The sequence below is a fragment of the Allobosea sp. LC85 genome, from assembly GCF_000735605.1.
In the GTDB taxonomy this organism is placed as follows: Bacteria; Pseudomonadota; Alphaproteobacteria; order Rhizobiales; family Beijerinckiaceae; genus Allobosea.
Genome location: NZ_JPKG01000024.1, coordinates 57,672 through 115,342, shown reverse-complemented (window position 1 = coordinate 115,342; position 57,671 = coordinate 57,672). Strand labels below are relative to the sequence as shown.

General features: G+C 64.7%; 48 protein-coding genes and 1 pseudogene (1 of these 49 only partly in view). 30 read left to right on the top strand and 19 right to left on the bottom strand.

The features are described 5' to 3' along the window. The 4 genes in view from FG93_RS12010 to FG93_RS11995 are tightly spaced (at most 3 nt apart) and all read right to left on the bottom strand, a layout consistent with a single transcriptional unit that may run on beyond the window. A protein-coding gene (locus tag FG93_RS12010) for an aldehyde dehydrogenase family protein (RefSeq protein WP_081881486.1) crosses the window boundary here: on the bottom strand, positions 1-1,193 show its 5' portion. The gene continues 214 nt to the left of window position 1, outside the view; 1,193 of the gene's 1,407 nt are visible here — the first part of the coding sequence; its start codon is at positions 1,191-1,193; its stop codon lies off the left edge, out of view. 3 nt (positions 1,194-1,196) lie between these two features. Continuing rightward, positions 1,197-2,483, bottom strand: a complete 1,287-nt coding sequence (locus FG93_RS12005) for an FAD-dependent oxidoreductase (protein ID WP_043234684.1) — start codon at positions 2,481-2,483, stop codon at positions 1,197-1,199. Then, the gene (locus FG93_RS12000; protein WP_043234781.1) at positions 2,476-2,736 is read right to left on the bottom strand and encodes a 2Fe-2S iron-sulfur cluster-binding protein; all 261 of its coding nucleotides are present in this window, start codon (positions 2,734-2,736) and stop codon (positions 2,476-2,478) included. The genes FG93_RS12005 and FG93_RS12000 overlap by 8 nt, the downstream gene beginning before the upstream one ends. Continuing rightward, positions 2,736-3,893: an FAD-binding oxidoreductase gene (locus tag FG93_RS11995; RefSeq protein ID WP_043234683.1), complete on the bottom strand. Its 1,158-nt coding sequence runs from the start codon at positions 3,891-3,893 to the stop codon at positions 2,736-2,738. Before FG93_RS11995 ends, FG93_RS12000 begins: the two co-directional genes overlap by 1 nt. Positions 3,894-3,961: 68 nt before the next feature. Here FG93_RS11995 and FG93_RS11990 point away from each other — a divergent pair, with 68 nt between their 5' ends. Continuing rightward, positions 3,962-4,936, top strand: coding sequence for a LysR family transcriptional regulator (locus tag FG93_RS11990; RefSeq protein WP_244448585.1), 975 nt, complete (start codon positions 3,962-3,964; stop codon positions 4,934-4,936). Between the two features lie 183 nt (positions 4,937-5,119). Here the strand turns inward: FG93_RS11990 and FG93_RS11985 are convergent, their stop codons facing one another. Both FG93_RS11985 and FG93_RS11980 read right to left on the bottom strand, forming a co-directional pair. Continuing rightward, the gene (locus tag FG93_RS11985; RefSeq protein ID WP_043234682.1) at positions 5,120-5,314 is read right to left on the bottom strand and encodes a DUF6494 family protein; all 195 of its coding nucleotides are present in this window, start codon (positions 5,312-5,314) and stop codon (positions 5,120-5,122) included. A gap of 117 nt (positions 5,315-5,431) precedes the next feature. Continuing rightward, positions 5,432-6,946: a M81 family metallopeptidase gene (locus FG93_RS11980; RefSeq protein ID WP_043234681.1), complete on the bottom strand. Its 1,515-nt coding sequence runs from the start codon at positions 6,944-6,946 to the stop codon at positions 5,432-5,434. A gap of 190 nt (positions 6,947-7,136) precedes the next feature. On the opposite strand from FG93_RS11980, the gene FG93_RS11975 reads away from it, so the two are divergent. The 11 genes from FG93_RS11975 (at position 7,137) to FG93_RS11925 (ending at position 20,590) form a co-directional block, all read left to right on the top strand. Then, positions 7,137-8,600, top strand: coding sequence for a M81 family metallopeptidase (locus FG93_RS11975; protein ID WP_043234680.1), 1,464 nt, complete (start codon positions 7,137-7,139; stop codon positions 8,598-8,600). Beyond that, positions 8,591-9,901: an alanine racemase gene (locus FG93_RS11970; RefSeq protein ID WP_052513666.1), complete on the top strand. Its 1,311-nt coding sequence runs from the start codon at positions 8,591-8,593 to the stop codon at positions 9,899-9,901. Before FG93_RS11975 ends, FG93_RS11970 begins: the two co-directional genes overlap by 10 nt. Before the next feature lie 222 nt (positions 9,902-10,123). Next, on the top strand, positions 10,124-11,722 hold the full coding sequence (locus FG93_RS11965; protein WP_244448584.1) for an ABC transporter substrate-binding protein: 1,599 nt from the start codon (positions 10,124-10,126) through the stop codon (positions 11,720-11,722). A gap of 37 nt (positions 11,723-11,759) precedes the next feature. Beyond that, on the top strand, positions 11,760-12,701 hold the full coding sequence (locus tag FG93_RS11960; RefSeq protein WP_043234678.1) for an ABC transporter permease: 942 nt from the start codon (positions 11,760-11,762) through the stop codon (positions 12,699-12,701). Positions 12,702-12,706: 5 nt separating this feature from the next. Further along, positions 12,707-13,576, top strand: coding sequence for an ABC transporter permease (locus tag FG93_RS11955; protein WP_052513665.1), 870 nt, complete (start codon positions 12,707-12,709; stop codon positions 13,574-13,576). After that, on the top strand, positions 13,573-14,391 hold the full coding sequence (locus tag FG93_RS11950; RefSeq protein WP_052513664.1) for an ABC transporter ATP-binding protein: 819 nt from the start codon (positions 13,573-13,575) through the stop codon (positions 14,389-14,391). The genes FG93_RS11955 and FG93_RS11950 overlap by 4 nt, the downstream gene beginning before the upstream one ends. Beyond that, positions 14,388-15,422: an ABC transporter ATP-binding protein gene (locus FG93_RS11945; protein ID WP_161783813.1), complete on the top strand. Its 1,035-nt coding sequence runs from the start codon at positions 14,388-14,390 to the stop codon at positions 15,420-15,422. Before FG93_RS11950 ends, FG93_RS11945 begins: the two co-directional genes overlap by 4 nt. Positions 15,423-15,612: 190 nt before the next feature. Beyond that, a complete protein-coding gene (locus FG93_RS11940) occupies positions 15,613-17,121 on the top strand; it encodes a M81 family metallopeptidase (protein ID WP_043234676.1) in 1,509 nt (502 codons plus the stop codon). A 34-nt stretch (positions 17,122-17,155) separates the two neighbouring features. Then, positions 17,156-18,697, top strand: coding sequence for an ABC transporter substrate-binding protein (locus tag FG93_RS11935; protein ID WP_052513663.1), 1,542 nt, complete (start codon positions 17,156-17,158; stop codon positions 18,695-18,697). A gap of 79 nt (positions 18,698-18,776) precedes the next feature. Further along, entirely contained in the window at positions 18,777-19,646 is an 870-nt protein-coding gene (locus FG93_RS11930) for an ABC transporter permease (protein WP_043234673.1), read from the top strand. After that, complete coding sequence (locus tag FG93_RS11925) at positions 19,643-20,590, top strand: ABC transporter permease (protein ID WP_043234672.1); 948 nt, start codon at positions 19,643-19,645, stop codon at positions 20,588-20,590. Before FG93_RS11930 ends, FG93_RS11925 begins: the two co-directional genes overlap by 4 nt. A 65-nt stretch (positions 20,591-20,655) precedes the next feature. Here FG93_RS11925 and FG93_RS11920 read toward each other — a convergent pair whose 3' ends face one another. Beyond that, complete coding sequence (locus FG93_RS11920) at positions 20,656-21,447, bottom strand: IclR family transcriptional regulator (RefSeq protein ID WP_043234670.1); 792 nt, start codon at positions 21,445-21,447, stop codon at positions 20,656-20,658. Between the two features lie 135 nt (positions 21,448-21,582). Here FG93_RS11920 and FG93_RS11915 point away from each other — a divergent pair, with 135 nt between their 5' ends. Further along, the gene (locus tag FG93_RS11915) at positions 21,583-22,896 is read left to right on the top strand and encodes an aspartate aminotransferase family protein (RefSeq protein ID WP_244448583.1); all 1,314 of its coding nucleotides are present in this window, start codon (positions 21,583-21,585) and stop codon (positions 22,894-22,896) included. A 215-nt stretch (positions 22,897-23,111) separates the two neighbouring features. On the opposite strand, the gene FG93_RS11910 is transcribed toward FG93_RS11915, so the two are convergent. The 7 genes from FG93_RS11910 to FG93_RS11880 all read right to left on the bottom strand — a co-directional run bounded on the left by FG93_RS11910 (position 23,112) and on the right by FG93_RS11880 (position 29,431). Further along, complete coding sequence (locus FG93_RS11910) at positions 23,112-24,851, bottom strand: ABC transporter substrate-binding protein (protein ID WP_043234771.1); 1,740 nt, start codon at positions 24,849-24,851, stop codon at positions 23,112-23,114. A 91-nt stretch (positions 24,852-24,942) separates the two neighbouring features. Continuing rightward, positions 24,943-25,239 carry a DUF2160 domain-containing protein gene (locus FG93_RS11905; protein WP_043234669.1) on the bottom strand — a complete coding sequence of 99 codons (297 nt, stop codon included), beginning with the start codon at positions 25,237-25,239 and terminating at the stop codon, positions 24,943-24,945. Further along, positions 25,239-26,063, bottom strand: coding sequence for a carbohydrate ABC transporter permease (locus FG93_RS11900; protein ID WP_052513675.1), 825 nt, complete (start codon positions 26,061-26,063; stop codon positions 25,239-25,241). Before FG93_RS11900 ends, FG93_RS11905 begins: the two co-directional genes overlap by 1 nt. Positions 26,064-26,124: 61 nt before the next feature. Beyond that, positions 26,125-27,027, bottom strand: a complete 903-nt coding sequence (locus tag FG93_RS11895) for a carbohydrate ABC transporter permease (RefSeq protein ID WP_043234668.1) — start codon at positions 27,025-27,027, stop codon at positions 26,125-26,127. After that, the gene (locus tag FG93_RS11890) at positions 27,027-28,106 is read right to left on the bottom strand and encodes an ABC transporter ATP-binding protein (RefSeq protein ID WP_043234666.1); all 1,080 of its coding nucleotides are present in this window, start codon (positions 28,104-28,106) and stop codon (positions 27,027-27,029) included. Before FG93_RS11890 ends, FG93_RS11895 begins: the two co-directional genes overlap by 1 nt. A gap of 10 nt (positions 28,107-28,116) precedes the next feature. Continuing rightward, positions 28,117-29,217: an ABC transporter ATP-binding protein gene (locus FG93_RS11885; protein WP_043234664.1), complete on the bottom strand. Its 1,101-nt coding sequence runs from the start codon at positions 29,215-29,217 to the stop codon at positions 28,117-28,119. Between the two features lie 25 nt (positions 29,218-29,242). After that, a complete protein-coding gene (locus tag FG93_RS11880; RefSeq protein ID WP_043234662.1) occupies positions 29,243-29,431 on the bottom strand; it encodes a hypothetical protein in 189 nt (62 codons plus the stop codon). 417 nt (positions 29,432-29,848) lie between these two features. Here FG93_RS11880 and FG93_RS34020 point away from each other — a divergent pair. From FG93_RS34020 to FG93_RS11850, 5 genes and pseudogenes are all read left to right on the top strand, one after another. Further along, positions 29,849-32,650, top strand: a pseudogene (locus FG93_RS34020) (calcium-binding protein); the annotation flags it as partial. 21 nt (positions 32,651-32,671) lie between these two features. Continuing rightward, complete coding sequence (locus FG93_RS33570; protein ID WP_244448589.1) at positions 32,672-34,270, top strand: calcium-binding protein; 1,599 nt, start codon at positions 32,672-32,674, stop codon at positions 34,268-34,270. A 253-nt stretch (positions 34,271-34,523) separates the two neighbouring features. After that, positions 34,524-36,266, top strand: a complete 1,743-nt coding sequence (locus FG93_RS11860) for a type I secretion system permease/ATPase (RefSeq protein ID WP_052513674.1) — start codon at positions 34,524-34,526, stop codon at positions 36,264-36,266. Then, on the top strand, positions 36,266-37,669 hold the full coding sequence (locus FG93_RS11855; protein ID WP_081881484.1) for an HlyD family type I secretion periplasmic adaptor subunit: 1,404 nt from the start codon (positions 36,266-36,268) through the stop codon (positions 37,667-37,669). Before FG93_RS11860 ends, FG93_RS11855 begins: the two co-directional genes overlap by 1 nt. Positions 37,670-37,797: 128 nt before the next feature. Then, positions 37,798-38,874 carry a helix-turn-helix transcriptional regulator gene (locus tag FG93_RS11850; RefSeq protein WP_161783812.1) on the top strand — a complete coding sequence of 359 codons (1,077 nt, stop codon included), beginning with the start codon at positions 37,798-37,800 and terminating at the stop codon, positions 38,872-38,874. A gap of 173 nt (positions 38,875-39,047) precedes the next feature. Here the strand turns inward: FG93_RS11850 and FG93_RS11845 are convergent, their stop codons facing one another. Beyond that, the gene (locus FG93_RS11845) at positions 39,048-40,211 is read right to left on the bottom strand and encodes an MFS transporter (RefSeq protein ID WP_244448588.1); all 1,164 of its coding nucleotides are present in this window, start codon (positions 40,209-40,211) and stop codon (positions 39,048-39,050) included. A gap of 503 nt (positions 40,212-40,714) precedes the next feature. Here FG93_RS11845 and FG93_RS11840 point away from each other — a divergent pair. The 12 genes from FG93_RS11840 (at position 40,715) to FG93_RS11785 (ending at position 51,991) form a co-directional block, all read left to right on the top strand. Further along, positions 40,715-41,626, top strand: coding sequence for a LysR family transcriptional regulator (locus FG93_RS11840; protein ID WP_052513662.1), 912 nt, complete (start codon positions 40,715-40,717; stop codon positions 41,624-41,626). A 184-nt stretch (positions 41,627-41,810) separates the two neighbouring features. Then, entirely contained in the window at positions 41,811-42,797 is a 987-nt protein-coding gene (locus tag FG93_RS11835; RefSeq protein WP_152579407.1) for a tripartite tricarboxylate transporter substrate binding protein, read from the top strand. A 3-nt stretch (positions 42,798-42,800) separates the two neighbouring features. Further along, a complete protein-coding gene (locus FG93_RS11830; RefSeq protein WP_081881481.1) occupies positions 42,801-43,943 on the top strand; it encodes a 4-oxalomesaconate tautomerase in 1,143 nt (380 codons plus the stop codon). After that, positions 43,943-44,668 (top strand): PIG-L deacetylase family protein, encoded by a 726-nt coding sequence (locus FG93_RS11825; protein WP_043234656.1) that lies wholly within the window; start codon positions 43,943-43,945, stop codon positions 44,666-44,668. The genes FG93_RS11830 and FG93_RS11825 overlap by 1 nt, the downstream gene beginning before the upstream one ends. Beyond that, positions 44,665-45,348, top strand: a complete 684-nt coding sequence (locus tag FG93_RS11820; protein ID WP_043234655.1) for a 4-carboxy-4-hydroxy-2-oxoadipate aldolase/oxaloacetate decarboxylase — start codon at positions 44,665-44,667, stop codon at positions 45,346-45,348. The genes FG93_RS11825 and FG93_RS11820 overlap by 4 nt, the downstream gene beginning before the upstream one ends. 45 nt (positions 45,349-45,393) lie before the next feature. Next, complete coding sequence (locus FG93_RS11815; RefSeq protein ID WP_043234654.1) at positions 45,394-46,569, top strand: ABC transporter substrate-binding protein; 1,176 nt, start codon at positions 45,394-45,396, stop codon at positions 46,567-46,569. 27 nt (positions 46,570-46,596) lie between these two features. Beyond that, the gene (locus tag FG93_RS11810) at positions 46,597-47,454 is read left to right on the top strand and encodes a branched-chain amino acid ABC transporter permease (protein ID WP_043234653.1); all 858 of its coding nucleotides are present in this window, start codon (positions 46,597-46,599) and stop codon (positions 47,452-47,454) included. Beyond that, positions 47,451-48,452 carry a branched-chain amino acid ABC transporter permease gene (locus FG93_RS11805; RefSeq protein WP_052513661.1) on the top strand — a complete coding sequence of 334 codons (1,002 nt, stop codon included), beginning with the start codon at positions 47,451-47,453 and terminating at the stop codon, positions 48,450-48,452. The genes FG93_RS11810 and FG93_RS11805 overlap by 4 nt, the downstream gene beginning before the upstream one ends. After that, positions 48,449-49,201 (top strand): ABC transporter ATP-binding protein, encoded by a 753-nt coding sequence (locus tag FG93_RS11800; RefSeq protein WP_043234651.1) that lies wholly within the window; start codon positions 48,449-48,451, stop codon positions 49,199-49,201. Before FG93_RS11805 ends, FG93_RS11800 begins: the two co-directional genes overlap by 4 nt. Then, entirely contained in the window at positions 49,194-49,904 is a 711-nt protein-coding gene (locus FG93_RS11795; protein ID WP_043234650.1) for an ABC transporter ATP-binding protein, read from the top strand. Before FG93_RS11800 ends, FG93_RS11795 begins: the two co-directional genes overlap by 8 nt. A gap of 27 nt (positions 49,905-49,931) precedes the next feature. After that, positions 49,932-51,038, top strand: coding sequence for a 5-methyltetrahydropteroyltriglutamate--homocysteine S-methyltransferase (locus tag FG93_RS11790; protein ID WP_043234649.1), 1,107 nt, complete (start codon positions 49,932-49,934; stop codon positions 51,036-51,038). Then, the gene (locus FG93_RS11785; protein WP_043234647.1) at positions 51,035-51,991 is read left to right on the top strand and encodes a VOC family protein; all 957 of its coding nucleotides are present in this window, start codon (positions 51,035-51,037) and stop codon (positions 51,989-51,991) included. Before FG93_RS11790 ends, FG93_RS11785 begins: the two co-directional genes overlap by 4 nt. Before the next feature lie 123 nt (positions 51,992-52,114). Here the strand turns inward: FG93_RS11785 and FG93_RS11780 are convergent, their stop codons facing one another. The 4 genes from FG93_RS11780 to FG93_RS11765 all read right to left on the bottom strand — a co-directional run bounded on the left by FG93_RS11780 (position 52,115) and on the right by FG93_RS11765 (position 57,501). Then, on the bottom strand, positions 52,115-53,203 hold the full coding sequence (locus FG93_RS11780; RefSeq protein ID WP_043234646.1) for a siderophore-interacting protein: 1,089 nt from the start codon (positions 53,201-53,203) through the stop codon (positions 52,115-52,117). Positions 53,204-53,300: 97 nt separating this feature from the next. Then, positions 53,301-54,482, bottom strand: coding sequence for an ABC transporter substrate-binding protein (locus FG93_RS11775; RefSeq protein ID WP_244448581.1), 1,182 nt, complete (start codon positions 54,480-54,482; stop codon positions 53,301-53,303). After that, a complete protein-coding gene (locus FG93_RS11770) occupies positions 54,479-55,255 on the bottom strand; it encodes an alpha/beta hydrolase (RefSeq protein WP_052513659.1) in 777 nt (258 codons plus the stop codon). The genes FG93_RS11775 and FG93_RS11770 overlap by 4 nt, the downstream gene beginning before the upstream one ends. A gap of 92 nt (positions 55,256-55,347) precedes the next feature. Continuing rightward, positions 55,348-57,501: a TonB-dependent siderophore receptor gene (locus FG93_RS11765; RefSeq protein ID WP_052513658.1), complete on the bottom strand. Its 2,154-nt coding sequence runs from the start codon at positions 57,499-57,501 to the stop codon at positions 55,348-55,350. Positions 57,502-57,671 lie beyond the last annotated feature (170 nt).

The following is a 57,671-nucleotide window of genomic DNA, read 5'->3' as shown; positions in this document are numbered from 1 at the left end:
ATGCCGTCGCTGACCTCGGCGATGACGCTGCCGACGTCGCTGAAGCGGCGCACTGCCAGAACCGGGCCGAAGGTTTCGGAGCGCACGAGGTCGGTGTCTTCGGAGACGGCGTCGAGGAGCGTCGGAGCAAAGAGCGTCCCCTTTCGGAGACCGCCCGCCAGCAGCTTTGCGCCATCGCTGATGGCCAGCCTGACGCGCCGCTCCACCTCAATGGCGGCCTGCTCGTCGATGACGGTTCCCATGACCGTGTCGGCATCGGCAGGATCGCCGGTACGGACGGCCTCGATCCTCTCGAGGATGCGCTCCAACATGGTTTCGCGAATGGAGTCGTGAAGGAAGAGACGCTTTACCGCAGCGCAGCTTTGCCCTGCGATTTCAAAGCGATGGCCAATGGCGACCTCGGCCGCACGGTCAAGATCAGCATCGGGCATGACGATCAGCGGATCGTTGCCGCCGAGTTCCATCAAGCATCGAACCAGGCCAGAGGCGTTCTTCAGCGCCAGCCCGGCTGCGGGGCCACCTGTGAAGCTCAGAATGTCGATATCGCCGCCGGCAATGGTCGCGGCCACCTCGGCCCCCCCATGCACGACGGTGAACAGGCCTGCGGGAAAGCCGGCCATGGCAGCGAGTTCGGCCAGGCGCGCCGCCGCCAATGGCGCCTTCGGCGACGGCTTGGCGACGACCGCGTTACCGGCTGCGATCGCGGGGCCGAGCTTGTGGCAGAGCAGGTTGAGCGGATAATTGAAGGGCGTGATCGCCCCGACCACGCCGGCGGCTTCATAGGTGATCGACGCGAGCTTGCTGGGCGCGCCGGGCACGATCGCCGTCGGCAGCACCTCGCCATGCAGCACGGTCACCGCGTCGCCGGACAGGCGCAGCGTGTTCTGGGCGCGACGGACCTCATTGCGAGCCTCGGTGATCGTCTTGCCGACCTCGGCGCAGATGATTCTGGCCATATCATCGGCTTCGTCCGCGAGAAGCTCCGAAAGGCGGTAGAGCAATGCCTTGCGCTCTGCCGGCGTGCTGAAGCGGAACTCGCGCCACGCCCGGCGCGCGCCGTGCAGAGCCTTTGCGACCGCAACCTCGTCGGCAACTGCGACCTGGCCAATTCTGGCGCCCGAGTAGGGATTGAACACCGCAATCGTCGGCGAAGCGGACGTGACGGTGGTGGGTTTCACAAGGGTGATGGTCACGGTCTAGGACTCCAGCTCATCTGTCTTCAGGTCGGCAAGTGCTGCCAAGGACACCGGCCGGAGGGGCCAGCGTGGTGGGATGACCGAAGGCACGGCCTCGCCGCGCAGGGCAGCGATCGTCGAGCCGCAGAAACGCCCCTGGCAGACTCCCATCCCAAACCGGCCCATGAGACGTATCTCCCGTGCCGAGGCATCGTCCGGGAGCGATCTGAAGTCGGAGAGGCGGCGCGCCTCGCAGCGGCAGATCAGCGTCTCGGGAGTGGGCTCCGGCAAGGCGGAGCGGAACATGTTGGAGATGGCGGCCTGGACATTCCGCGCCGCCTTCAGCCTGGCCTCGACTTGCGCGTCGGGAAGCCGCAGCCCCAGGCGCGCCAGGATCATGCAGGCCGCGCGGCGGCCATCCAGGATGGCCGCGTCCGCGCCGAGGATCTCGCGGCCGTCGCCGGCAAGAACAACGGGAACGGCTGCTTCGGGATCCGGAATGGGTATGCCGACCCGGTTAGGCTCGATGCCGTCATGCACCAGCAAATGCCGGGCGCGGAGACTGTGAACCGAGCCACTGCGCCTGACCCGAACCTCCAGGCCCGCAGCATCCTCGCGAACCGAGAGGATGTCGGTTCCTGTCCGGTAGGGCACCCAGTGCGACAGGAGCGTGGCGGCGTAGGAGGCCGCCTCGGCGAGTTGCTGTCCTGCCCCGACCATTTGCAGCAGGGCGTTGACGCGAAGCCATGGACGCCCCCGCTCCAGCACTGCGACCGGTGGGTTGCCCGCCTTGGCAAGCTGTGCGGACACGGCAAGAAGAAGGGGTCCCGTCCCTGCGACCAGGGTCGGCCCAGTCGGCGGAACACCGGTTTCCTTGAGCAGGACCTGAGCTCCGCCCGCCGTCATGACGCCCGGCAGGTCCCAGCCTTCGAACGGATGGATCTTCTCGACCGCTCCGACAGCGATGACTGCCGCACGGATCGTGCGGGCAACGACCCTGCCGGTCGCCCGATCGTCGAAGAGATGGCGGCCATCTCCGTCGACGCCGAGGAACACGGTGCCAGTGTGCAACTCGATGCGGCTGCCGGCGGCATCGATACGCCGTGCGAGCTCGGCCCAGTTGCGTCGGTGCCGGGCGGGCGCGTGCACGGTGTGGGCCGCGCCGAGGGCCGGCTGGCGATGGATCGCGCCGCCAAGTTGATCGCGCTGCTCGACCAGAAGCACACGCAATCCAGCCTCAGCGAGAGTAGCCGCAGCGCTCGCCCCGGCCGGTCCGCCGCCGACGACGAGGATCGGAGCGTCAGTCATTGCGCCCTCCGACCGCAGGCATGGACCCGATTCTCAATCCGCCCGTGGCTAGCGTCAGGCACGCCTCGACCGGTGCACCACCCTCGACCGAGACGACGCAAGCCTGGCACGCGCCGATGCCGCAGAAGACACGCCCGCGCACCGGCCCGCCTTCCGGACCCAGGCTGAGGATGCCGGCCCGGCCCAACGCAGCTGCAATCGTCTCGCCGGGTCGGAAGGGCACGACACGATCGTTCCAGAATATCCGCGACATCATTGGCAGGCCTCGGCCCTGGCAAAACGACTGGGCGTCAGCATCGAAAGATCGGCGGCGAGCGGCCGGTCCAGGATCATTCGCGCCGCGGATTCGCCCATGAAGGGACCGAGACAGATGCCGTCGCCCTCGAAGCCGGTCGCGACGACGAGCCCGTCGACATGCGGATGCCTGCCGATGATCGGCAACCCATCCCGGGAGGCTGTGCGCACGCCCGCGAATGTTCTCACCACACGCCGCGCTCCGAGCGGTGGATAGAGCTCGAGCGCTGCCCGCAAGATGGCTGACACGGTCACCGCGTCTGTCCGATGATCGCTGCGATTGTCCTCGCGACTTCCGCCCAGAAGGAACTGGCCGGTCACCAGCGGATCGATGACGAGGCCGATATGCGATCTGTCCAGAACGATGCCGCGCTTGGCTGCGAGATAGGAAGCGCCCATGAGGTGTCCGTCGATGGCGGGGCGCCCGGTACTTGCCCGATCGGTGACGATCATCTGTCCCTTGCGGGGGATAAGGATGTCGCCGAGGTTCAGGAGATGGGCCGATCCGATGCCGGCCGCGACGAGGACAGCATCCGCCGACAGGATTTCGCCCGCGAGCGCGACACCGACGGCATGGCCATCCCGCACCACGATCTCTGAGACCGACGCCCGGCGCCGCACGACGATGCCGCTCCGCTGCAGCAGGCGCGAGGTGATCTGGTATCCAAGCGCGTGGCCGTCATCGGGAATCTCGAGGGCGGCCGTGACGCCTTCACCAAGACCGGGGATGCGGTTCATCAGCTCGGCTCGCGCGACCGCGATGACGCGTTCGCCGGCTTGGGCGAGGTCGGCCCCGTGCTGCGACACGAGTTCCGCTTCAAGCGCGTTCTGCGCAATCAGGAAGGTGGAGCGGCGATGGAACAGCCCGTGGAATACGCCCTCGGCTTCCAGCTGGCCGTAGAAGGCCCTGGCGTGGCGGGCCAGCTCCATCATGGGCCCCGGGCGCTTGCTGGCCACGGAGACCGCGCCGTCGGATGCGCCGGTCGCACCGGCTGCCGGGCCCGACGCATCCAGCACCGTGACCCTTGTGCCAGCGGCTGCGAGAAAATGGGCGGCGGCAGCGCCGACAATTCCAGCGCCAACCACGGCGACATGCATTGAGGAAGGGCGGGCCATGACGGCGATCTTGTTTCCCAGAAGAGGTGCGCCGAACCTCTTCCGCTTCGCCCAGCCGGTCGATCCAAATGATCGGCGCCGACTTGCCTCATTGTTTGAAAGTGGCGGAGATCCTTTGGCTGTGGGACATGCGGGTCGCTTTCCTGGAAAGGGCTACCATGCGTGACGCCAACCTGACGCTCATCCAAACGTTTTTCATCGTTGCGCGCGACGGCTCCTATTCTGCGGCCGCGCGCAAGCTCGGCATGAGCTATCAGTCCGCCGCCAATCATGTCCGAAGGCTGGAGCAGGTCCTGGGAGAGCGCCTGGTGGTCTCGGAGCAAGGCGCGAAGACGGTCATTCTGACGCCGCGCGGACGCAGCCTCTACAAGCTGCTGCTGCCTGAACTGGACACGATGCTGGCCCGGCTCGATCGTACCCTGGACAAGGAGCGTCCGGTCCTGCGCATCGGGCTTCCGCAAGCCATCTTCTACTATCTCCTGCCGCCGGTCCTGGCTCGCTTCCGTGAGCGTTACCCCCAGGTGGAGATCGTGGCCTATGAGCGCGACACGTCGCTCTCGGAACTGATCAAGGACGGCAGCCTGGATGTCTGCATCACCGAACGGTATTTCGGGGACCCGAACGTTCCGCAGCACCTCGTCTGCACCTATCGACCGGCGCTCATCTTCCCGACGACCTGGGGGGATCCTCCTTCGCCGAGCAGTATCAAGGACTGGGCGGCGGGCCGGCCGTTCGTGACCTATGAGCCAGGCCAGCTCCTTCGCAATCTCGCGGTCGATTTTCTCAGGCCGCAAGACTCCGAAATGGAGATCGCGATCTCGACGTCGGGCAGCTCAAGCGTCAAGAGATGTGTCGAGGCCGGCCTCGGCTTTGCGATCATTCCAGAATGGTGCCTGGGGGAGCAGGAGCCGAATGTAACAAAAGTCAATATAGATGGGTTTCCGGAGATTCCGATTTATTTTGGAGAGGCCACTTTTCTGTTCAATAATACCTATGTCAAATCGTTGCGGCAATTATGTGCAGATCTGATCAAATTCTATTAGAATCCGTAGTTTACTCAATTCTTGCAGATTCGATACACAGCGGGAGACTTCGCGATCGCCGGGTAATGCCCTGCTACAGGTGGATGCCGCGAGGACGAGCGCCGCGACCCCGGCATCCAGGTGAAGCGACGGATTGCCGATGCTCCCGTGCGGGGGGCTTCTGGACCACTCCGCCAGAATCCCTCAGCGGAGGTCGATGGTCGTTTCGACAACATGCTGAAGCGAGGGCGCGTCGTCTGACGTGAGAGACATGCGCAGGCGCACGACGCGTCCCTGCAGGTCTCCCTCGCGCACGATGCGCTCGATCTCCCGTTGAGAGGTTACCCCTACCTCCTTCAGGAATTTCCGGATGGCCATGTTGAAACGGTCCTCATCCATGATCGTTCTCCAAAGTCGCTGCCAAGGGCCGGGTGCATCGGTGATACACCCAGATAAGCTCAGCGGCAGCACCCGCGCATTTGAGCGCGTACCGCTCTCTGGCATCGGGGGCCCCGATCAGCGATCGTCCAGCGCGTCATCCGCATGGATCGGAAAGACGGGCTGGCGGAGCTGCGTGTAGGGCAGCGACGCGATCTTGCTGGTGCAGGGGCCGGCCGTTGCGACCGTGTAACTGCCCTTGGCGATCTTGTCGTAGGCGCGTCGATGCGCGACGGCCGCCTTGACGCCGATCGCCTTCAGCGTCTCGGGATGGATGCCCTGCGAGCGGAACTGTCCAAGGTCGAAGGGCGGTGTCTTGCGGCTGGTCAGCAGCACGCTGATGCCGCGTCCGGTGGTCACCACCGCGCAGGGCCCCATGCTGAAATGGGCGCCCTGGGAGGCCGCAAGGTGGCTGTTCAGGTCCTCCAGCGCAAAGTCGCCGTCGCTGGAACTGACGAACCGGGCCTCGATCTCGACCGGGCCTTCGGCGATGGCGCTACCCTTGCCGCCGACCGAGATCCTGCGCACATCGCCCGGCCTGGCGCCGGCGAGCACAGCAACCGCCGCCGCGTCGGCGATGGCGACGGCGCAGTTCCCAACCCCATGGCGCAGGAACGCCCGCAGCACGGATGTGCCGTCGCCCGGGGCGCCGCCGCCGATATTGTCGGCCGGCTCGACGACAATATAAGGGCCGCCCGGCAAACGCAGGATCTCCGCGACGGCGCCGTCGAGATCCCACTCGCTCGGCAAGCCGAAGGCGCGCAAGGTCACGGCCGTTTCAGTGAGCCGCGCCAGGGCTTCGCGCGCCTTAGCTTCGGCTCCGGTGGTGACCACGCAGAATGCGACGCCGGCCTCCGGCACATCGGAGAATGAATAGCCGCCGACGACATTGACGGCCCAGATTGCGGGATCTTCGGTTTCGACCGCGCGAGCCATGGCTTCGAGCTCGCGCATCGGCCGGTCGGCCGTTCCGGTCCCTGTCGGCGGCCACATGACAGGGGCGTTGCACGAAAACATGCGCGGAAGGCTGTTCTCGTTCAGGGCCCGTGCGAGCAGCTGCGCCGCGCGCTTGGCTGAATCCCGCGCATCGGTGTGCGGGTTCTCGCGATAGGCGACGAGGCCATTGGCGTGCGCAGCCATGGCCGCGGTGAAATTCGCGTGAAGGTCGAAGACACCGAAGACCGGCAGGCTCTCGCAGCCGGGCACCGCACGGATATGGGCGAGCAAGGCGCCCTCCGGATCGAGACAGGCCGACGTCACCATGGCACCGTGCAGAGCGAGCCAGATGCCGTCGAGGCCGCCATTTGCGAGCGCTGCCCTGAGCCCTGCGTCGAACTCATCTTGGAAGCGGTCGAAGACAGCCTGTTCGACGGTGCCCGAGGGCAGGGCCGTGTAGTCGATCGTCGGCACGACCTCCCAGCCCTCGGCTTCAGCCACCTCCAGGAAACCATCAAGGGTGGAACCGTCCCCGCGTCGCTGCAACACCTCTCCGCCGCGCCGGATCGTAAAGTCGGCGAGGGTCGTGATCTCGTCGACGAAGCTATGCGTCTCGTGGAACAGCGCGGCGAGCAGGATGCGGCGGGGGCGTGACATGCTGGGGACCCAATCTCGACAGGTGGCGGCGTGGCGCCATTTCGGACGCCGGATCGTTTCGGATCAAGGCGCCATTATTCCGTCTGGAGAAACGACTTTGCTTTGACAGGTGGAAGCGACCTCCCGTTAGATCCTGCTGGGAGAGCGGGACGATGCGGTTGCTTCGTGTCGCCGAGCGGGGGCTATCTGCATGCGCGTCTTCGTTGCATCGCTGGCGACTGAAACCAACACCTTCGCGCCGCTCTTCGTCGATCGCAGCGCTTTCGAAGCGGCCTTCTACTGTCCGCCTGGTACGCACCCGGAAACGCCGACGCTGTGCTCGGCGCCGATCGTCGCCGCCCGCCGCCGGGCCGCCAGCGAGGGGTACACCCTGATCGAGGGCACCGCGACATGGGCGGAGCCTGCAGGGCTCGTTTCGCGCGACGGCTATGAAAGCCTGCGTGATGAAATTCTTAGCCAGCTTCATGCCGCGCTTCCCGTCGATGTCGTGCTGCTGGGCCTGCATGGCGCAATGGTCGCGCGCGGCTACGACGATTGCGAGGGCGATCTGATGGCGCGCGCCCGCGCGCTCGCCGGCCCCGGTTGCATCATCGGGGCAGAGCTCGACATGCATTGCCATCTTACCAAGGAGATGGTCGATGCCGCCGACGTCATCGTTGCCTTCAAGGAGTTTCCGCATACGGACTTCCTCGATCGGGCCGAGGACCTGCTCGAGCTCTGCCTGCGGGCAGCGCGCGCGCAGGTGAAACCTGTCAGCGCTGTCTTCGACTGCCGCGGAATTGCAAGCTTCATGACAAGCCGCGAACCTGGCCGCAGTTTCGTCGACCGTATCAAGGCGATGGAAGGTCGGGACGGTATCCTGAGCATTTCGGTCGCTCACGGCTTCCAGGCGGCCGATGTGGCGGATGTCGGCACGAAAGTGCTCGTCATTGCCGATGGCGACGCGGACAAGGCGGCGGCGCTCGCCAAGACACTGGGGCTGGAAATCCTGCGCTGGGGCCCCAGCGGCGCGATGCCGAAGCATTACAAGCCTGATGAGGGTATCGAGGCGGCGCTGGCACTGGCGCAGGATGGCCGTCCGGTCATCCTCGCCGATCGCTGGGACAATCCCGGCGGCGGCGTCGCTGGCGATTCCTCGGTGATGGTCGAGGCGCTGCTCAGGCGGCCGGAGGTGCCGGCCGCGATCGGAGCTCTCTGGGACCCCGTCGCCGTGAGCCTGTGCCGAGCCGCCGGGGTCGGAGCCGAAATTTCGCTGCGCTTCGCGGGGAAGGCGGCGCCGTCGTCGGGCCGGCCGATCGATGCGACAGTGCTGGTCACGGGCACGACGCCCGACCTTGTGGTGCCCTTCGCACAAAGCTGGGTTTCGCTCGGTGCGGCTGCTGCGATCCGTATCGGCAACCTCGATATCGTTCTCGCATCGACCCGCGCCCAGACCTTCAGTCCGCCGGTGTTCACCAATCTCGGGATTGATCTGGCTGCAAAGCGCGTCGTGGTCGTCAAATCCTCGAACCACTTCCATGCGGCCTTTGCGCCGATCGCAGCCAGCGTTCTCTATCTCGACAGCGGCGGCCCATACCCACCGGAGGCCAGCAAGATTCCCTACACCAAGATCCGCCGCCCATTCTCGCCGCTGGACCCGAACCCATGGCTTTGACTGCCTCCGGCCGCGCGCTGCCGCGTCTGTCACTCGCCGATATCGACGATCAGTGCCTCGATGGGCTGAGCAAGGGTCTGCCGCCAGGCACATCAGGCCTGCGCCTCGGCGATATCGGGATGCAAGGCTGGAATGTCCTGACCGGCGACCTGCCGCTCCCGCTTGCGGTGATCCGCGAGAGCGTGTTGAAGCGGAACAGCGTCTGGATGAGCGCATTCACGGCGGAGAACGGCCTTGTGATCGCCCCCCATGGCAAGACCACCATGGCGCCGCAGCTCTTCGACCTGCAGATCGCAGACGGCGCCTGGGCCATCACTGTGGCGACGATCCAGCAGCTTCAGGTATGCCGCCATTTCGGCGTCAGACGCGTGATCCTCGCCAACCAACCCGTTGGACGCCAGGAGATCGCCGCCTGCTTCGATGCCGTGATGGATGACGGCTTTACACTGTATTGCCTGGCCGACAGCGTTGAAGGTGTTGCATCGCTGGCTGAGGCGGCCCGGCGTGCGCCGCCGCCATCAGTTAATCCGCTGCGTATCCTCGTCGAGATCGGTTTCATGGGCGGCCGGACGGGCGCGCGCAGCCGGGACGAGGCGATGGCGATCGCCCATGCCATCAGCGGGGCTGCTGGGCTGCAACTCGCTGGCTTCGAATGCTTCGAGGGGCTGCATAGCACTGCCGCCGGCGCCGACCGCCTGCTCGACAACATGATCGAAGTGGCGCTGGCGGCCGAGGCGGAGGGATTGCTCGGTCCCGATCCGATGGTGCTGAGCGCCGGCGGAACTTCCCTGTTCGACCGTGTCGGGGAGAAGCTGAACGCGGCGGCCTTTGCGCGATCCATCGTGAAAGTCCTGCGCTCGGGATGTTACCTGACCCATGATTCAACAGCCTATGCCAATGCATTCCGGCGCATCGTCATGGAAACCAGCCTGACCCTGCCGGCGGGCGGCCTCGAACCGGCGCTGGAGGTCTGGGCTTATGTCCAGTCACGGCCCGAGCGGGGACATAGCCTGCTCACCCTTGGCAAACGCGACATCAGCTACGATGCAGGCATGCCGGTTGCGCTGCGCTGGTTCCGTCAGGGCATGAGCAGGCCCGAGCCGATGCCGGCAGGACACACGGTTCTCGCGCTCAATGACCAGCATTGCCATCTCGGCACGCCGGAAGACAGCCCGCTTCAGGTTGGAGACATGGTCGGCTTCGGCATTGGCCATCCCTGCACGACCTTCGATAAATGGGCTCTGCTGATGCTGGTCGACGACGATTACGACGTGCGGGGCGGCGTCAGGACGTTCTTCTGATATGCCCCGGATGGAAGCCGTGTTTCTTGCTGCGAAACCAGGAATCCTTGACGTGAATTCTGACGACTCCTAGCCTCCATTGGCGAGAGGGATGATCTGCGGGCGGGAATCGGCGAGCGCGACAGGCGTCTCGCTTCAGGCGGTAGGCGCTGATGCCAGATCAGCGTCCTGCAGGTTTCAGGCCGAAATCATGTCGTCTGATCATGTGTGGAGGGATCGTTCGTGAAGGCTCCGTCATTCCCGATGATCGCCCCCGAGCCGGAGATGGCAGAGGAGCTGTCACGCCGCAGCCTGCTGCGGCTTGTGCTTGCCAGCAGTGCCATGGCCCTTTCGCCCGCGATCATGGCTGGCGATGCTGCGGCCGAGACGCCGGTTTCGGGTGGAACGCTGACCATCGGCGCCGATGCCGACCCGATCGGGTTGGATCCGGTCACGCTTACGGCGTTCTCCTCCTATGATTTCACCAGTCTGATCTATACGGGGCTGCTGCGCTGGTCCGCGCAGATGAAGATCGAGCCCGATCTCGCGCTGAGCTACGATCAGCCCGATCCCAAGACCTATGTCTTCCGGCTGCGGCAGGGCGTGAAATTCCATAATGGCCAGGATTTCACGGCCAATGATGTGAAGCATACCTTCGATCGCATCCTGAACCCGGCTTCCGGCAGCCGCTTGCGGGCGTTCTATTCCAGCGTCGATGCGGTCACTGTCATCGACCCCTACACCGTCAAATTCCAGTTGAACGCGACGGATGCGGCCTTCCTGAGCAACCTGGCGACCAGCCCCAACGGCGCGATCGTCCCGGCTGGTGTCGAGAACCTCAACACCCAGCCCGTCGGGACCGGCCCCTTCGTGTTCGAGGCCTATCAGCCGAACCTGCAATTCTCGCTGACCGCGCATGCGGGCTACTATGAGAAGGGGCAGCCGCATCTCTCCAGGGTGGTGTTCAAGTTCTACAAGGACCAGGCCACGCTGACCTCGGCGCTGCGGTCGCGCGCAATCGACATGACCTGGCTGAAGGACCCGAAAGTCGCGGCCGCGATTGCGCGGACCTCCCCCAATCTGGTCTCTGCTCCCGGCCAGACCTCGCGGACCTTTCCGGTCTGGCTGAACATGAAGGCCAAGCCGCTGAACGATGTCAGGGTGCGCCGCGCGCTCAGCCTGGCGACCGACCGCAAGGCCTGCCTAGACACGATCCTGGGCGGTTCGGGCAAGGTCGGCGCGATGATTCCGGAAAGCCAGGTCGGCGGTTATGACGGCACCGGGGACCTACCCTATTACAAGCATGATCCGGCCGCGGCGAAGGCCCTGCTGGCCGAGGCCGGCTATCCCGAGGGCATCGATCTCGGCAATTACATCATCGTCGCAGCCAACCCGCTCGACGTGGCCTGCGCGCAGATCCTGCAGCAGCAATGGCAGGTCGCGGGAATCACGGTCAAGCTGACGCCGATGGAGACGGCGCCGCTCTTGACCATGTGGAATACTGGTAGGTGGCCGACGCTGCTCTCGGTCGCTCTGTCCTGGACGCCGGATTCGGACGCCACCCTTCAGTACATCAAGTCGGACAGCGCGACCGGCAAGGGTACGGGATCGAACGATGCCGAGCTCGACAGAATGATTCTGGAGGCCCGCGCCGAACTCGACCTCGGCCGGCGGGCGGCCAAGAACATGGCGATCCAGCGCCATATCGCCGACCAAGCCTACATCATCCAGGTTTACCAGTACCCTCTGCGCTGGGAGATCTGGTGGAACTACGTCAAGGATTACGTCCCGATCGCTGCGAATATCCGCTCCTTCGTGCGCACCGCATGGCTGAAAAAATAGCTCCCCCGTTCGCTCTCTCCACGCCGGGCGCCGGCCGATGACGCGCTTTGTCCTTGGTCGCCTCGCCTGGATGCTGGTCATCCTGCTGGCGGTTTCCTTCATCGCCTTCGCGATGATGCGGGCCCTGCCGGGCGATTTCGCCATTGCCGCAGCCGGTTCGCAGAGCGTCGCACCGGAGGTTCTGGCGGCGATCCGTCAGGACCTTGGGCTCGATCGGCCGCTGCTGGCGCAATATTGGGTCTGGCTCGGGCATGCCCTCCTCGGTGATCTCGGCACGTCCTTCGTGACGCGCCAGCCGGTTCGGCCGGAATTGCTCGATCGGCTCGCGGTGACCTTCCAGCTGACGCTGGTCGCGGCGATCATCTCCATGGTGATGGGAGTAGCGACCGGGCTTGCCGCGGCGCGGATGCGGGGCGCGATCGACTGGATCGTCCGGCTCTACAATGGGCTGATGCTGGCCGTGCCGAACTATGTGGTCGCGACGCTGATCGTGCTGCTTTTCGGCCTTTATTTCCCGCAGATCTCGATCTTCGGCTACACGCCGTTTCTCGAGGATCCGCTCGCCAATATCGGTAGCCTGCTGTTGCCGGCGCTCGCCCTGGCGCTGGCGGTGTCCGTCACGATTTCCGAGAACACCCGCGCTGCCGTGCTCGAGGTGGCCAACCAGGACTTCGTCATGGTTGCCCGCGCTAAGGGACTGCCTCCGGGCAGGATCCTGCGCGACTATCTCGTCCGCAACGCCTTGACGCCGGTCATTACTGCAACCGGGCTCAAGATCGCAGCGCTGCTCGGCGGCAGCATCTTGGTCGAGACCATCTTCGCGATTCCCGGGATGGGCCAATATCTCTTCGATTCGATCAACAGCCGCGATTACCCGGTGATTCAGGCCATCGTGCTGACGGCGTCGGCTATCGTGGTCGTGGTCAATACGATGATCGACATCGCCTATGCGCGGGTCGATGCGCGGGTGAAGTTGTGAGGGCCATGTCGCAGGAGGGAGTTCAGAAACTGGCTCTTGACGCGCGCACGGTCAAGGCACCGCGGATCACGCAAGGCGGCCTGCTGCTTGGGATTGGGCTGGCGATGCTGGCGACGATGTTGATCGTCACGATCTTCGCGCCCTTCCTTGTGCCGTTCGATCCTTCCGCGACCTCGCCCGACTCCCTTGCCGGAGCCAGCGCGCGCCACTGGCTCGGTACGGACTCGATCGGCCGCGATGTCCTCAGCCGGCTGATCGTCGGCGGCCGCACGACGCTGCTGATCACGATCACTGCTGTGCTCATTGCGCTCCTCGGAGGGCTCGTGCTTGGGTTGCTCTCCGGCTATCTCGGCGGCGTGATCGATGACGCGATCATGCGCATTCTGGACGTGGTCTTCGCCTTCCCGGTCCTCCTTCTCGCGATTGCGGTCGTTGCGGCCCTGGGGCCGACCATTCCCAATCTGATCCTCACCATCGCCATCGTGTATACGCCGGCAATGGCCAGGGTCGTGCGCGCACCCGTGCTCAGCGTGAAGCAATGGGACCATGTCGAAGCGGCGCGCAGCATCGGCATGAGCGAATTCCGGCTGGTTCTCCGCCATATCCTGCCGCTCGTGGTCTCGCCGATCCTTGTCGCGACCAGCCTGACCCTGTCCCAGACGATTTTCACCGTCACGGCCCTGTCCTTCCTCGGGCTGGGCCCGCCACCGCCGGATCCGAACTGGGGTGGCATGCTGTCGGAAGCGCGACAATTCATGGAACTGGCGCCGCTGACCGTGATCGGACCCGCCGCCGCAATCGTGTTCGCGACGCTGACCTTCATCGTCCTGGCCAACGGCCTGCGCGACGTGCTCGACGTCGGGAGCGTGCGATGACCCGCACTGGCCCGCTCCTCAGCGTCCGCAACCTCTCCGCCAGCGTCACCACGCGCCGGGAGGTCATCCAGGCCGTACGCGGCATCTCCTTCGACATCGGCGCCGATGAGGCGGTCGGATTCGTTGGCGAATCCGGCTGCGGCAAGAGCGTCACGGCCAAGGCGCTGATGCGGCTCACGCCCGAAGGCACCTCGGTCGCGCTTGGCGGCGAGGTCAGCTTCATGGGGCAGGACATCCTGGCGAAGAGCGAGGTCGAAATGCGCGCCCTGCGCGGACGGCGTATCGCCATGGTCTTCCAGGACCCGATGACGTCGCTCAATCCGGTGCTGAGCATCGCCGCCCAGATGACCGACATGCTGCGCCACCACACCGGCCTGTCCGGCAAGGCGGCGCGCGAACGCTGCATCGACCTGCTCGCCCAGGTCGGAATACCCGATGCGGCGCGGCGCCTCGACGATCATCCGCACCAGTTCTCGGGCGGGATGCGCCAACGCGTCATGATCGCGATGGCCATCTCCTGCGAGCCGGACCTGCTGATCGCCGATGAGCCGACGACGGCGCTCGATGTCACCGTACAGGCGCAGATCCTGCGCCTGCTGCTGCGGCTGAGGGAGGAGCGCGGCATGGCATTGATGCTGATCACCCATGATTTCGGCGTCGTGGCCGGCATGGTCGACCGGGTCAATGTCATGTATCGCGGCGAGATCGTCGAAGCCGGAGCGATCGAAAGCGTCTTCGCCTCACCGCAACACGTCTATACGCGAGCCCTGCTCGATGCGGTGCCGCGTCTCCAGAGCGCCGGGCAGATCAGATGACCGCTCACGATCCCGCTGCAATCGCCGAGATGCTGCCGCGGCCACTGCTTCAGGTCCGCGATCTGTCGGTGCGCTTTCCCGGCAGGGGGGGCGGCAAGGCGCTGAAGGCGGTCGATCGGGTGTCCTTCGATATCGCGCCCGGCCAGACGCTGGGGCTCGTCGGCCAGTCCGGTTCGGGCAAGACGACGACAGGCCGGGCCATCCTGCAGTTGCAGCAGGCGCATTCCGGGTCGGTGCAGCTTCTCGGCGAGGAACTGACCACGATGCCGGCCGCGCGATTGCGGCAGATGCGACGCCATATGCAGTTCGTGCTGCAGAATCCGTATTCCAGTTTGCATCCGCGCATGACGATCGGACAGATTCTGCGCGAGCCACTTCAGGTCCATCGCTCGGTGCCTCCCGCTCGGCTGCAGGAGCGTGTTGCGGAGCTTCTGGACCTGGTCAGCCTCGACCCGGGGATGATGCAGCGCTATCCGCACGAGTTCTCTGGCGGGCAGCGCCAGCGCGTCGTCATCGCCCGGGCACTGGCGGTCAATCCGGATTTCATCGTGTGCGACGAGCCGGTCTCGGCGCTCGATGTCCGCACCCAGGCGCAGATCGTGGCCCTGCTGCAGTCGCTGCAGGAGAAGCTCGGTCTGTCCTACCTGTTCATCGCGCATGATCTCGCGATCGTTCGCGAGGTCGCCCATCGCGTGGCGGTCATGTATCGCGGCCGGGTCGTCGAAATGGGCAGTGCCGCCCAAGTCTACGACAGCCCCGCCCACCCTTATACGCGCGTGCTGCTGGATGCGGTGCCGGTGCCCGATCCCGTCCGCCAGCGCGAGCGGCTCCGGCGCGCGCCCCCGGATCTGCGTTTTCTCGAAGGCGATGGAGGTGGCTGCGTCCATGGCGACGATCATGCCAGCAGCAACACTGCGGAGTGGCACGAAGTCGGGGCCGGCCACGGCGTTTCGTGCCGCTACTGGCCGCGCGGAGAGGCGCTGCTTCATGAGCCAGGCCAGGTCGGGCATACAGGTCTGCCCATCCTGTGAAGATCAAAGCTGTTTCTTCTTGCGAAACAAGGAATCCTTGACCCGAAATTGCGCCATCAGTACGTTTTTCCGGTGTTTTCGCGCATTGCGACAGGTTCAACTGGCGTGAGCGCTCAATAATGAGGTGTACGGCCCATCGAGATCGCCTGCCGTTTCGGCCGGCGAATTGTCGTTTTCCGGGAGGGAATCTGTGCGCCTGGCCTTGATTCACATCGTGCAGGAAACGAACGACTTCAATCCTGTGCCGACCACGCTCGCGGATTTCGAGGCTTTCGGCCTGTACGAGGGGGCCGAGATTGCGCGTCAGTTCGGCGAGATCGGGCAAATCGGCGGTCACTATAAGGCGGTCGCTGAATCCCGTCTTTCGGTTGAGACGATCCCGATCATAAGGGCCTGGAGCGTCGCGGGCGGCCGGATCACGCGCGCAGCCTTCGACTTCTTCCAGGACAAGATACGGACCGGGCTCGCGGACGCCGGCCCGATCGAAGGACTCGTCCTGCAGCTTCACGGTGCCGCTGCGGCCGAAGGAATCGACGATGTCGAAGGCGAGCAGGCCGAGCTCTGCCGTTCGATCCTCGGGCCCGATGTCCCGATCCTGCTTGGTCTCGATCACCACGCCAACATCACCCGCAAGATCATGGCCAATTGCACGGCGATCGTCGGGCACCGCACGCAACCGCACGATGTCTTCGATACCGGCAAGATCGGGACGGCCCTGTTGCTCAGGATTCTCGTGGAGAAGCGGCGGCCGGTGATGGCCTGGCGCAAGATTCCGCTGCTTTCGCATCAAGAGCAGTTCCTGACGTCGAAGGGCCCGATGAAGCGCTGGTTCGATCGGGCTCGCGAGCTCGAGGTTGATGAGCGCGTGCTGCAGGCGTCGAACTATCCGATGCAGCCCTGGCTCGATGTCGCCGAGGGTGGCTGGTCGACGATCGTCGTCACGGATGGCGACCAGGTCCTGGCCGAGACCCTGGCGGATGAGCTCGCCGACCTCGCCTGGTCGATGCGCGATGATTTCCAGGTCCGCGAGGCGGTCTCGGTCGACGAGGCGGTGCGCAAGGCCGATGCTGCCGAGCGCGGCATGGTTGTGCTCAGCGACACCGGAGATACTGTCTTCGGCGGCTCTGCCGGCGACAGCAACCTGATCCTGGAAGCGATCCTCAGGCTCGGCATCGGCAGCCGCGCGCTGATTCCGCTGATCTCGCCGCAGGCCGTCGCGACGCTGGTCGCGGCCGGCGAGGGCGCACGGGTGACCCTCCCGCTGGGGGGCGATGCGGCGCCGGCTTTCTTTACGCCGCTCGAGGTCACCGGCACGGTCCGGCGTATCGGAGGCGGGCCCGTACCGCTGATCTACAACCATCAGAACGAGGTCGATATGGGCCGGGTCGTCGTTTTCGACGTCGGGCCGGTGACACTCCTGATCAGCGAACTGCGCGGTGTCGCGGGCAATGTCCCGGGCGTCTACGAAGCCTTCGGCGTCAATCTCGCTGACTACAAGATGGCCGTCCTCAAGACGGCGTCGAATTTCCAGTATTTCGCGCCGATCTCCTCGCAGGTCATTCGCGCCGACACGCGCGGGCCTGGGCAGTCGGACGTCTTCACCTTGCCTTGGGCGCGGATTCCGCGCCCGGTCTATCCACTTGAAACAATAAGCGACTGGCGGGCGCATTCGACCCAGCCCGGCGCGGGGACGAGCTGACACGAAGACCAACCAAAAAAGGGGAGTGTGCCGGATGACCACCGTATCGCGACGTCAATTCTGCATGGCGGGCATAGCCCTGGCTGCAGCAGCCCCCTTGGCGATGTCACTCCCGGCCATCGCCCAGCAACTGAAGGGCGGCACCTTGCGTGTCGCAGTGCTGAGCGAGCTCGCCAATTACGATCCCCAGCAGCTCTCGACCGTCAACTTCCATGTCATCAAGAACCTCTATGACAGCCTGATCGAGTACACGCCCGAGGGAAAGCCGGAGCCGAGCCTGGCGACCGAGTGGACGATCGCGCCCGACAAGACCTCGGTCAGCGTGAAGCTGCGCGACGGCGTGACCTTCCACAGCGGAACGCCCCTCAAGGCCGATTCCGTGCTGGCGACGCTGCAGAAGGGAGCCGACCCCAAGCGCGGCAAGAACGTCTTCTCCACCATGTCGATCGTCAAGGACTGGTCGGCGCCCGATGACCGGACCGTGGTGATCAACTTCAAGGCCCCGGTTCCCGAGCGGCAGATCCTCGATCTGCTGCAGTTCCTGATCCCGATCGAAGCCAAGGGCATCGACACAGTCGAGACGGTTCCGGCCGGCACAGGCCCCTTCACCTTGGTGAGCCGCGCCGTCGGACAGGGGCTGCGTCTCAAGGCCAACCCGAAATACTGGCGCGAGAAGCAGCCGATCGTGCAGGACCTCGTCTTCACTGTTTTCAGCGAGGATGCGGCGGCGAGCGCGGCGCTCGAGTCGGGCGCCGTCGACATCATCTATAACGGCTCCTCGCGCAGTGCCGTGCGCCTCAAGAGCGCCGGCTACCAGGTCTTTTCCGGGCCCGGCAAGCTCGTGCAGGTCTTCCGTATCAACTCGACGCGTGGCCCATTCCGCAACAAATCCTACCGCCAGGCCTTCAACCACCTGATGGATCGTGCGGGCATCCTGCGCGTCGGCTATGCCGGCATGGGCGAGGTCGTCGCGCAGCCCTGGGCGCCGGCAAGCCCGGCCTTCGACGCCAGCTATACCAAGGCCCACGCCTACGATCTCGACAAGGCCAAGGCCTTGCTCGCAGCATCCGGTCTCTCGGCGGCCGAGATGAAAGACTGGAAGATGCTGGTCAATGGCAGCGACGAGGCCTCGGTCCAGATCAGCCAGATCGTGCAGGCCTCGCTGGGCAAGGTCGGGATTCCGATCGAACTCGATATCCGCCAGGGGGCCGAATTCGTCAGTGCGCTGCTGGGCGGCGATTTCGCCGCGGTCTTCGGCGCGGTCGGCAACGTCCAGAAGTTTCCCTCGCGGGTGACGACGAACTCCATCTACCGGACCTCGCAGAATCCGATCCTCAAGGATCCGCATCCGCATCCGGCCTATGTCGCGGCGATTGCCAAGGTCGATGGCGCCTCGGGCGGAGCGGCGGAGGTCAAGGCATCCTATGACAACCTGAACAAGGTGCTGGTGGACGAGGCCTTCGCAATACCGACCAATTCCTATGAGGTCGGCCTGATTGTCGCCTCCGACAAGGTTGGCGGCGTGACACTCGAGATCGACAACCTCTTCGTCGCGCGGACGATCGGGTTCAAGTAATGCGGAGCCGCGAGGCGGGACGCCATCGCCCGGCCGCAATTGCGGCGTCACGCAGCCCTCGGATGCGTGGCGCCATGCGATGAGCGCGGCGTTGGGATCGGCCCTGCACGTGCTGCGCCGGCTTTCCGCCCGTCGCGGCACGTCATTCAGTTTCGCCTTCCTGCTGCTGGTGGCGCTGGCGGCCGTGTTTGCAGACGTGCTCCCCCTGGACCCGCTGACGCAGAATCTGGCGGATTCGCTGATGCCGCCCTCGGCTTCCGCCTGGTTTGGTACCGACGAACTCGGGCGGGATATCCTGGCGCGCGTGGTCTATGGCGCGCGAACCTCACTCGTCACCGCCTTCGGTGCCGTCGTCAGCGCTGCGCTGATCGGGGTGCCGATTGGGCTCGTCGCCGGCTTTTTCGGTGATTGGCGCGACTCGGTGCTGATGCGCTGCATCGATGTGCTGCTGGCGCTGCCGAACATCCTGTTCGCCATGGCGCTGATCGCCGTGCTCGGTCGCAGTCAGGCAGCAGCCCTGGTCGCGGTCGGCATCGCGGGGATACCGAATTTCGCGCGGATCGCGCGGGCGCAGGTCATGGCCCTGCGCCAGCTCGATTTCGTCACGGCGGTGCGCAGCTTCGGCGGCGGTTCGTCCTACATCATGTTCCACACCATCCTGCCCAACGCGCTGAGCCCGCTGGTCGTGCAGGCGATCGTGCTCGCCTCGGTCGCGATCCTGCTGGAGGCCGCGCTTGCTTTTCTCGGGGTCGGAGTACCGCCGCCGACGCCGAGCTGGGGCGAAATGCTGCGAACAGGGAAATCCTATCTGCACGAGGCGCCGACCTACGCCGTGCTGCCCGGTCTCGTGCTGACGCTGACGATCCTCTCCTTCGACACGATCGGCCGTGCCCTGACCGCGCTGCTCGACAGGCATGAAGCCGGCGTTCCGGAGCGCAGGGGCCGATGACGGGCTATCTGCTGCGCCGCCTGTTGCATATGCTGCCGGTGCTGGTTCTCGCGTCCTTCGCCATATTCGCGATGATCTACGCGGTGCCGGGCGGCCCCGTCGCGGTGCTTGTTGGTGAGAACGCCTCGCCGGAGGAGATTGCGGCCACCATCGCGCGCTATGGCCTCGATCGGCCGATGCTGATCCAGTATCTCGACTGGCTCGGCCAGGCGCTGCGCGGCGATTTCGGCCTCTCGCTGCACAGTCGCCAGCCGGTTCTTGCGTTGATCGGCGAGAGATTGCCAGCGACGCTGCAACTGGCGGTCGCCGCGATTCTGGTGGCGTTGCTCGTCGGCATACCTGTCGCGGTTGCCAGCGCCGTGCGGCCCAATTCCTGGCTCGACCGCCTGCTCAGCGGGTGGAGCGCGCTGGCACTGGGTGTGCCGACGTTTTGGCTTGGCATCCTGCTGATCCTGCTCTTCGCCGTCGAGCTCCACTGGCTGCCGTCCGCCTCGCGCTACGTGCCGTTCTGGGAGTCGCCGATGGATGCGCTACGCAGTCTCATCCTGCCGGCGCTGACGCTGGGCATCTATGTCTCCGGCATCTTCGCGCGGTTCCTGCGCGCGTCGTTGATCGGTGAGGCGAAGCAGGACTATGTCCGCACGGCGCGGGCCAAGGGGCTGCCCGAAAGCCGCGTCGTCGGCCTGCACATCATGCGCAACGCGTTGCTGCCCTTTGTCACGATCGTCGGCTTGATGATGGCGAATTTCATCGGCGGTGCGGTGGTGACGGAGGCCGTCTTCACCTATCCGGGGCTGGGACGCTTGGTGATCCAGGCGATCAGCACCCGCGACTACCCGCTGATCCAAGGCTGCATCATGGTGATCCTGGTCGGCTATATGCTGGTCAACCTGATCATCGACGTACTTTATGCGTGGATCGATCCACGCATCGAATATCATTGACCTCGCCCCGGAGCGCGAGGTCCCGCGCGGGCCTGCGCTTGCAGGGCTCCGCCCGGCCACGCCTGTCAGGGGGAAGTGATGGGGTCCTGCGAACCGAGATGGCTGGAGATGTGCGCGGCGACCTCGCGCAGTCGCGTTCCCGCCTTCGCCGCGAGTGGCCGCGGCATTCGCATCAGCGGTGCCGAGATGCTGAGTGCCGCCACAGGGTAGTGATTGTCGTCGAAGATCGGCACGCCGACGCACATCGCCCCGTCTTCGTTCTCGCCGATTTCCGTCGCGTAGCCGAGCTTGGCGACCTGTCGAAGCTGGCGCTCGATCTCTTCGCGCTCGAGCAACGTGCGCCCGGTTCGCTCGGTCAAGGGCAGATCGAGCTGGCGCAGCTTTTCGGCTTCGGGAAGAAAGGCGAGGATCGCCTTGCCCAGTGCTGTCGAATGCATCGGATGGCTGTCGCCGATCCGCGCCTGCATGCGCAGCGAGCGATTGGCCTCGATGAGGTCGATATAGACGATCGTGCCGTTGCCCTTCACCGCGAGGTTCACGGTCTCATTGAATTCGTTCATCAGCTCGACCATCGCCGGGCGCGCGAGCTGACGGATCTTGCTGAAGCTCGCATCGGCACGCGCGATCGAGCGCAGCAGAGGCCCGAGATTGTATTTGTCGGTCTCGCGGTTGTGGCTGACGAATCCGGCCTCCATCAGCGTTTGCAGGTAGCGGAAGGTCGTCGTCTTCGGAATCCGCAGCTCTCGTCCGACGGTCGTGAGCGCGATCTCGTGCCCATGGCGCGCCACGAATTCCAGCACCTTGAGCGCCTTCATCACGGGCTGCACGACGTAAGGGTTGCCCGATTTCTTCGGCATGATCGCCCCGCATTCTCGCTGTCGCGAGGCCTCGCATAGCGGGTCCCGGGGAATTCCGCAAGACGAAACCCGTGTTCCTTTACACGGGCTTGGTGCTCTGGTCTGCTCAAACTACCGGCAGTGGAGAACAGGCACGTGCGAGCGAACGGAAGCGGTCCAGCAGCAACGCTGCGCTTTGAGGAATCGGCGCGGCAGATCGCTACGAATGCGCGCTACATCGCTGGCGGCGTGAACAGCAATTTCAGGTTGGGCATGGCGCCGGGACCGCTCGTCTTTGAACGAGGTGAAGGGGCCTATCTGATCGATGTCGATGGCAACCGCATCATCGATTACTACTGCGGGATGGGGGCAACGGTGCTCGGCCATACCCCCGCCCGGGTCATCGAGGCAGTGCAGCGCCAAGCGGAGCGAGGCATCCTGTTTGCCGGCCAGGCGCCGATCGAGCACGAGGCGGCAAAGCTGATCTGCGAGCGCGTTCCCAGTGCCGAGCGGCTTCGTTTCGGTTCCTCAGGCTCCGAGGTGGCGCAGGCCGCGATCCGCCTGGCCCGTGCGGCGACCGGGCGGCGCACCATCGTCAAGTTCGAAGGGCATTATCACGGCTGGTTCGACAACGTCTTGTGGTCAACGGCGCCAGGCCTCAATGCGGCCGGCCCGAGCGACGCGCCCACACCCGTCGCCGGGAGCCGGGGGCAGGACCCCAGCGCAGGCGAGGGTCTTTCGATCCTCGGTTGGAATGACCTCGCTGCTCTCGAGGCCCGTCTTGCCCGTGGCGACGTCGCCGCGGTGATGATGGAGCCGGCCATGTGCAACCAGGGCGCCATCGCACCGCTGCCGGGCTATCTGCAAGCTGCGCTGGCGGCCTGCCGCGCCCATGGCGCCCTGCTGATCTTCGATGAGGTGATCACAGGCTTCCGCCTTGGTCGCGGCGGTGCCCAGGAGCGCTTTGCCGTCACGCCGGACCTCACGATCCTGGCGAAGGCGATTGCCAACGGTTTTCCAGTTGCAGCGGTCGCCGGCCGGGGCGAACTGATCGATATGTTCGCGGACGGCGTACTCCATGGCGGCACCTTCAATGCGCAGCCGATCGCGATGGCGGCGATGGTCGCGACGCAGCAGGCACTGACGCCGGAGCATTATGAGCGCAGCTCGGTTCACGGCCAGCGCCTTCAGGACGGTATTCGCGAGATTCTGGCTCAGGCGGGGATCAAGGCTCAGGTCGCCGGATTTCCGCTGATGTTCCACATTGCCTTCGGGCTCGATGCGCCGGCGCGCGATTACCGTGATGTCGCGGCATCCGACAAGGCGGCCTACAGCCGTTTCGCGCTCGCGCTGCTGAAGCGCGGCGTTCGGGTGCTGGAGCGTGGCGCCTGGTTCGTCTCGTCCGAGCACGATGCAGGGATCGTCGAGGCCACGCTGGAAGCCGTGCACGGTGCCGTCCGCGAGATCTGACAGGGCCGATAAGCGTCCGACATTCAGATCGACTTGGGCCTGGCTTCATTTGGAACCGACAGGAGAGGACGGTCGGTTCGCGCCGGCCGCCCGCTTTCCCGGAAACAGCTGCCTCAGATCATCGGACCGGATATCGTATCCGGTCCGATGATCTCACCTTTTTGTGTTTGCATCGGCTTTTCCGAAAACCGCAATCCACTTTTCGCGCCGATGCTTTAGTTCTTCTTCGGCGGAGTGGCCGGCCAGGACTTGATCAGGGTGTCGTAATCGACCGTCTCGCCTTTCGGCTTTTCATTGGCGAGCTTGGCTTGGGGCGCGATGTTGCCGTCGGCCTTGGATTTGGCGAACCAGGCTTCCGCGGTCTGCTTCGGGTTCAATTTCGGCCCGCAATCGCCTTGTACGGCGGAGCGTTCCAGCCGCTCGAGGACCGAGTCCTGCGCTGCTGCAAGAGCATCCATGGCAGCCTGCGCAGTCTTGGCGCCGGAGGAGGCATCGCCGATATTCTGCCACCAGAGCTGGGCGAGGCGTGGGTAATCCGGCACATTATTGCCGGTCGGCGTCCATTGCACACGCGCCGGTGAACGGTAGAACTCGATCAGCCCGCCGAGTTTCGGCGCCCGTTCGGTGAAGCTCTTGTCCCAGATATCGCTCTCGCGAATGAAGGTGAGTCCGACATGGCTCTTCTTCAGGCTGACCGACTTGGAGACGATGAACTGCAGGTAGAGCCAGGCGGCCTTGCGCTTCTCGATCGGCGTCGAGTTGAGCAGCGTCGCAGAGCCGGCATCCTGGTAGCCGAGCTTCATGCCTTCCTTCCAGTAGGATCCCTTGGGCGAGGGGGCCATGCGCCATTTCGGTGTGCCGTCGGCATTCACCACCGGCAATCCGGGCTTGACCATGTCGGCTGTGAAGGCCGTGTACCAGAAGATCTGCTGGGCGATATTGCCCTGTGCCGGTAGCGGCCCGGACTCCGAGAAGGTCATGCCACGCGCCTGCGGCGGCGCGTATTTGTTGAGCCAGTCGACATATTTCTGCACGGCATAGACGGAGGCAGGCCCGTTGGTATCGCCGCCGCGCTCGACGGAGGAGCCGACCGGCCGGCAGCCCTCCATGCGGATGCCCCATTCATCAACAGGCAGGCCGTTCGGGATGCTCTTGTCGCCATTGCCGGCCATCGAAAGCCAGGCATCCGTGAAGCGCCAGCCGAGCGAGGGGTCCTTCTTGCCGTAATCCATATGGCCGTAGACACGGGCGCCGTCGATCTCCTTGACGTCGGTGGTGAAGAACTCCGCGATGTCCTCATAGGCCGACCAATTCACCGGCACGCCGAGCTCGTAGCCGTACTTGGCCTTGAACTTCTCCTTCAGATCGGGGCGGGTGAACCAATCGTAGCGGAACCAGTAGAGGTTCGCGAATTGCTGGTCCGGGAGCTGGTAGAGCTTGCCGTCCGGCGCGGTGCCGAAGGATTTTCCGATGAAGTCGTCGACATCGAGCAGCGGATTGGTGACGTCCTTGCCCGGCCCCGCCATCCAGTCGGTCAGGTTCACGGTCTGCTTGTAGCGGAAGTGGGTGCCGATCAGGTCTGAATCATTGATCCAGCCATCATAGACATTGCGGCCGGACTGCATCTGCGTCTGAAGCTTCTCGACCACGTCGCCTTCCTGGATCAGGTCGTGCTTGAGCTTGATCCCCGTGATCTCGCTGAAGGCGCGCGCCAGGGTCCTGGCCTCGTATTCATGCGTCGTGATGGTCTCGGAGACGACGTTCACGTCCATCCCCGCGAATGGTTTTGCTGCATTGACGAACCACTCCATCTCCTTGAGCTGTTCGTCCTTGGACAAGGTCGAGGGTTGGAATTCGCTGTCGATCCAGCGTCGCGCGGCATCCATGTCTGCGAAGGCGGGGACGGCGCCGAGCACGAGGCTGAGCGCGGTGGCGGCTAGCATCTGCTTTCTCATCGTTTCCTCCACTGGACGGTTGTTATCGTTCGGGCATTGGCGGCCTCTTGTTGCGAAGGCGGTTCGTGTCGTCGGTCAGCCTCCGGGGTGGTCAGACGTAGCGGAAGACCGCTGCGGCATAGGCAAGGGAAAGCAGCGAGGCCCACCACAACTCGGCTCCGCTGAGGCCGAGCCAGGCAAGGTGGATGAAGGCAGCGCCGAGCAGGCTGAGGAAGAGCCGGTCTCCGCGCGTCGTCGGCATCCCGAGCACGCCGATTCTCTCGATCTCCGGCCGCCAGATCGCGAGCACGGTCATTGTCAGCAGCAGCGCGAAGATCGCGGCGAAGAAGAGGCCGGTCTGCGGAGTCCAGGCCATCCATGCCAGGTCGATCGCGGCAAGATCGGGCATCACACCCTCCCCAGGGCAAAGCCCTTGGCGATGTAGTTTCGGACGAACCAGATCACGAGCGCTCCGGGGATCAGCGTCAGCACGCCCGCCGCCGCGAGCAGCCCCCAGTCCATGCCGGCCGCCGAAACCGTTCGCGTCATGGTGGCGGCGATGGGCTTGGCGTTGACGGTGGTCAGGGTGCGCGCCAGCAGAAGCTCGACCCAGGAGAACATGAAACAGAAAAAGGCGGTGACCCCGATGCCGTTGGCGATGATCGGCGCGAAGATCTTCACGAAGAAGCGCGGGAAGGAATAGCCGTCGAGATAGGCGGTCTCGTCGATCTCGCGTGGCACACCCGACATGAAGCCTTCGAGGATCCAGACCGCGAGCGGCACGTTGAACAGACAATGCGCCAGCGCCACGGCAAGCGGCGTATCGAACAGACCGATCGCGGAATAGAGGTTGAAGAAGGGCAGGGCGAAGATCGCCGGCGGCGCCATCCGGTTCGACAGCAGCCAGAAGAACAGGTGCTTGTCGCCGAGGAAGCGGTAGCGCGAAAAGGCGTAGGCCGCCGGCAGCGCCAAGGTGATCGAGATCACCGTGTTCATGACCACATAGGTCAGCGAGTTGATATAGCCGGAGTACCAGGATGGGTCGGTGAAGATCGTCCGGTAGTTCTCGAACGTGATCTCGCGTGGCCAGAGCGTCATGCCGGAGTTGATCTCGGCATTGGTCTTCAGGCTCATGATGATCAGCCAATAGATCGGCAGCAGCAGGAAGATCAGGTAGAGCCCGAGCGTCACGGCGCCGCCGTTGAAGCGGAAGGCCGAGCGCGCCTTCGGCATTGCCTTTGCCGCGGGAAGCGAGGAGGCGGAGGTGAGGCTGTCCGTCGTCATCGGCCGCACCTCACGCATCCACCGGCGGGCGCCGACGCTCGACGTCGAGATTGGTCATCACCGTGTAGAAGACCCAGCACACGGCGAGGATGATCAGGTTGTAGACGATCGACATCGCGGCGGCCTTGCCCAGGTCGAACTGCCCGAGCGCCAGCTTCACCAGCTCGATCGAGAGGAAGGTGGTCGAGTTGCCGGGCCCGCCGCCGGTAACGACGAAGGGCTCGGTGTAGATCATGAACGAGTCCATGAAGCGCAGCAGCACGGCGATGATCAGTACGCGCCGCATCTTCGGCAGCTGGATGAAGCGGAACACCGCCCAGCGGCTGGCGCCATCGATCCGCGCCGCCTGGTAATAGGCGTCGGGGATCGATTTCAGTCCGGCATAGCAGAGCAAAGCCACCAAAGAGGTCCAGTGCCAGACATCCATCACGATGATGGTGATCCAGGCGGCGACCGGGTCGGCGACATAGTTGTAGTCGATGCCGAGCCGGTTGATCGTGTAGCCGAGAAGGCCGATATCGCCGCGCGCGAAAACCTGCCAGATCGTGCCAACGACGTTCCAGGGCACCAGTAGCGGCATCGCCATCAGGACCAGCGTCGCCGCCACCTTCCAGCCTTCGCGCGGCATGGCGAGCGCGACTGCGATGCCGAGCGGCACCTCGATCGCAAGGATGATCGCGGAGAAGGCGAGATTGCGCCCGAGCGAGTCGCGCACCCGTCCGCCTAGATCGCTCGAGGGGTCGAGCAGCTCCTTGAACCAGCCGGTGCCGTTCCAGAAGAACTGGTTGTTTCCGAACGTGTCCTGCACCGAATAGTTCACCACCGTCATCAGTGGGATCACGGCCGAAAAGGCGACGATGGTGAGCACCGGCAAGACCAGCAACCAGGCGCGGTTGTCGTGCGGCTTGTCCATCATGCCCTCCCGTCCAGGCGTTCGCCATCGGCATAGACATGAACATGGCCGGGCTGAAGGATCAGCCCGGCGGTCTTGCCGATGTCGCTCAGCGCATCCGGTACGCCGGCCGCGAAGGGGTGACCGCCGAGGCGCAGGCGCGCCAGCCTGGTGCGACCGAGATCGTCGATGCGCTCGACAGTGACGGGCAGACCCTCGCCGGCGCGCGCGAGGCTGGCAAACTCGGGCCGGATGCCGATCTCGATACGCTTGCCGGCGGGGATGTCGTAGCTGCGGCCGAGCCCGATCGCGGCGCCGTCGACATGGGCCCGGTTGCCGTCGATCGTGGCTGGCAGCACGTTCATGCCCGGCGAGCCAATGAAATAGCCGACGAAGGTATGCGCCGGCTTCTCGAAGAGCTCGTCCGGCCGCCCGGCCTGCACCACCCGTCCGTCATGCATCACCACGACCGTATCGGCGAAAGTGAGCGCCTCGGTCTGATCATGCGTCACATAGATCATAGTGACGTCGAGCGCCCGGTGCAGTGCCTTGAGCTTCGAGCGCAATTCCCATTTCAGCTGCGGATCGATGACGGTCAGCGGCTCGTCGAACAGGATCGCTGCAACATCGGGCCGGACCAGCCCCCGGCCGAGCGAGATCTTCTGCTTGGCGTCGGCAGTGAGCCCGCGCGCCTTGCGGCCGAGATCGCCGCTCATCTCCAGCAGTGCCGCGATCTCGCGCACGCGTGCATCGACCGCGTTGCCCGCCATGCCACGGTTACGAAGCGGGAAGGCGAGGTTCTCATACATGCTCATCGTGTCGTAGACGACCGGGAACTGGAAGACCTGGGCGATGTTACGCCGTTCGGTCGGCAAGCCGGTGACGTCGCGCCCGTCGAACAGCACCTGGCCATACGAGGGCGTCAGCAGGCCGGAGATGATGTTGAGCAAGGTTGTCTTGCCGCAGCCCGAGGGGCCGAGCAGCGCATAGGCGCCGCCCTGGCGCCAGGTCAGGTTCATCGGCTTCAGGGCGAAATCGGCCGGCGTCGTGGCGTCCTGCTTGTAGGAATGGGCGAGGTCGGAGAGTTCGATGCGCGCCATCGCCCTGACCTCATGCTGCCGAGAGGAAGGCGGGGGCGTGGGCGAGCCGGCCAGCGGGGTCGAAGACGAAGACGCCGGCCGGATCGACATGGACCGTGACCGCCGCGCCGGGTTCGAGCTCCTGCACCCCGGGGACGAGCGCAACCCAACGCGAACCTGTTGCCTCGACATGAACGAAACTTTCCGAACCGGTGATCTCGGCGACCGTGACCGTGCCGTCGAACGTGAGGCTGGGACCAGCCGATCGATGCAGCGTCAGCTGATGCGCGCGGAAGCCGAGCTGATACTCGCCGTCCGTCAGCCCAGCGAGTGCTCCGGTTGCCGAAGTGGCCGTGCCGCCTGGCAGGAGAATGTCCCCTCCACGCTTCGTGACCGGCAGCAGGTTGAGTGGCGGGTCGGAGAAGATACGCGCCGTGGTCAGGTCCAGCGGCCGGCGATAGACCTCCGCGCTTCGGCCATGCTGCGTCACGCGCCCCTGCCAGAGCGTCGCGGTAAAGTCGCCGAGAAGCAGGGCCTCCTGGGGCTCCGTCGTCGCGTAGACCACCGTCGCCTTGGAGCTGCGCACGATCTTCGGCAACTCTTCGCGCAATTCCTCGCGCAGCTTGTAGTCGAGATTGGCGAGCGGCTCGTCGAGCAGGACGAGATCGGCGCCCTTGATCAGTGCGCGCGCCATGGCCGTGCGCTGCTGCTGGCCGCCGGAAAGATTGAGCGGCATCTGTTCCAGAAAGGACTCGAGCTGCATCATCCGCGCCATCGCGCGGACCTTGCTCTCGATCTCCGCCCTGGGCAGCCCTTTCACCCGGAGTGGCGAAGCGATGTTCTCGAAGACGGTGAGGTTCGGGTAGTTGATGAACTGCTGGTAGACCATGGCGACCGAGCGTTCCCGCACGGCCAGACCGGTGACATCGGTTTCGCTCGTGCCGTCATCGACGAGGACGCGCCCCGCGCTCGGCCGGTCGAGCCCCGCCATCAAGCGCATCAGCGAGGTCTTGCCCGACAGGGTCGCGCCCAGCAGCACGGTCATCGTGCCGGGCTTCAGCCGCAGGCTCGTCTCGTGGATATAGGTTTCCGCCCCCACCTCGCGACGCACCCTGTCGAGTACAAGACCCACTCCAGCCTCCTTCAAGCCCCCTGGATTACAGGGGGATGACGACCTCGGGTGTGAAGGCGTTGAGCGCCTGCGCCAGCTTTTCCGCCGGCCCGTGGATTTCGACGGGCGCTGCGCGCGGCGGCCTTTGAGTTCTGATGAACATGCCGACGCGCACGCTGAGTTCGGTGCCGGGATACCGGCACGGGCTCACTCTGCCTTCGACACCAGCCAGCATCTCACGAGCCTTCGTGCCATAGGCGCGCCCGAGCCGGATGACGGTCGCGCACAGGTGGAGGATAGCGCCAATCGATCTCGCTCACGAGGGCTTCGAGCCCCTCGGTCGGGAAACATCCTGACAGAGTTTGGGGCTTGAGCGAAGGGGAGCATCGGGGGCGATCTCACGACCACGCTCCGTGGCCGCCGTAAATGGCAAATTCTATCGCTATTTCAAATGCTTGTTGCGGATCTGATTTGCCCGTTTGCGGCGCATTTCCCTGGCCTCGGAGGCCTGCATTTCTGTCACCAAATGGGGATTATGAAAGTGGCAGGCCTTCTCTAGCTTCGGCGCGGTAAGTCCAGGTCGATCCCTTGCGCCCTGCTGACAGCTGGCCTCTGCGATCCGCGACCTGGAAAGACCAGAGGGAGGCCAGGTATGGCTACTTTCCAGGGCACAAACGGTCCCGACCTTATCGATCTAGCACTTATTCCGGGTTTTGATGACGCGAACGGCAATGCCGGCGACGACACGATACTCGGCACGGACGTCGACAACGTTCTGCACGGAAACGCCGGGGACGACCTCGTTGTCGGGCTCCTGGGTGACGACACCCTCTTTGGCGATGCGGGCGACGACACGCTCTTTGGCGATGATGGCAACGACACGATCAGTGGCGGCGGCGGTGATGACACCGCGTCCGGTGGTGGTGGTGACGATGTCATCGACGGCAATGCCGGGAATGACGACCTTTCCGGCGGCGATGGCAATGACAGCATCGATGGTGGAGCCGGCAATGACATCATCGATGGCGGAGCCGGCGATGACGAGATCGATGGCGGCGCGGGTCAGGATGAGCTCCTTGGTGGCGATGGCCTCGACACGATCAGCGGCGGCATCGGCAACGACGTCATCGACGGTGGTGCCGGTGACGACCAGCTCTCCGGCGATGCTGGTAATGATGAAATCAACGGAGGCGACGGCAACGACACGATCAGTGGCGGCCGTGGCGACGACACCGTCTCCGGAGATGCTGGCGATGACGTGATCGACGGCGATGCCGGCGCGGACCAGCTCCTTGGCGGCGATGGCCTGGATACGATCAGCGGCGGTGCAGGTGATGATGTCATCGATGGTGGCGCCGATGACGATCAGCTTTCCGGCGATGCTGGTGAGGACGGGATCAACGGTGGTGACGGAAACGACACGATCAGCGGCGGCATCGGCGACGACGCGATTTCCGGAGACGCCGGCGATGACGTGATCGACGGCGATGCCGGCGCGGACCAGCTCGTCGGTGGCGACGGCCTGGATACGATCAGTGGCGGTACAGGCGATGATGTCATCGATGGTGGCGCCGATGATGATGAGCTCTCCGGCGATGCCGGTGCGGACGAGGTCAACGGCGGTGACGGAAACGACACGATCAGTGGCGGTATCGGCAACGACGTCCTGGCCGGCGATGCCGGCGATGACACGCTCTCCGGCGACGCTGGAGATGACAGCATCGATGGCGGCGACGGCGATGACACCGCATCCGGTGGAGATGGCGACGACGAAATCCTCGGCGGAGCCGGCAACGACACGCTGGCCGGCGATGCTGGAAATGACAGCATCGAGGGTGGCGAAGGCGATGACGTGATCGATGGTGGCGAGGGCGACGACACGCTCGATGGCGGCGAGGGCGACGACACCGTAACCGGTGGTGATGGCGACGACGTGATCCTCGGAGCGGCCGGCGATGACACGCTCTCCGGCGACGCTGGAAATGACAGCATCGATGGCGGCGATGGCGATGACACCGCATCCGGTGGCGAAGGCGATGACGAAATCCTCGGCGGAGCCGGCAACGACACGCTGGCCGGCGATGCTGGAAATGACAGCATCGAGGGTGGCGAAGGCGATGACGTGATCGATGGTGGCGAGGGCGACGACACGCTCGATGGCGGCGAGGGAGATGACACCGTAACCGGTGGTGACGGCGACGACACGATCCTCGGCGGGGCCGGCAACGACACGCTGGCCGGCGATGCTGGAAATGACAGCATCGAGGGCGGCGAAGGCGATGACGCCATCGACGGTGGCGCCGACGACGACACGATTGATGGCGGCGACGGTGATGACACCGTAACCGGTGGCGATGGCGACGACGTGATCCTCGGCGCGGCTGGCAACGATACGCTCTCCGGCGACGCTGGAAACGACAGCATCGAGGGCGGCGAAGGCGATGACGTCATCGACGGTGGCGAGGGCGATGACACGCTCGATGGCGGCGACGGCGACGACACCATAACCGGTGGTGATGGCGACGACGTGATCCTCGGAGCGGCCGGCGATGACACGCTCTCCGGCGACGCCGGAAATGACAGCATCGAGGGTGGCGAAGGCGACGACGTCATCGACGGTGGTGCCGACGACGACACGATTGATGGCGGCGACGGCGACGACACCGTAACCGGTGGTGATGGCGATGACGTGATCCTCGGCGGGGCCGGCAATGACACGCTCTCCGGCGATGCTGGAAATGACAGCATCGAAGGCGGCGAAGACGATGACACGATCGATGGTGGCGAGGGCGATGACACGCTCGATGGCGGCGACGGCGATGACACCGTAACCGGAGGCGACGGAGCCGACACGATCCTCGGCGGGGCCGGCAATGACGCGCTCTCCGGCGACGCTGGAAATGACAGCATCGAGGGTGGTGAAGGCGATGACACCATCGACGGCGGCGACGGCGACGACACCGTAACCGGTGGCGATGGCGATGACGTGATCCTTGGAGCGGCCGGCAACGACACGCTCTCCGGCGATGCTGGAAATGACAGCATCGAGGGTGGCGAAGGCGATGACGTGATCGACGGTGGTGCGGACGACGACACGCTTGATGGTGGCGACGGCGACGACACCGTAACCGGTGGCGATGGCGACGACGTGATCCTCGGAGCCGCCGGCAACGACACGCTCTCCGGCGATGCTGGAAATGACAGCATCGAGGGTGGCGAAGGCAATGACGTGATCGACGGTGGTGCCGATGACGACACGCTCGATGGTGGCGACGGCGACGACACCATAACCGGTGGTGATGGCGACGACGTGATCCTTGGAGCGGCCGGAAACGACACGCTCGCCGGCGATGCTGGAAATGACAGCATCGAGGGTGGTGAAGGCGATGACGCCATCGATGGCGGTGCCGATGACGACGAACTCGAGGGCGGCGACGGCGATGATGTCATGGTCGGTGGCGATGGCGATGATCTGATGAACGGCGCCGCCGGCTTCGACACCCTCTCCGGCGATGCCGGAAATGACGAGATCCATGGCGGCGGCGACGATGATGTCGTCAATGGCGGCGCTGGAGACGACCTCCTGTTCGGCGAGGCCGGTGACGATACGGTCCAGGGAGATGAAGGTGATGATGTCGTGGACGGCGGAGCCGGAGACGACACCCTCGCAGGCGGCGACGGCGATGATGTGTTGTTGGGCGGTAACGGGGACGACACGATCGATGGTGGCGCAGGGGACGATGTCGTTCTGGCTGGAGCCGGGGCCGACACGGTGACTGGCGGAGACGGGGCCGACACTCTCAGCGGAGAAGGCGGTGCGGACGTCATTTCCGGGGATGCGGGAGATGACACGATCACCGGCGGTGCCGGTGCGGACGAACTCTCCGGTGGCGATGACGACGACACCATCAACGGCGACAACGGAAATGACGTCATCGATGGCGGCAGCGGAGACGACCTGCTCTTCGGGGGCGCCGGGCTGGACGCGATCACTGGCGGCGACGGCAATGACACGATCGAAGGCGGAGACGGTGCCGACACGATCGATGGCGGGGCGGGCGACGACGTCGTTCTGGCCGGCGCGGGCGCTGACACGGTGTCGGGCGGAGACGGTGCGGACACGCTCAGCGGCGAAGGCGGGGCAGACACGATCCTGGGGGACGCCGGAGACGATGTGATCGATGGGGGCGCGGGTGGCGACGAGCTGTCCGGCGGCGATGGCCTGGATACGATCACCGGCGGCGCCGGCAATGATCTCATCGACGGCGGCGCCGACGACGATCAGCTTTCCGGTGATGCAGGCGCGGATGAGATCAGCGGCGGCGACGGTAACGACACGATCGACGGTGGAGACGGCGCCGACGTCCTGAATGGTGATGCCGGCGACGACACGATCACCGGCGGAGCTGGCAATGATGTGATCGATGGCGGCGAAGGCAACGACCTGCTGTCCGGCGATGCTGGCGCCGATACGCTGACTGGCGGCGATGGCGACGACACGATCGATGGCGGCGCCGGCGCCGATGTGATGGATGGAGGAGCCGGACTTGACCTGATGGAGGGGGGTGACGGTGCCGATGTCATGAGCGGCGGTGCTGACGACGACACGATGAATGGAGGCGGCGGTGCCGACTCCCTTTCCGGAGGCGACGGCGACGACGCGCTCACTGGCGGCGCCGGCGACGATGAGCTGTTCGGCGATGCCGGAAACGATACGCTCGACGGTGGCGACGGCGATGACCTGCTCGTCGGTGGCGAGGGCGATGACGTGCTGACCGGTGGGGCTGGCACCGAGACCTTCTCCTTTGTCGGCGATGGTGCCGAGTTTGGTGCCGATGAGGTCACCGATCTGACCTTTGCGGACGAGGACACGGTCGTCATCGACGTTGCGGATGACTTCGATGAAGCGACCGACGTCACGGTCGTCGATGACGGCGTCGACACGACGCTGACCTTCGCCTTTGGGTCGATCGTGCTGGATGGTGTGACCAGCGGACTGCCAGATCCCCTCACTCTCGACTCAATCGCGGACATCAATGAGCTGGCGGGATATGATGCCGTTCAGCTGGTTTGACGGAGACTGATGGGCAACGGGTCGGGTTGCGCTGCCCATCGCAAGTAGTCTGCTTTCCAAAGGGCAGGGTGGAGGTGAAGCGCGTCGACCCTGCTCTGAGAGCCTTCAACGAGAGACCACTACGGACATGGAATGGGGGGCACCGTCGTGTTTCCCATTTCGTGTCATCCGGCTTCAGCTTGGTTAGGAAGCAATGTCGCACGCGTCGGCAAGCCGTAGGACTTCGGCGTTCCGTACGACAATCGACCCCGCGATGGCGGCCGTGGCAGGGCGAACGCTCTTCAGGCTCATTCCGGGGTCGCAGATATTCGCGTGGGTCATTGCCTTCAGCGTGCTGGTCAACTCCCTGCTGGTGGTCGTCCCATTCTACACAATTCAGGTCTTCGACCGGGTCATTACCAGCGGAAGCATCGATACGCTTCTCGGCCTGACAGTTTTGACGCTTGCCGCTCTCGGGTTCAGCGCTTGCTTCGACATCATTCGGTATCGGCTGCTCAGCCGCTACGCAGTTGGTTTTGAACAGCAGATCGCTCCGCTGGTGCTGAGAGCTTCGATTTACGATCCAGCGCGAAGTGCTGAGAGTGGTGCGCATGACATGGTGAGGTTGCGCGAGCTCAAGAATTTCATCTCAGGCGGTACGATAACAACGTTGGTCGATGCGCCGTTCATACCCCTGTTCGTTCTTGTTCTTTATTATATTCACCCCGTATTTGGCTCGATCGCCGTTTCGGGCGGAATAATCCTCTTGCTCTTGGCCATCCTGAGCGGCCGTGTAGCGCGACGGGAAATGACAAGGGCTTCTGGCGCCGCAAGCCGCGCGCAGCAAAGTCTCGACACCATCGTGCGACATCCCAACCTGATCCGGGCAATGGGGTGGACAAGCGGCGCCATCGGTGAGTTTCTCCGGCTCAATGATCAGGCCCTGGCACCTGCCGTCCGGGCGAGCGAGAGGATCGCCTTGATCGCGGCGATCGGGCGCCTGCTCCGAGTCGTTCTGCAGGTTCTCGCGATTGGTGCCGGAGCCTGGCTCGTCCTGCAGAATGAAGTCTTCACCGGCAGCATGATGGCGAGCTCCATCATGATCAGCCGCACGCTGGCGCCAATGGAGCATCTCGTCTCGGGGTTGCAGTCACTGGTTTCGGCGCGGGATGCCTGGAGCCAGCTGAGCGGCGTGATTGTTCCTGTCCTGGGCATGCGCCGAAGGACGCTCTTGCCACCGCCATCCGGAACACTCGGCATCGAGGGGGTCGGCATGCGTGCCCAGGGCACAAACAGGCTGGTTTTGAAAGGGATCGACTTCTGTTGCCTCCCCGCGAAGGTCGTCATCATCAGCGGACCGACGGGTGCGGGAAAATCGACACTCCTGCGCTTGATCGCGGGGCTGGACCGGCCTTCTCACGGCGTGGTGCGACTGGATGGAGCCTCGCTGTCGGATTGGGATCCGGATCAGCTCGGGCGCTATGTCGGATACCTGCCGCAGGACGTGGAGTTGTTCGGAGACACTGTGGCCGACGCAATCGCCGGTTTCGAGGAGACCGCAACGGATGACGATGTCATCGCGGCTGCAAAGTATGCGAACGCCCACGAGATGATCCTGTCGCTTCCGAAAGGGTACGAGACCGAAATCGGCCGGGATGGAGTTCGGCTTTCCGGCGGGCAGCGCCAGAGAATCGCATTGGCTCGTGCGCTCTTCGGCGACCGTCGCCTGATCCTCCTCGACGAACCCAACTCCAATCTGGATCCAGAGGGAGAGGAAGCGCTTTGCTCCGCGATCAACGATGCCAGGGCGCGAGGTCTGACATTGGTCATCGTCACGCACCGGGTTCGCCTCTTCGCCGTCGCGGATCACCTTCTCTTCCTGAGAAACGGAGTTCAGGTCGCGTTCGGACATCCGTCCGAGGTCCTCCCCAAGACGATCGGAACCGTTGCGTCGATGCGGAGGGGCAGCGTTTCGAGCACCCAGCCCAAGCCGTTGAGCGTGGAGGGGAGGCTGTGATGTCCGGAATTGAACGCCAGTTCTCGTCCCAGCGCGTTCCGGCCAGGCGTGTTGGCGATTTGGTGGATCTCTCGATCCATCCGACCAGTGTTCGCGCCCGATTGACGCTGGAGCAACCCCGCTCAAACGCCAAGGGGTTGATCCTTTGCGGAAGTTTCCTCGCGCTGGCACTGCTGGGAGGCGCCGTTACATGGGCCGTGGCCGTACCGCTCGCCAGCGCGGTGATCGCGCCAGGCGTGGTGAAGGTGCTGTCGCAGCGTCGTGCGGTCCAGCACCTCGAAGGCGGGATCGTAAAGGCCGTCTTCGTGCGTGAAGGCGATCATGTCGAGCGCGGTCAACCTGTCGCCCGGCTCGATACGACGCAAATCGAAGCCAATCTCGGCGTGCTCAGAGCCAAGCTCTTTTCGGATCTGGCTCAGGAAGCGCGGCTCGAGGCAGAGCAGTCCGATTCGAAGACGATCTCGTTTTCGGGGGAATTGCAGAGCGAGCAATCCCAGCCCGACGCCCGGCTTGCGATGGAAACGCAGCGAACGGAATTCGCTGCACGCTCCGCTTCGATCGGAGGACAGCGGACACTCATCGCCCAGCAGCTTCTCCAGCAGGAGGCAGCCATCCGCGGGCTGCAAGGCAGTTCGGAAGGTCTGACGCGCCAGTTGCATTTCCTCCGCGATGAAATCGTGGACAGCGATTACCTTCTGGCGAAGGGCCTGGCCCGAAAGCCAAAGGTGCTTGCGCTCAAGCGGGCCGAGGCCGAAGCAGAAGCCCAGCTCGCCGCGAATGCCGCCACCATTGCGCAGGCGAAGGGCAAGATTTCCGAGCTCGAGGATAAACGGCGCCAGATCGGCTTTGACTGGTTTCAGGATATCGCCCAGCAGCGCCGCGCCGCGCGAGAGCGGATAGCCGATGCCCGGCACAGGATCGCAGCAGCGCAGGATATGCTCGAGCGCAGCGAAATCCGGGCGCCCGAAACCGGTACCATCGTCGGACTGAACACCAGGCATTCCAACGCTGTTCTGGCGCCGCGGGAAACCCTGCTTGAGATCGTGCCGACGCAGGATCGGTTGATTGTCGAGGGAGAGGTCAAGCCCACCGACCGGAATGAAGTGCGCCTTGGCCAGTCGGCGCGGGTCAAGGTACTGGCCTTCAACTCGAGGCGCTCTCCCGAGTTGACGGGACTCGTGACGATGATCACGGCCGACGCCCTCGTCGACCAGGCATCGGGGAGGTCCTTCTATAAATCCGAAGTGGATCTGGCTCTCTCGCCTGACCTCGCACCGGTAAAAGCTTCGCTTCAGGCTGGAATGCCCGTGGAGATCTTCATCGAGACCGGCCACCGGACGTTTGGTGAGTATCTGATTGAACCGTTGATGTTGCGCGTGAGCCGAGCGTTCAAGGAGAAATGAACCGAAATCATTGGGGGGCACCACCAGACGGGAGGAGACGAGCCTTGTCCAATGGTTGCACAACCCGATCCCGAGCCGCGACGGAGACAGTCGGCACCAGAGCTATGCTGGAAGCATTTGGGCGGTCGATGCGCACGTTTCTGGAATGCGAGCGCTGCCTGGTGCTCGTTCGGCAACGAAAAACGGGACTTGCCACGAACGCGGTCTGGGTCGGTTGTGGGCGAAATCCACGCCCGCCTTCGGACGCCGTCTCACGGGTGGCCGCTTTCCTGACGCTGCAGAAGGAGAGCTTGATTGAAATCCCTCGCGAGGAGGGCGTCGCAACCGAAATACTGGGCCGAAGCAGATCTCGAAAGGCTTGCGCCCTGGCAGGTCGGATCGCGGCCGGCAAGGACGGTGACCTCATGTTTGTGGCAGGATGGCGATCGCAGCCATTGGCACCCGCCGAAGTCGGCCTGGTTCGCCGAGCAGCAACGGCCATGTGGGAGCTCGTCCGGGGGCTCGCGCATCATCGTCCAGTCCGCTCCATCTTGGATCGATCGCTGGAAGAGTTCGCGGCCCCGACATTCGCGGTCGACCACAGGTTGCGGGTTCTCGGGACCAACCAGGCCGGCAAGCAGCTTCTGCTGGCAAAGAGTCCCGTAAGCCTCGATCACGGCACACTTGTCGGGGCGAATTCCGCTGTAAGCGGGCTCCTGCAACAGGCTCTGAGGGATACAACCGCAGCGCGCCTTGAGAATGTATGGGCAAGCATGGTGATACCGCTCTCGACGGATCATCGCGCCTTTGCGTTTGCCTGGGTCGGCGCGGCACCGTGCGAAGATCAGCGCGATCGGGTGCTGATCATCATCCCGCAAATTGACCCTGCGGCCGGCGCCAAGCGTATAGCGGCGGCGTTTTCGTTGTCGTGGGCGGAAGAGCGGATCGTTTCAGAGATATTTTTGGGCCGATCTCCGTCAAGAATTGGCTATGATCTTGATCTGACCGAAGCTACCGTGAGAACGTACATCAAGAGAATCATGTTAAAGATCGGAATAAATCGACAAACAGAATTTTATCTTTTGTATATACTTACGCTCTCTCCATTCGTGGAAAGATATCAAAGGTTTTCAAGCACCCCTCCCGACGGCCGTGCGCCATGTCGAAACCTGGAGGAGGCGGTGGGGCGGAAAGTCGTCTGGAACGATCGGTCACTCAGCGCCTGAATGCGACGGCGGATGAAGATTTTCTGGCCGCAGACCGAGCGTTCGGCCGCTGTCTGCCAGTCGCGCTGACGCCTCGTTGAGTGAGCCTGACGGACTTGGGCCCAATTCCAACATAGGCACGCTGGCTGCAGGCCTTCTGGCTCGCGCAGCGTCAAAATGAGCGCGCGGGCCGCTCAAGCGGCGCGCTTGAACTGACGCCCCAGAGCGAACAAGCCGAATATGGCCAGCTGGCCAGCGACGAGCATGAAAGGCCATTCGAAGCTTCCCGTGCGGCTGGCAGCAATGGCAAACACCAGCGGCCCGCATATCGAACCGACGAAGCCAAACAGGCTTGCGCCGGATGTCACGTCGCCGATCAGGGCGGGCGGCGCGACCCGCGCTAGCTCGGCCATGTGGACACCGTTCCACCCCATCGATGTGGCCCCGACCAGTGCCATGCAGCCATAGACCATCCAGGGACTGGCACTTGTCGAAGAGACAAGCAGCGAGATTGCGGAGCCCGCACCCAAGGCCAGAAGCGAGAGCAGGAGGAGGCCGCCACCCATGCGATCCGCCAGCCATCCAAAGAAGATGCGCGCGACCGTGCTCGCCGCAAGCAGAACGGCGATGTAGTGCCCGGCCTGCGCCAGGGTCTTCCCGTGCTGTGTGACCATGTAGGTTGCCGTGAAGGCCGTGATGCTGGCTTGCGTTATGGAGAATGAGACACCCAGCGCAGTGAGCATCGGCAAGGACGGGTGCGCGCTAAGAATCCTGGCCGACCGAGTGAGCGAGGACGGCGAGAGGAACAGCCGGGCCCAGGCCCGGTTGTGCGGGCCTTTCTCCGCATCGAGGCTCCTTTGAAAGAGCTGGACCAGCACGATGCAGAGACAGATGATCGCGACAATCGTCCAGACCGCGCCGACGAAGCCGAGCCCCAGGACCAGAGGCGCGACGACGAGACCGGCTATGGCGCCACCGAGAGGTACGCCCGCCTGTTTGATCGAGAACACGAGCGTGCGGTGCCTGGGCGGCGCGGTGCGCATCAGCAACTGGCTGCCGGCAGGCGTATTGGGCGCCAGGCCCAGGCCCACCAGGAGCGCGCCGACAAGGCCGACGAGGCCAAAGGACTGCGACAGGAGCAGAAGACCCACCGCGACGAAGATCAGACCGAGCTGCAAGGCTCGGATCGGGCCGTGATGATCGAGCATCGGGCCGCCGCACGCCAGGAACCAGCAGATGCCGACCGAAACGACCGCTGAAACGTAGCCGATGCTTTCTGGAGTCATGCCCCATCGTTGCGTCAGAACCGGACCCAGGAGCGGGATCGCCGCGGCGGCAAATGAGCTGATGACTTGCACAAGGAGCGTCGCGCTCAAGGCGCTCGCCCAGACCGGCAGCTTCAAGGCAGATCTCCCGTCCCGTCGCCGCGAGTCATTTCCCCTCCAGCTCCAACCCGAGCATGCAGGGATTGCGGCGTTGAACTGGTCTTCCGGTAATGTCGGCAAGCGGTCGAGGCCGTTTCTGGGCTATGGGGGCTGCAGCAGAAGCATGCAGTCCGCTGGGCTGCGGCCTTTCGTCATTGCTCTTCAACCCCCGCAGAACCGCACCAACAGTCGGCTTCTCCTTCCTGCCGCACGGCCGACATTGGTGATCCGGCTAAAATCGAGCCATTGATTGCGGGCTGTTGTCAGCGGTAACCGCTCCCGGCGATGCTGAAGCCGTGCCGGCCTTTCGATTCTGCTGACTTGAGCTCGCCTCTGCGAGCGTAGGTCGAAGTGTCTGATGCCGGTTCCCTGCGCATGGTTGGTGCGACCCTGAGGTCGCGCTGATGTCGATTGGACCGGGTTGGAGGATCTTGCGGGTGAGGGTCGACGTTCTGGGCCTGCAGGCCTTCGTCAGTATCGCCGAGCGAGGCAGTTTTCATGCCGCGGCTTCGCATCTCAATCTCTCTCAGACCGCACTGAGCCATCGGATCCGGAAGCTCGAGGAATCACTCGGAACAGCCTTGCTTTTGCGCACCACCCGCCAGGTCTCGCTGACGCCGGCAGGGTCGGCGCTCCTGCCTCGCGCCCGCAAGATCTTTGAAGAGCTTGGCGCCGCGATCGATGAAGCGCGGGTCGATGCCGCGGATGCCGAGGAAGAGGTCGCGGTCGGCTGTCTGCCAACCATTGCGGTCCACTGCATGCCGTCGGTGATCGCAGAGTTCGCCAGACGATACCCGGCAGTGCGCGTCCGGGTGCACGACAACTCCGCCTCGGAGATCGCCGACAAGGTCCAGTCGGGCCAGGCCGAATTCGGCGTGACCATCGTCGCCGCCAATCGCTGGGACCTCGAGCTCAAGCCGGTGGTCAAGGAGCCGTTCGTGCTCGTCAGTCACCGCAGCATGCCGCTCGCCCGATCCGAGTCGCTGACCTGGGCTCAGCTGCAGGGGCTGCCACTCGTGCGCATCAGTGCCGAGACCGGGAATCGCGTCCTGATCGACGATGCGCTGGGCGCACGGCGCGAGGCTCTGACCTGGCGCTACGAGGTCCAGCGCGTCATCACCGCGGTGAGCCTGGTCCGTTCCGCGATCGGTTATGCGATTGTGCCACAGCTCGCGCTCGACTCCGTCGATGCCGGCGAACTGGTTGCGATCCCGCTGCGCTCGCCGAGCATCAGCCGCACCCTCGGCATCGTCACCCGCAAGAACCTGTTGCTGCGGCCGGCGGCGCGCGATCTCCTGGCGCTGGTGAGCCAGGCGCTGAGAAACAGCGTCTCCGATAAAGATGCATGAAAGTAATCAATCGCTGCATTCTTATCATTTGATGGCAGAATAGCTTGGGGTCAGGGTCCTCGCGGGACAAGGAAACGCACACAAGCAAGGGAGGACCCATGCCTCGCTCCAGAGCAGCGACGATCGCGTCCATCGGATTTGGCGAGGCGACCGGGTTCGGCGCGCGGCAAGGGCGAGGCGCGTGATGGGCATCGACCGTCGATCACTTCTCGCAGGACTGGCTTTGGCTGGCCTCGGGCACGCGGCGCGCGCACAGGTCCAGCCCGCCTGGCCGACACAGGTCATTCGGCTCGTTGTGCCGTTCACCCCGGGCGGCAGCACTGACCTTCTCGCGCGTCTGATTGCCAGCCGACTGGAACGCACGATCCCCGGCAAGGGCTTCGTCATCGAGAATCGCCCCGGCGCCGGTGGCATGATCGCGGCCAGCCAGGTCGCGAAATCCGATCCGGACGGCCATACGTTGATGATGGGGCATATCGGCACGCTTGCCTTCAACCCCGCGCTCTATCCCAATGTACCCTATGATCCGGTCAAGGATTTCCAGCCGGTGGCTTTGGTCGCCATGGTGCCGAACATCCTCGTCATCAACCCAAGCCTGCCGGCGAATTCATTCCAGGAATTCGTGGCCTATGCCAAGGCCAATCCGGGCAAGCTGAACTACAGCTCAGGCGGACAGGGCAGTGCTGCGCATATAGCCGGTGCCTATCTCGCGCATCGGGCCGGTTTCGAGGCGATCCACGTGCCCTATCGCGGCACCGCGCCGTCGGTGACGGATCTCGTCGCCGGTTCCGTGCAATTCACGCTGACCGGCGGTCCGGCGGTTCTGCCGCTCGCCGCAGCCGGCCAGCTGCGTGCTCTCGGCGTCGCCAGTTCCGAGCGCACCTCCTTTGCCCCGCAGCTCCCGACCATTGCCGAAAGCGGGCTGCCCGGCTTCGAAGCTGTGCAGTGGTATGGCATCGTTGCCCCCGCCCACACGCCAGCGGCAATCGTCGAGCGCCTCAACCGCGAGATCAACGCGCTGCTCGACCAGCCGGAGTTCGTCGCGGCGCTCGATCGCGACGGCGCGATTGCGCGTCGCGAGACGCCAGAAGGTTTCGGGCGCCTGATCGCGTCGGAGGGGACGCTGTGGCGCGATATCATCACGCGTGCCAGCATCAAGGGCGGAAGCTGAGCGATGTCGCAGATTGCCGTGCCATGCATGCTGATCCGAGGCGGTACGTCCAAGGGCGCCTATTTCCTCGCCGAGGATCTGCCGGTGGGCACGGCCGCGCGAGACGCATTCCTGCTCGCGGTGATGGGCTCGCCCGACAAGCGCCAGGTTGACGGGCTTGGTGGAGCTCACCCGCTGACGAGCAAGGTCGCGATCGTTTCGCGCTCGAGCGAGCCGGGCTGCGACATCGATTTCCTGTTTGCGCAGGTTGGCATCGAGACCGCGTCGGTCGACACCACGCCGAATTGCGGCAACATCCTCGCTGGCATTGGCCCTTTCGCGCTGGCCCGTGGTCTCGTTCGGGCGAAGGGCGCCAGTACCACCGTGCGGGTTCGGACGCTGAACACGGGCACCATCGCCGATCTCGCAATGCGGACTGACGCTGGTCAGGCCGGTGTCGAGGGCGATGCCCGGATCGATGGGGTGCCCGGGACCTCCGCACCGATCGACATCAGCTTCCTTGGCACAGAAGGCTCCGTCTGCGGCGCGCTGCTGCCGACGGGAAATCCGGTCGACATCGTCGACGGTGTCGAATGCACCCTGCTCGATAACGGTATGCCGGTTATCGTTTTGCGGGCGGCTGATATCGGGCGCACCGGCCACGAAACCCGCGACATGCTGCAAGAGGATACGGCGCTGAAGCAGCGCATCGAGCGCATCCGTCTCGCGGCGGGGCCACTGATGAAACTCGGCGATGTGACAAAGATGGTGGTCCCCAAGATCGCGCTTGTTGCACGTCCCCTTGCGGGCTCGATCGCGACACGCAGCTTCATTCCCCACGAGTGCCACGCTTCGATTGGTGTCTTTGCCGCGGTGACGGTGGCGACGGCCGCAGCCCTGCCGGGGTCGCCGGCGGCTTCGGTTGCCGTGATGCCGACCGGTCGCGAACGCGCGATTTCCGTCGAGCACCCGACCGGGGAATTCACCGTGAAGCTCACCGTTGGCGGCACGCCGGAGCGCCCCGTCATCGAGCGTGCCGGCCTGCTGCGCACCGCGCGCATTCTGATGGATGGCCATGCCTACGTGCCGCCGCATGCGCTCGCGCGCAGCGGCGATGAAGCACGCAGCGCCGCCGAATGGGACCGAGAAGAGAGGACTACAGCTTGATGGCGAGCCTGCAGAAGACGGGTCTGGTGATCACCGCCCACCCCGGCGATTTCGTCTGGAGAGCGGGCGGCGCCATCGCCTTGCATGCCAAGCGGGGCATGCGGGTGAAGATCCTGTGCCTGGCCTATGGCGAGCGCGGCGAAAGCCAGTTCGCCTGGAAGCAGGCCGGTGTGCGCATGGAGGACGTCAAGGCGCAGCGCCGCGATGAAGCCGAGCGCGCCGCAGCGGTCCTTGGAGCCGAGATCGAATTCATGGATGCCGGCGATTACCCGTTGCGCACGACAGGGCCGATGCTGGACCGGGCGATCGACCTCTTCCATGAGCTCAATCCCAGCTTCGTGCTGACCCATGCGCTCGAAGACCCCTACAATGTCGACCATCCAGAAGCGGCGCGCTTTGCGCAGGAAGCGCGGATCATCGCGCAGGCCGCAGGCCACAAACCGGACCCCGCGCGCCCCTATGCCGCGCCGCCCGTCTTCCTGTTTGAGCCGCATCAGCCCGAACAGTGCAACTTCAAGCCGAACCTGATCCTCAACATCGACGAGGTCTGGGAAACGAAGCGCAAGGCATTCGAAATCCTGGCCGCCCAGAAGCACCTTTGGGAATACTATACGCGGGTGGCGCTGAACCGCGGCATGCAGGGGGGGCGCAACTCCGGCAAGGCGATGACTTACGGCGAGGCCTACCAGCGCCTGTTTCCCGAAGCCCTGGAGTCCCTGGCATGACCGGCATCGTCGTCCGCACGAAGAAACGGGCTGCAAGCGCGGATATGGCGGCATTCCGGGACCTTGGCGTCTCGACCACCCACGAGGCCATGGGCCGGACCGGGTTGATGAAGCCGTATATGCGCCCGATCTATGCCGGCGCCTCGATCGCCGGGGGGGCCGTCACCGTCCTCGCCCAACCCGGCGACAACTGGATGATCCATGTCGCGATCGAGCAGGTCATGCCCGGCGACGTACTTGTGGTCGCCTGCACGACAGACAACACTGACGGCATGTTCGGCGATCTTCTCGCGACCTCTCTCAGGGCGCGCGGCGGTATCGGCCTCGTCATCGATGCCGGGGTGCGTGACGTGCGCATCCTCACGGAGATGGGGTTCCCGGTGTGGTCGCGCGCGATCTCGGCGAAGGGAACCGTCAAGGCGACGCTCGGATCGGTGAACGTGCCGGTGGTCTGTGCCGGTGCGATGATCAATCCCGGAGACGTGATCGTCGCGGATGATGATGGCGTGGTGGTGGTTCCGCGGCTCGAGGCGGAAAGGGTTGCTGCCGCGGCACGGGCGCGGGAGGCCAATGAAGATGAGAAGCGTCGCCGGCTCGGCGCCGGCGAGCTTGGGCTCGATATGTATGGGATGCGCGATGGGCTGGCGAAGGCCGGGCTCGTCTATCGCGACGACAACTAAAAAGCGGCTCGAAAACAAGAGCCAGACCGAGGGAGGGGTATCACGATGACAATCCGCAGGACGGTTCTCAAAGTCTTCATGGCAGGTGCGGTCGCGGCGACACTGGGCTCCGGGGCGCAGGCCCAGGAGGTGGTCAAGGTCGGGCTGATCCTGCCGATGACAGGGCCCTTCGCATCGACGGGGCGCCAGATCGAAGCGGCCGTGAAGCTCTTCCTGGCCCAGAGCGGGACGACGCATGGCGGAAAGCGCCTCGAAGTCATTCTCAAGGACGATACCGGCAACGCTGACGCGACGCGCCGGATCGCGCAGGAACTCGTGGTCAACGACAAGGTCGCGGTTCTGGCTGGCTTCGGCCTGACGCCGCTCGCCATGGCGACGGCCCCGATCGCGACCCAGGCCAAGATCCCTCAGATCGTGATGGCGGCCGCCACAGCGTCGATCACCGAGGCCTCGCCCTTCATCGTGCGCACCTCGTTTACCCTGCCGCAGGCGTCCGAGCCGATGGCGGACTGGGCCTGGTCGAACGGCATCAAGCGTGTCTTCACGGTCGTGACCGATTACGGCCCGGGGATCGACGCCGAGACGTCCTTTGCCAACAAGTTCAAAGCGGCCGGCGGCACGGTGGAAAGCGTCCGCGTGCCGTTGCGCAATCCTGATTTTGCGCCGTTCCTGCAGCGCGTCTCCGAGGCAAAGCCCGATGCCCTGTTCGTGTTCGTACCGTCGGGCATCGGCGCGCAGTTCATGAAGCAGTTCGTCGAGCGCGGCCTCGACAAGGCCGGCGTCAAGCTGATCGGCCCTGGCGATGTGGTCGATGACGATATCCTCAACGGCATGGGTGATGTCGCGGTCGGCGCCATCACCACGCACCATTATTCGGCCAAGCACGATAGCGCGGCCAACCTGGCCTTCGTGAAGGCGTTCGAGGCTGCCAATCCAGGCGTGCGTCCGAACTTCATGGCGGTCGGCGGATATGACGGCATGCGACTGATCGCCGAGGCGCTCAAGGCGACAAATGGCGACGCCAGCGGCGAGAAGCTCATCACGGCGATGAAAGGCGCCTCCTGGGAGAGCCCGCGCGGACCGATTACGATCGATCCGGCGACGCGCGACATCATCCAGAACATCTATGTCCGCCGCACCGAGAAGGTTGGTTCCGACCTGTTCAACATCGAGTTCGCCACGATCCCGCAGGTCAAGGATCCGGTGAAGGCGCGCAAATAGGCGATCTGACGCGGCCGGACCGACGCCATGCTCACCATCCTGTTCGATGGCATCGCCTATGGGATGGTGCTGTTCGTCCTCGCCTGCGGGCTTTCCGTGACGATGGGGTTGATGAATTTCGTCAACCTCGCCCATGGCGCCTTCGCCATGCTCGGCGGCTATGTCACCGTGCTGCTGATGCAGAGGCTGGGCCTGCCGTTCTTGGCTTCGCTTCCGGCCGCCTTCCTTGCCTCCGCGCTGGCGGGGATTGTGCTCGAACGGCTCGTCTATCGGCCGATGTATGCCAAGAGCCATCTCGATCAGGTGATGTTCTCGATCGGGCTCGTCTTCATGGCCGTTGCGGGCACGGATTGGCTGCTCGGTTCGAGCCAGCAGATCATCCAGCTCCCGCCGTGGCTTCAGGGGCGCTTCTACGTGCTCGGTATCGGCATCGGCTATTATCGACTGTTCGTGATCGGCATCTGCGGGCTGCTTGCGGTCGCTCTGCAATGGGGCTTCGCGAAAACTCGCTTCGGCAGCCGGCTGCGTGCCGCCGTCGATGATGCCCGCGTCGCGCGTGGCCTAGGCATTCCGGTGAACCGGTTGTTCGCCCTGACCTTCGCGCTCGGTTCCGGATTGGCGGGGCTCGGCGGCGCGCTCGGGATCGAGCTCATGGGGCTCGATCCCACCTTTCCGCTGAAGTTCATGATCTACTTCCTGATCGTTGTCACGGTCGGCGGCACCTCGACGATCACCGGCCCCTTCCTCGCAGCCATGCTGCTCGGCGTTGCCGACGTGATGGGCAAATATCTGGTCCCGCAGGCCGGGGCCTTCATCATCTACGCGCTGATGGTCATCCTGTTGCTGCTTCGCCCCGAGGGCCTGTTCGCGAGGGCTCGCACATGAGCGGGACGGTTCTCGAACAGCGCGTCAGGCACTCGCTGCGCCGTGCGCGGCGCTGGCACCCCGCCGAGCTGGCCTTCTGGCTCCTCGCCGCGTCGTCCTTCGTGTTGTTCCCAACGCGCGTCCTGATCCTCAACGAGATCGCGATCCTTGCCCTGTTCGCCCTCTCGCTCGATCTGATCCTCGGCTATGCCGGGATCGTATCGCTGGGGCACGCTGCCTTCCTGGGGATGGGGGCTTATTCGGCGGGGCTGCTGGCTAAATACGTCACGGCCGATCCACTGGCCGGCCTGGCATTCGGCATGGCGACATCGGCGCTGCTCGGGCTGCTCACCAGCCCACTCGTCCTGCGCGGCACCGATCTGACGCGCCTCATGATCACGCTGGGCGTGGCGCTGATCCTATACGAGGTTGCAAACTCGCTTGCATGGCTCACCGGCGGCGCCGACGGCCTGCAGGGCATCGCGATGGCGCCGATCTTCGGGCAGTTCGATTTCGATATCTTCGGCCGTACGGCCTACCTCTATTCGCTGTCGGTCCTGTTCCTGCTGTTACTGATCGCGCGGCGCATCGTGAACTCGCCATTCGGCTTGTCCTTGCGAGGCATTCGCGACAACCAACTGCGCGCTGCCGCATCCGGAGTACCGGTACCCTGGCGCCTTGCGGCGATCTACGCCTTGTCGGCGGCCTATGCCGGGGCCGCGGGCGCATTGCTCGCCCAGACCACGCAATTCGTCTCGCTGGACGTGTTCGACTTCCATCGGTCGGCCGACCTGATGCTGGTGCTGATCATTGGCGGGACCGGCTATCTCTATGGCGGCCTGATCGGTGCGATCGCGTTCAAGTTCCTGCAGGACGCCATCGCGACCTTTACCCCGCAATACTGGATGTTCTGGATCGGGCTTTTCCTCGTCCTCTTCGTCCTCGGGGGGCGCGAATTGGTCCATGGCGCAATCAAGGCGCTGGTCGCGCGGTTTCCGGGACGCGGGGCCGCGTCGTGAGCGCCGTCCTGCAGACCTTCAATCTCGTCAAGACCTTCGGTGGCATCACTGCGACCGACGACGTGACGTTCTCGCTGGAGAAGGGCGCGCGCCACGCGCTGATCGGCCCGAACGGTGCAGGCAAGACGACCTTCGTCAATCTGCTCACGGGCGTTCTGCGGCCGACATCGGGACGCGTAACCCTGATGGGGCAGGACATCACCGGCCTGTCGCGCGAGGCGCGGGTCAAGCGCGGTGTCGCCCGCACCTTCCAGATCAACCAGCTCTTCGGCACGATGACGCCGCTCGAGATGATCACGCTCGTCACCGCGGAGCGGCTCGGCCGGGGCATGCGGCTTTTCCAAAGGCTTGATACGGATGGCGAGGCCATCGCCGAGACCGCCGATATCCTCGCCCGCTTCAAGCTCGAGGACATCATGGATCAGCGCATCGCGACATTGCCCTATGGCAAGCAGCGCCAGATCGAGATCGCCGCGGCCTTTGCGGCCCGGCCGAGCGTGCTCCTGCTCGACGAGCCCGCCGCCGGGGTCCCCGAAGCCGAACGGCGCGAATTGCTGGAGACCGTCGCGGCATTGCCGGACGATGTCTCAGTGCTGCTGATCGAGCACGACATGGACATCATCTTCCGGTTCGCGACCAAGATCACCGTTCTCGTCAATGGCCGCGTGCTGACAGAGGGCGAACCCGCCGCGGTCGCGCGCGACCCTGCCGTCAAACAGGCCTATCTCGGCGAGGCCGCTCATGTCTGAGCTCCTGCGGATCGAAGGCCTGAACGCTGGCTACGGCGACGCCCTCGTGCTGTTCGACGTCGCGCTCTCCCTCGACCAGGGGCGCTCGCTTGCCTTGCTGGGCCGCAATGGCGTCGGCAAGACGACGCTGGTCAACACGATCATCGGCGTAACGCGTCGGCGCTCCGGGCGTATCATTCTCGCCGATGTCGACATCTCCACGGCTACGCCCGAGCAGCGTGCCCATGCCGGCATCGGCTGGGTGCCGCAGGAACGCAACATCTTCAAGTCGCTGACCGTCGTCGAGAACCTGACCGCGGTCGCGCGCCCGGGACCATGGACGACCGAACGCGTATTCCGGATGTTCCCGCGCCTCGCCGAACGCAAGAGCAACCTTGGCAACCAGCTCTCCGGCGGCGAACAGCAGATGCTGGCCATCGGCCGCGCCCTGATGCTCAATCCCAGGCTGCTGCTGCTCGACGAGCCGACCGAGGGGCTGGCGCCGATCATCGTTGAGGAACTGCTCGTGGCATTGAAGACGCTGTTCCGGGAAGAAGGGCTGGCAGCCATCGTCATCGAACAACATGCCAGGACGATTCTCGAACTGACCGACACGGCAATCGTGCTGGAGCGCGGCCGTGTCGTGCTCGCCGATGACAGTGCCTCACTGCTGCGCGAACCGGCGCGGCTGGAGCGCCATCTCGGCCTCAGTGCCGCTGCCTAGAAGACCAAGATCAGGGAAGGAAACCGCATGCCCCTCCGACACAAGCCGCCGTTCCGAGCCGATATGGTTGGAAGCCTGTTGCGCAGCGCACGCGTGAAGGACGCCCGCGCCAGGCTCGTGACGGGCGAAATCTCCGCCGCCGAGCTGACCGCGATCGAGGATGCCGAGATCAGGGCGCTGGTGAAGAAGCAGGAAGAGGTCGGGCTCCAGGCGGTCACGGATGGCGAATTCCGCCGCGCCTTCTGGCATTTCGACTTCCTGGAGAATCTCTCGGGCGTGCAGGGATACGATTCGGATTCAGGCATCCAGTTCAAGGGCGTTGCGACCAAGGCCCGCGGCCTTCGCGTGACCGGCAAGCTCGACTTTCCCGATGACCACCCGCATCTCGCCCATTTCAGGTTTCTCGCCTCCGTCACCGATCGCGTGCCGAAGATGACGATCCCGAGCCCAAGCATGCTACACTATCGCGGCGGCCGGAAAGCCGTCGATATCTCGGCCTATTTCAAGATGGAGGATTACTACGCCGATCTCGGCAAGGCCTACGCCAAGGCAGTGAGGGCGTTCTACGATGCCGGCTGCCGCTATCTGCAGCTCGACGATACCAGCCTGTCCTATTTCTGCGATCCCGAGCAGCGCCAGATGCTGGTCGATCGTGGCGATGACCCCGACAAGCTGATTCATATCTATCGCGACGTCATCAACACGGCGACGGCGGCCAAGCCGGCGGACATGACGATCACCACCCATACCTGCCGCGGCAACTTCAAATCGACCTTCATCGCCTCGGGCGGCTATGAACCCGTCGCCGACCTGGTCTTCAACCAGATCAATGTCGACGGCTATTTCATGGAATGGGACGATGACCGCTCCGGCGGCTTCGAGCCGCTGCGCTTCCTGCCCAAGGGCAAGCAGGTCGTGCTGGGTCTCGTCACGTCGAAGTTCGGCAGCGTCGAGAGCAAGGACAACCTGAAGCGACGGATCGAACAGGCATCGGTCTTCGCGCCCCTGGATCAGCTCTGCCTCTCGCCCCAATGCGGCTTCGCCTCCACCGAGGAGGGCAATGTGCTGGCCGAAGACGAGCAATGGGCCAAGCTGGCGCGCATCGTCGAGGTGGCGCGGGAGGTGTGGGGATGAACCAGGAACCCTGTTTCGATATCGCTCATCTCGCCCATGTCGAGCTGTTCACGAACAAGCCGGAGGCGAGCCTCGATTTTTTCGTCAGTATCCTCGGCTTGACCGAGAGCGGACGGGAGGGCGACAGCGTCTATCTGCGCGCCTGGGACGACTATGAGTTCCACACGCTGAAACTCACGGCCTCGACCACCACGGGGGTCGGCCATATCGGCTATCGGGCGACAAGCGAGGCTGGCTTGATGCGGCGCGTCGCGGCGATCGAGGCCATGGGGGCCGGCATCGGCTGGGATGACGGCGATCTCGGCCATGGCCGAGCCTACCGCTTCCGCGATCCCGACAATCATGTGTTCGAGATCTATTTCGACACCAACAAATATGCCGCGCCGCCACATGAACAGCCGGCGCTGAAGAACCAGGCGCAACGCAACCACGGCCGCGGCTGCGCTGTCCGCCGTCTCGACCATCTCAATCTTCTGGCGCAGGACGTCGCGGTGATCCGCGATTTCATGCCGAGGGCCCTGGGCAGCCGCATCACGGAACAGATCGTGCTCGATTCCGGCGAGGTCGGCGGCTGCTGGTTCACCGTCAACAACAAGAGCTACGATATCGCCTATACGCGCGACCACACCGCGGCCCTCGGGCGCTTCCACCACCTCACCTACGCGGCCGACCAGCGCGAACATATTCTCGAAGCCGCCGACATCTTTCTCGAGAACGGCATTCACATCGAGACCGGGCCACATAAGCACGCGGTTCAGCAGACCTTCTTCCTCTATGTCTACGAGCCTGCCGGCAACCGCATCGAGATCGCCAATGCCGGTGCGCGCCTCATTCTCGATCCGGACTGGCAGACGGTGACGTGGACCGAAGCCGAGCGGAAGAAGGGCCAGGCGTGGGGGCTGAAGACGATCGAGAGCTTCCACACGCACGGCACCCCTCCGGCCGCCGGATGAGCGGAGAAGGCCGCCGTGAGTGTTTGTTCGCTCGCTGGCGGCCTCATCTCCACCATGATCGGAAACGGGGGCGGTGGCTTCGATCCCCGATCGAAGCGGCAGGCCGAGCGTCGTGCTGCAACTTCAGTCGGCTTGCCGGTCTTCGCTGATACCGCGCCGCCAATAGCTGACGATCAGATGATGATCGCGCTCGGGCCGCAGGCGCTTGCGGGCGGCGGCGCGGAGTGCCTTGAAGCCGGTATGTTCGAGCGCAGCCCAGAGATAGACGGTCGCTTCCTCCGAAGGCCATATGACCCCTTCGAAGGCCTCCTGGAGCAGTGCCGTGGTGCCGGCCTCCGCGCCGTGCCGATGCAGCCAGCGAATCTCGATCCCGGCCGGGCAGACCAGTGCCTGCTCCTCGCCGGCATTGGCGATCTCGATGAACGCAATGCCCCGTGCAGTCGGAGGCAGGTGGGCGAGCATGCGGCCGATCGCGGGTAGTGCGGTCTCGTCGCCCATGAACAGATACCAGTCGGCCTCGCGCAAGCCGCGTCCGCCGGGGCCGGCCATGCCGATGCGATCGCCGGGTCGAGCGCGGGCCGCGAAGGCTGCGCCGGGGCCGGCATCCTCATGCAGCACGAAATCGAGCGTGACCGTCCCTGCGGCCGTGTCGATCTCCCGGATCGTGTATTTGCGCACGGCCGGTGCCTTGTCCGCCGCTGGCAGCCGCAAGATCCCATCCTCGCCGAATGTAGGCCATTCCGGCTCGGCCAGATCGGGGGGCGGCAGGAACAACCTGACATGCAGCGCGTCCAGGCTGTCGAACCTGGCGAGGTCGTCACCATGGAAGCTGATCCGGCGCATATGCGGCGAGACGTCCCGAACGTCCGTCACGGTCAGGATGCGAAAACTCGATGGGATCGCCACGCCACTCCCGGCGCCGGTCCAGGCGATCGCGGGGACGGCCTCGCCGCGAGGCGCAAACTCGATGACATGGCTCGTGATCGCCTGTTTGGCTTCCTGGAGGCTCGCCATGTCGGGCGCTTCGGCCCGCACGACCAGATGCCCGTCGCTGGACTGCAGCCAGCCACGGTAGCTGCCAAGCGCGATGATCGTCGCGCCCTTCTCCTGCGAGATCTCGGCGCCATGCTCGGCGAGGTGTTCGCAGAGCGGAACGATGATGGCCTCCGGATCGGCCAGGGCGATCCGGGCGTGGGCAACGAGAGCGGTCATGGCAGGGCAACCTCATGGAACACGACGACGCGATAGCCGGCAAGGACACGCGATGCTCCCGGCGCCGTCACAGGGGCAGGGCTGGAGACAGCGGGGTTCATGGCTTTGCCGGCGGGCTTGCCAAGTCTTGCGCCCTTCCGCCATGCGGCTCGAGCCAGAACGTTCCGTTCAGCGGGATCGCCGAAAAGCGCCGGGAGATCTCGTCCAGCGTCGCCTGCGGGTCGATATCGGCAAACAGCTGCGGATGGAACCACTTCGCCATCGCCTCGATCGCCGCGATATGGGTGGGGGTGTCGTTGAACAGATGCCAGAGACCATAGGCATGGCCGTTCCTCACCGCCGTCAGGGCCTCAAGGCCGGGGCGCGCGAGCTGGGCTGCAAGGCTGCGCGACGCGACCTCGGCGGAAACGCCCAGACCCAGCACCAACCCGCTGCTCTTTGCGAGATGGGTGCCGCCTGTCGCGATATAGATCGCCGGGTCCAGAGCGAGAACCTGCTCGAGGCTGATCTGGCCGGTCGCTCCCGGCAGCAGCGCTGCCGCGATGTTTCTTCCGCCCGCGGCTGTGATGTAGTCGTCGAAGGTGCCCTTTCCCGGCGAGAAGCAGCATTCGGCGCTTCCGGCATGTGCATGCATGAAGACGGACGGTCGCTCGACCGGACCGAGCCGCTGGGCGATGCGCTGTCTCCGCTCCTGGTAGAACGTGACGAACTCTTCGGCCGCCGCCTCCCTGCCGATCACTTTGCCGAGGACGCGCAGGCTCGGAACGGTGTCACGGAACGGCTGCAGGAAGAAATCCACCACGATGACGGGGATGCCTGCCGCCTCGAATTTCGCGACGAGATCGCCAGGGCCTCGGCGCGTGCCGGCGATCGACAGGCTCAGAACGACCAGATCCGGGTCAAGTTCGACTGCCTTCTCGAAGGAAAACCCGTCTGCGGTGCTGTCGCCGACGGTCGGCAGCGTCTCGATCGCGGGAAACCGCGCGCGGTACAGTGAGTAAGCCTCGCCCATCTGGCGCTGGAAGTCATTGCCCCAGCCGACGAGCAGGCTGATCGGATCGGGATGAATGAGACCCAGCGCGTTGAGCTGGCGACCCTGCCCGAGCACGATGCGCCTGGCCGGGCCCGGCAATGTCACCGTGCGACCGAGCACATCGGTTACCGTCACGGGAGAGGCCAGTGCTGGGCCGGCTGCCGCCCACGCACACAACGTCAGCATCAGCCCCAGAACCCAGGCAAACGGCCACTGGCGGCGCGACGAGTTCAGAAGGTGCTTCATGGCGCCGCCTCTGGGCCACCGGTGCCGGCGACCGCGAATGAAACCGCCCTGGCGAGCATCGCGGGGATCACCGAGATGTGGTTTTCGCCGTCGAAGACCCGATGCTCCATCGCGACGCAGCGCGACGAGGCCAGCCGCGCCGCCATCTCGGCGGCATTGTCGAGCATGCGCGCCATGTGGAGGCGCTGCGCCCGTTCAGGAGAGGTTCGGGCGTCGCGCGTCTGTTCGCGGCCGCCCACCGTGATCAGCAGCCGAGGCAGGGTTGCCTCGGGGCCGCGCGCAACAAATCTGGCCTCGCTGATGTGGATCGCACGATCGTTCCACCAGATCGAAGGGCTGCCGGCGACATAGAACTGAAACTGGCCGGGCCGCGTGAACAGTGCATGCAGCGCGAACAAGCCACCGAGGGAATGGCCCACCAGGGCCTGTCGGGTGGGATCGGTGGCGGCAAGCGCTGCGACCGCTGGCTTCACGCTCTCCATGATGAAATCGAGGAACCGGTCGGCTCCTCCCTCGTCCGGCAGGAGATCGCATTGGCGGCGCGCGCCATCGAACGGGGCGTCGGTGGGATAACCGATGCCGACGATGACCGCCGGGTCGACGCCGGTCACATCCTGCCGCCGGCCCTGCAGCTGTGCCGTTTCGACGGACGTGGCGAAGAGTGCATTGCCGTCGACCAGGTAGATCACCGGAAACCCTGCCGCCGGCGCCGGGCCGGGCGGGACCGCGATCAGCAGCCGATAGATGTCGCCATAATCTGACGCGATATCCAATTGGCGGGCCTGCGCCAGAGTTGCGGGCTCTGCGGGTGGGTTCCCGGGGCTGGCAGCATTGCGAAGGGGGGCTGCCTGCATGGTGTCGCGGCTCACCATCTGTACGACAGGGTGGCAAGCACCGTTCGGCGCAGACCGAACGAGCACTGGGTCAGCGCGTAGCAACCCGCGACATAGTCCTTGTCCAGCAGGTTCTGGGCGTTGACCTGAACCTTCCAGCCCTTCAGCGACTGGGTCCTGACGCCGAAATCATAGCTTATGGCCGCATCGAGCAGGGTATAGTCCGGTGTCTTGAAGGTGTTGCCTGGATCGCCCGCGCCCTCGCCGACATAGCGCACGCCGGCGCCCAAAGCGAAGCCCGCGAACAGGCCCGTATTGAAGGTGTAGTGGCCCCAGAGTGAAGCCATGTTGCGGGGGACGACCGTCGGCCGCTTGCCAAGGTCGACGCCGGTGCTCTTCGTCACCTCGGCATCGGTGTAGGCATAGGCCGCGATCAGATCGAGGCTGTCGAACAGTTTCGCCCGACCCTCGATCTCGAAACCACGCGCCCGCACCTCGCCTGTCTGGATCTGGAAGCCGACATTGACAGGATCGGCCGTCGGCACATTGGTCTGGGTGAGTTGGTACACGGCTGCCTGGATGAAGGCGTCATAGCCGGGCGGCGCGTATTTGAGGCCGACCTCATATTGCTCCCCCTCGGTCGGTTTGAAGGGCGGACCGCCGAAGGTCGTGCCCGCAACCGGCTCGAACGAGGTCGAATAGCTCGCATAGGGCGCCAGGCCGTTGTCAAAATTGTACATCAGAGCGGCGCGGCCTGTCGTGGCCTCGTCGTCCTGCTTTGTCAGTGCACCATTGGTGAGGGCGCGCGTGCGGCTTCTGGTGTTGTCGAACCGCCCGCCGACCAGGAGCGAAAGCCGATCGAGCTTGATCTGGTCCTGGAGATAGACGCCGAACTGCGTCTGTTCCTGTGCGGTGCCGGGCAGGGCGGGGACTGCAAAGGGCGTGCGTCCGTAGACCGGGTTGACCCAATCCAGGGTCTGGACGGTGCCGCCCGCGCCGGTGAAGGCGGTGCCGTCCATCCAGTAGCCGTCGACGCCGAGCAGGACCTTGTGAGTCAGCGGCCCGGTGCGGAAATCGGCCTGGAGCTGGCTGTCGATGCCGAAGGTCCTGGCCTTCTCGTTCGATGCCGTCACGCGGCGCGTCAGGGTGCGCTGGTCTGCGCCCAGGCTTGCCACAGCGACGGTCCTGAAACGCGATTCGAGGTCCGTGTACCGCAGATTCTGGCGGAAGCTGAAAACATCGTTGAAGCGGTGTTCGAGCGCATAACCTGCTGCGATCTGGTTTCGGCTATACCCCTCATACTGGAGCTCGCCCGGGAAGAAGCTGGTCGGAATGCGGCCATTGCGGTTGGGCAACGCGCTGCCGACTGCCGGGATGAATCCGTAGAAGCCGGTTTCCGGATCGCGCTGGAAAGAGGTCAGGATGGTCAGGCTCGTCGCAGCGCTGGGCTGGAAGGTCAGCGAGGGCGCGATGTAGACGCGCTCCTCCTTGGTGAAGTCGACCTGCGTGTCGGCAGCCCTGCCCAGCCCGACGATACGGTAGAGGATTGTCTTGTCCGGGTTCACCGGCCCGCCGATGTCGAAGGCAAGCTGACGGCGCTGGTACGAGCCGATCTGGGCCTGGATCTCGCCAAAGGCCTGGTCCGTCGGTCGCTTGCTGACCAGATTGACCAGGCCGCCGGGCTTGACCTGTCCGAAGATCACGGAGGCCGGGCCGCGCAGCACCTCGATCCGCTCCAGGCCGTAAGGCTCAATGGCCGGCACGAGGAAATTCACGCCACGCTGGACACGCAGGCCGTCCTGGAAATTGATGAAGCCGGCATTCGAGCCGCTGCCGCCGAAGCCGCGGATGAAGGTGCTGTCGTAACGGCCTGACGACAGGCGCGTCTCGGCGAGCACGCCGGCGGAATAGCGAAGCGCCTGGCCGACACTCTGCGCGGCCTGATCGTCGATCTGCTCGCGCGGGATGACCGTGATCGATTGCGGTGTCTCGATCAGGGGGGTGTCGGTCTTGGTGCCGCTGGCGCTGCGGCGCGCGATATAGCCGTCAACCGGCCCATTGGCCTTCTCGGTCGCACCTTGAACCTCGATCGTGTCGAGCGACAGGGTGGGGGCCGCGCCCTGAGCGATGGCCGGACCCGCGACCGCGACCGGCAGGACACCGAGAGCGACGCCGGCGAGCGCCACGCTCCTGGCACGACGCCAGAAGCAAACACGAGCGCCTGCCGCTCGGATCGACCAAGATCCATCCTTGCTCGAGTGACATGTATACATGATCGAGATGCCTCGCCGTATTGCGGCCTTCTTCTCGATCAGCACAACAAGCAGGGCAATCGGATCGACTTTGGCTGCCCGCA

Excerpts from the sequence above, each read along its gene's own strand:
- FG93_RS12005 (WP_043234684.1), bottom strand. The coding sequence starts at position 2,483 with ATGACTGACGCTCCGATCCTCGTCGTCGGCGGCGGACCGGCCGGGGCG.
- FG93_RS12000 (WP_043234781.1), bottom strand. The coding sequence starts at position 2,736 with ATGTCGCGGATATTCTGGAACGATCGTGTCGTGCCCTTCCGACCCGGC.
- FG93_RS11995 (WP_043234683.1), bottom strand. The coding sequence starts at position 3,893 with ATGGCCCGCCCTTCCTCAATGCATGTCGCCGTGGTTGGCGCTGGAATT.
- FG93_RS11990 (WP_244448585.1), top strand. The coding sequence starts at position 3,962 with ATGATCGGCGCCGACTTGCCTCATTGTTTGAAAGTGGCGGAGATCCTT.
- FG93_RS11985 (WP_043234682.1), bottom strand. The coding sequence starts at position 5,314 with ATGGATGAGGACCGTTTCAACATGGCCATCCGGAAATTCCTGAAGGAG.
- FG93_RS11980 (WP_043234681.1), bottom strand. The coding sequence starts at position 6,946 with ATGTCACGCCCCCGCCGCATCCTGCTCGCCGCGCTGTTCCACGAGACG.
- FG93_RS11975 (WP_043234680.1), top strand. The coding sequence starts at position 7,137 with ATGCGCGTCTTCGTTGCATCGCTGGCGACTGAAACCAACACCTTCGCG.
- FG93_RS11970 (WP_052513666.1), top strand. The coding sequence starts at position 8,591 with ATGGCTTTGACTGCCTCCGGCCGCGCGCTGCCGCGTCTGTCACTCGCC.
- FG93_RS11960 (WP_043234678.1), top strand. The coding sequence starts at position 11,760 with ATGACGCGCTTTGTCCTTGGTCGCCTCGCCTGGATGCTGGTCATCCTG.
- FG93_RS11955 (WP_052513665.1), top strand. The coding sequence starts at position 12,707 with ATGTCGCAGGAGGGAGTTCAGAAACTGGCTCTTGACGCGCGCACGGTC.
- FG93_RS11950 (WP_052513664.1), top strand. The coding sequence starts at position 13,573 with ATGACCCGCACTGGCCCGCTCCTCAGCGTCCGCAACCTCTCCGCCAGC.
- FG93_RS11945 (WP_161783813.1), top strand. The coding sequence starts at position 14,388 with ATGACCGCTCACGATCCCGCTGCAATCGCCGAGATGCTGCCGCGGCCA.
- FG93_RS11935 (WP_052513663.1), top strand. The coding sequence starts at position 17,156 with ATGACCACCGTATCGCGACGTCAATTCTGCATGGCGGGCATAGCCCTG.
- FG93_RS11930 (WP_043234673.1), top strand. The coding sequence starts at position 18,777 with ATGAGCGCGGCGTTGGGATCGGCCCTGCACGTGCTGCGCCGGCTTTCC.
- FG93_RS11925 (WP_043234672.1), top strand. The coding sequence starts at position 19,643 with ATGACGGGCTATCTGCTGCGCCGCCTGTTGCATATGCTGCCGGTGCTG.
- FG93_RS11920 (WP_043234670.1), bottom strand. The coding sequence starts at position 21,447 with ATGCCGAAGAAATCGGGCAACCCTTACGTCGTGCAGCCCGTGATGAAG.
- FG93_RS11910 (WP_043234771.1), bottom strand. The coding sequence starts at position 24,851 with ATGAGAAAGCAGATGCTAGCCGCCACCGCGCTCAGCCTCGTGCTCGGC.
- FG93_RS11905 (WP_043234669.1), bottom strand. The coding sequence starts at position 25,239 with ATGCCCGATCTTGCCGCGATCGACCTGGCATGGATGGCCTGGACTCCG.
- FG93_RS11900 (WP_052513675.1), bottom strand. The coding sequence starts at position 26,063 with ATGCCGAAGGCGCGCTCGGCCTTCCGCTTCAACGGCGGCGCCGTGACG.
- FG93_RS11895 (WP_043234668.1), bottom strand. The coding sequence starts at position 27,027 with ATGGACAAGCCGCACGACAACCGCGCCTGGTTGCTGGTCTTGCCGGTG.
- FG93_RS11890 (WP_043234666.1), bottom strand. The coding sequence starts at position 28,106 with ATGGCGCGCATCGAACTCTCCGACCTCGCCCATTCCTACAAGCAGGAC.
- FG93_RS11880 (WP_043234662.1), bottom strand. The coding sequence starts at position 29,431 with ATGCTGGCTGGTGTCGAAGGCAGAGTGAGCCCGTGCCGGTATCCCGGC.
- FG93_RS33570 (WP_244448589.1), top strand. The coding sequence starts at position 32,672 with ATGAACGGCGCCGCCGGCTTCGACACCCTCTCCGGCGATGCCGGAAAT.
- FG93_RS11860 (WP_052513674.1), top strand. The coding sequence starts at position 34,524 with ATGGCGGCCGTGGCAGGGCGAACGCTCTTCAGGCTCATTCCGGGGTCG.
- FG93_RS11855 (WP_081881484.1), top strand. The coding sequence starts at position 36,266 with ATGTCCGGAATTGAACGCCAGTTCTCGTCCCAGCGCGTTCCGGCCAGG.
- FG93_RS11850 (WP_161783812.1), top strand. The coding sequence starts at position 37,798 with ATGCGCACGTTTCTGGAATGCGAGCGCTGCCTGGTGCTCGTTCGGCAA.
- FG93_RS11835 (WP_152579407.1), top strand. The coding sequence starts at position 41,811 with ATGGGCATCGACCGTCGATCACTTCTCGCAGGACTGGCTTTGGCTGGC.
- FG93_RS11830 (WP_081881481.1), top strand. The coding sequence starts at position 42,801 with ATGTCGCAGATTGCCGTGCCATGCATGCTGATCCGAGGCGGTACGTCC.
- FG93_RS11825 (WP_043234656.1), top strand. The coding sequence starts at position 43,943 with ATGGCGAGCCTGCAGAAGACGGGTCTGGTGATCACCGCCCACCCCGGC.
- FG93_RS11820 (WP_043234655.1), top strand. The coding sequence starts at position 44,665 with ATGACCGGCATCGTCGTCCGCACGAAGAAACGGGCTGCAAGCGCGGAT.
- FG93_RS11815 (WP_043234654.1), top strand. The coding sequence starts at position 45,394 with ATGACAATCCGCAGGACGGTTCTCAAAGTCTTCATGGCAGGTGCGGTC.
- FG93_RS11810 (WP_043234653.1), top strand. The coding sequence starts at position 46,597 with ATGCTCACCATCCTGTTCGATGGCATCGCCTATGGGATGGTGCTGTTC.
- FG93_RS11805 (WP_052513661.1), top strand. The coding sequence starts at position 47,451 with ATGAGCGGGACGGTTCTCGAACAGCGCGTCAGGCACTCGCTGCGCCGT.
- FG93_RS11795 (WP_043234650.1), top strand. The coding sequence starts at position 49,194 with ATGTCTGAGCTCCTGCGGATCGAAGGCCTGAACGCTGGCTACGGCGAC.
- FG93_RS11790 (WP_043234649.1), top strand. The coding sequence starts at position 49,932 with ATGCCCCTCCGACACAAGCCGCCGTTCCGAGCCGATATGGTTGGAAGC.
- FG93_RS11785 (WP_043234647.1), top strand. The coding sequence starts at position 51,035 with ATGAACCAGGAACCCTGTTTCGATATCGCTCATCTCGCCCATGTCGAG.
- FG93_RS11780 (WP_043234646.1), bottom strand. The coding sequence starts at position 53,203 with ATGACCGCTCTCGTTGCCCACGCCCGGATCGCCCTGGCCGATCCGGAG.
- FG93_RS11775 (WP_244448581.1), bottom strand. The coding sequence starts at position 54,482 with ATGAAGCACCTTCTGAACTCGTCGCGCCGCCAGTGGCCGTTTGCCTGG.